The organism is Actinoplanes flavus, from assembly GCF_017592555.1.
Classification (GTDB): domain Bacteria; phylum Actinomycetota; class Actinomycetes; order Mycobacteriales; family Micromonosporaceae; genus Actinoplanes; species Actinoplanes flavus.
Genome location: NZ_JAGFNS010000022.1, coordinates 129,015 through 170,277, shown reverse-complemented (window position 1 = coordinate 170,277; position 41,263 = coordinate 129,015). Strand labels below are relative to the sequence as shown.

34 protein-coding genes (1 of these 34 running past the window's edge) are annotated in these 41,263 nt (G+C 70.4%); 19 read left to right on the top strand and 15 right to left on the bottom strand.

What is annotated here, in order from left to right:
* Positions 1–1,120: 1,120 nt before the first annotated feature.
* The 3 genes from araD to J5X75_RS29610 all read right to left on the bottom strand — a co-directional run bounded on the left by araD (position 1,121) and on the right by J5X75_RS29610 (position 3,399).
* On the bottom strand, positions 1,121–1,828 hold the full coding sequence (gene araD, locus J5X75_RS29620) for an L-ribulose-5-phosphate 4-epimerase AraD (RefSeq protein ID WP_208470812.1): 708 nt from the start codon (positions 1,826–1,828) through the stop codon (positions 1,121–1,123).
* An 83-nt stretch (positions 1,829–1,911) separates the two neighbouring features.
* The gene (locus tag J5X75_RS29615; RefSeq protein WP_208470811.1) at positions 1,912–2,334 is read right to left on the bottom strand and encodes a hypothetical protein; all 423 of its coding nucleotides are present in this window, start codon (positions 2,332–2,334) and stop codon (positions 1,912–1,914) included.
* Positions 2,335–2,406: 72 nt separating this feature from the next.
* Positions 2,407–3,399 carry a LacI family DNA-binding transcriptional regulator gene (locus J5X75_RS29610; RefSeq protein ID WP_208470810.1) on the bottom strand — a complete coding sequence of 331 codons (993 nt, stop codon included), beginning with the start codon at positions 3,397–3,399 and terminating at the stop codon, positions 2,407–2,409.
* Between the two features lie 320 nt (positions 3,400–3,719).
* On the opposite strand from J5X75_RS29610, the gene J5X75_RS29605 reads away from it, so the two are divergent.
* From J5X75_RS29605 to araA, 5 genes are all read left to right on the top strand, one after another.
* The gene (locus J5X75_RS29605; protein WP_208470809.1) at positions 3,720–4,703 is read left to right on the top strand and encodes an ABC transporter substrate-binding protein; all 984 of its coding nucleotides are present in this window, start codon (positions 3,720–3,722) and stop codon (positions 4,701–4,703) included.
* Positions 4,704–4,773: 70 nt separating this feature from the next.
* The gene (locus J5X75_RS29600; protein WP_208470808.1) at positions 4,774–6,300 is read left to right on the top strand and encodes a sugar ABC transporter ATP-binding protein; all 1,527 of its coding nucleotides are present in this window, start codon (positions 4,774–4,776) and stop codon (positions 6,298–6,300) included.
* A complete protein-coding gene (locus J5X75_RS29595) occupies positions 6,297–7,319 on the top strand; it encodes an ABC transporter permease (RefSeq protein ID WP_238489753.1) in 1,023 nt (340 codons plus the stop codon). The genes J5X75_RS29600 and J5X75_RS29595 overlap by 4 nt, the downstream gene beginning before the upstream one ends.
* Positions 7,320–7,404: 85 nt before the next feature.
* A complete protein-coding gene (gene yjfF / locus J5X75_RS29590) occupies positions 7,405–8,424 on the top strand; it encodes a galactofuranose ABC transporter, permease protein YjfF (protein ID WP_208470807.1) in 1,020 nt (339 codons plus the stop codon).
* A 37-nt stretch (positions 8,425–8,461) separates the two neighbouring features.
* Positions 8,462–9,946: an L-arabinose isomerase gene (gene araA / locus J5X75_RS29585; protein ID WP_208470806.1), complete on the top strand. Its 1,485-nt coding sequence runs from the start codon at positions 8,462–8,464 to the stop codon at positions 9,944–9,946.
* A 30-nt stretch (positions 9,947–9,976) separates the two neighbouring features.
* Here araA and J5X75_RS29580 read toward each other — a convergent pair whose 3' ends face one another.
* Positions 9,977–10,684, bottom strand: coding sequence for a laminin G domain-containing protein (locus tag J5X75_RS29580; RefSeq protein WP_208470805.1), 708 nt, complete (start codon positions 10,682–10,684; stop codon positions 9,977–9,979).
* Positions 10,685–10,873: 189 nt separating this feature from the next.
* Here J5X75_RS29580 and J5X75_RS29575 point away from each other — a divergent pair, with 189 nt between their 5' ends.
* Positions 10,874–11,572 carry a hypothetical protein gene (locus J5X75_RS29575; RefSeq protein WP_208470804.1) on the top strand — a complete coding sequence of 233 codons (699 nt, stop codon included), beginning with the start codon at positions 10,874–10,876 and terminating at the stop codon, positions 11,570–11,572.
* A 3-nt stretch (positions 11,573–11,575) separates the two neighbouring features.
* Here J5X75_RS29575 and J5X75_RS29570 read toward each other — a convergent pair whose 3' ends face one another.
* Positions 11,576–13,204, bottom strand: coding sequence for an amidohydrolase (locus tag J5X75_RS29570; RefSeq protein WP_208470803.1), 1,629 nt, complete (start codon positions 13,202–13,204; stop codon positions 11,576–11,578).
* A 90-nt stretch (positions 13,205–13,294) separates the two neighbouring features.
* Here J5X75_RS29570 and J5X75_RS29565 point away from each other — a divergent pair, with 90 nt between their 5' ends.
* The 4 genes from J5X75_RS29565 to J5X75_RS29550 all read left to right on the top strand — a co-directional run bounded on the left by J5X75_RS29565 (position 13,295) and on the right by J5X75_RS29550 (position 18,441).
* A complete protein-coding gene (locus J5X75_RS29565; protein ID WP_208470802.1) occupies positions 13,295–14,866 on the top strand; it encodes an AAA domain-containing protein in 1,572 nt (523 codons plus the stop codon).
* A complete protein-coding gene (locus J5X75_RS29560) occupies positions 14,859–15,599 on the top strand; it encodes a helix-turn-helix domain-containing protein (protein WP_208470801.1) in 741 nt (246 codons plus the stop codon). Before J5X75_RS29565 ends, J5X75_RS29560 begins: the two co-directional genes overlap by 8 nt.
* A 67-nt stretch (positions 15,600–15,666) precedes the next feature.
* Positions 15,667–16,215 carry a TetR/AcrR family transcriptional regulator gene (locus tag J5X75_RS29555; RefSeq protein WP_208470800.1) on the top strand — a complete coding sequence of 183 codons (549 nt, stop codon included), beginning with the start codon at positions 15,667–15,669 and terminating at the stop codon, positions 16,213–16,215.
* A gap of 27 nt (positions 16,216–16,242) precedes the next feature.
* Entirely contained in the window at positions 16,243–18,441 is a 2,199-nt protein-coding gene (locus J5X75_RS29550) for an MMPL family transporter (protein WP_208470799.1), read from the top strand.
* Positions 18,442–18,757: 316 nt separating this feature from the next.
* Here J5X75_RS29550 and J5X75_RS29545 read toward each other — a convergent pair whose 3' ends face one another.
* The 6 genes from J5X75_RS29545 to J5X75_RS29520 all read right to left on the bottom strand — a co-directional run bounded on the left by J5X75_RS29545 (position 18,758) and on the right by J5X75_RS29520 (position 25,237).
* Positions 18,758–19,861: a glycoside hydrolase family 53 protein gene (locus tag J5X75_RS29545; RefSeq protein WP_208470798.1), complete on the bottom strand. Its 1,104-nt coding sequence runs from the start codon at positions 19,859–19,861 to the stop codon at positions 18,758–18,760.
* 23 nt (positions 19,862–19,884) lie between these two features.
* Positions 19,885–20,982 carry a glycoside hydrolase family 53 protein gene (locus tag J5X75_RS29540; protein ID WP_208470797.1) on the bottom strand — a complete coding sequence of 366 codons (1,098 nt, stop codon included), beginning with the start codon at positions 20,980–20,982 and terminating at the stop codon, positions 19,885–19,887.
* 90 nt (positions 20,983–21,072) lie between these two features.
* Positions 21,073–22,089, bottom strand: a complete 1,017-nt coding sequence (locus J5X75_RS29535) for a LacI family DNA-binding transcriptional regulator (protein WP_307798332.1) — start codon at positions 22,087–22,089, stop codon at positions 21,073–21,075.
* 14 nt (positions 22,090–22,103) lie between these two features.
* A complete protein-coding gene (locus J5X75_RS29530; RefSeq protein WP_208470795.1) occupies positions 22,104–22,943 on the bottom strand; it encodes a carbohydrate ABC transporter permease in 840 nt (279 codons plus the stop codon).
* Between the two features lies 1 nt (position 22,944).
* On the bottom strand, positions 22,945–23,865 hold the full coding sequence (locus J5X75_RS29525; protein ID WP_208470794.1) for a carbohydrate ABC transporter permease: 921 nt from the start codon (positions 23,863–23,865) through the stop codon (positions 22,945–22,947).
* 58 nt (positions 23,866–23,923) lie between these two features.
* A complete protein-coding gene (locus tag J5X75_RS29520) occupies positions 23,924–25,237 on the bottom strand; it encodes an ABC transporter substrate-binding protein (protein ID WP_208470793.1) in 1,314 nt (437 codons plus the stop codon).
* A 209-nt stretch (positions 25,238–25,446) separates the two neighbouring features.
* Here J5X75_RS29520 and J5X75_RS29515 point away from each other — a divergent pair, with 209 nt between their 5' ends.
* From J5X75_RS29515 to J5X75_RS29495, 5 genes are all read left to right on the top strand, one after another.
* The gene (locus J5X75_RS29515; protein ID WP_238489751.1) at positions 25,447–27,702 is read left to right on the top strand and encodes a beta-galactosidase; all 2,256 of its coding nucleotides are present in this window, start codon (positions 25,447–25,449) and stop codon (positions 27,700–27,702) included.
* 68 nt (positions 27,703–27,770) lie between these two features.
* Positions 27,771–29,783, top strand: a complete 2,013-nt coding sequence (locus J5X75_RS29510; protein WP_208470792.1) for a TRAP transporter permease — start codon at positions 27,771–27,773, stop codon at positions 29,781–29,783.
* Positions 29,780–30,781, top strand: coding sequence for a TAXI family TRAP transporter solute-binding subunit (locus tag J5X75_RS29505; protein WP_208470791.1), 1,002 nt, complete (start codon positions 29,780–29,782; stop codon positions 30,779–30,781). The genes J5X75_RS29510 and J5X75_RS29505 overlap by 4 nt, the downstream gene beginning before the upstream one ends.
* A gap of 102 nt (positions 30,782–30,883) precedes the next feature.
* Complete coding sequence (locus J5X75_RS29500; RefSeq protein WP_208470790.1) at positions 30,884–31,321, top strand: SigE family RNA polymerase sigma factor; 438 nt, start codon at positions 30,884–30,886, stop codon at positions 31,319–31,321.
* A gap of 130 nt (positions 31,322–31,451) precedes the next feature.
* Positions 31,452–32,936: a recombinase family protein gene (locus J5X75_RS29495; RefSeq protein WP_307798331.1), complete on the top strand. Its 1,485-nt coding sequence runs from the start codon at positions 31,452–31,454 to the stop codon at positions 32,934–32,936.
* A gap of 47 nt (positions 32,937–32,983) precedes the next feature.
* Here J5X75_RS29495 and J5X75_RS29490 read toward each other — a convergent pair whose 3' ends face one another.
* The 3 genes from J5X75_RS29490 to J5X75_RS29480 all read right to left on the bottom strand — a co-directional run bounded on the left by J5X75_RS29490 (position 32,984) and on the right by J5X75_RS29480 (position 35,542).
* The gene (locus tag J5X75_RS29490; RefSeq protein ID WP_208470788.1) at positions 32,984–33,274 is read right to left on the bottom strand and encodes a hypothetical protein; all 291 of its coding nucleotides are present in this window, start codon (positions 33,272–33,274) and stop codon (positions 32,984–32,986) included.
* An 84-nt stretch (positions 33,275–33,358) separates the two neighbouring features.
* Entirely contained in the window at positions 33,359–34,258 is a 900-nt protein-coding gene (locus J5X75_RS29485; protein ID WP_208470787.1) for a replication-relaxation family protein, read from the bottom strand.
* A 504-nt stretch (positions 34,259–34,762) separates the two neighbouring features.
* Positions 34,763–35,542 (bottom strand): DUF2637 domain-containing protein, encoded by a 780-nt coding sequence (locus tag J5X75_RS29480; RefSeq protein ID WP_307798330.1) that lies wholly within the window; start codon positions 35,540–35,542, stop codon positions 34,763–34,765.
* Positions 35,543–35,917: 375 nt separating this feature from the next.
* On the opposite strand from J5X75_RS29480, the gene J5X75_RS29475 reads away from it, so the two are divergent.
* Together J5X75_RS29475 and J5X75_RS29470 are read left to right on the top strand one after the other, a co-directional pair.
* A complete protein-coding gene (locus tag J5X75_RS29475; protein WP_208470786.1) occupies positions 35,918–36,976 on the top strand; it encodes a hypothetical protein in 1,059 nt (352 codons plus the stop codon).
* A 423-nt stretch (positions 36,977–37,399) separates the two neighbouring features.
* Positions 37,400–38,695: a helix-turn-helix domain-containing protein gene (locus J5X75_RS29470; protein WP_208470785.1), complete on the top strand. Its 1,296-nt coding sequence runs from the start codon at positions 37,400–37,402 to the stop codon at positions 38,693–38,695.
* On the opposite strand, the gene J5X75_RS29465 is transcribed toward J5X75_RS29470, so the two are convergent.
* Entirely contained in the window at positions 38,688–39,338 is a 651-nt protein-coding gene (locus tag J5X75_RS29465; protein WP_208470784.1) for an HAD family hydrolase, read from the bottom strand. The genes J5X75_RS29470 and J5X75_RS29465 overlap by 8 nt on opposite strands.
* 315 nt (positions 39,339–39,653) lie before the next feature.
* On the opposite strand from J5X75_RS29465, the gene J5X75_RS29460 reads away from it, so the two are divergent.
* Together J5X75_RS29460 and J5X75_RS29455 are read left to right on the top strand one after the other, a co-directional pair.
* Positions 39,654–40,820 (top strand): helix-turn-helix domain-containing protein, encoded by a 1,167-nt coding sequence (locus tag J5X75_RS29460; protein WP_208470783.1) that lies wholly within the window; start codon positions 39,654–39,656, stop codon positions 40,818–40,820.
* A gap of 3 nt (positions 40,821–40,823) precedes the next feature.
* Positions 40,824–41,263, top strand: partial view of a creatininase family protein gene (locus J5X75_RS29455; protein WP_208470782.1) — the 5' portion only. 274 nt of this gene lie beyond the right edge of the window; 440 of the gene's 714 nt are visible here — the first part of the coding sequence; it begins with the start codon at positions 40,824–40,826; the stop codon falls past the right edge of the window.

Below are 41,263 nucleotides of genomic sequence, written 5' to 3'. Positions count from 1 at the left end.
TCGGCCAGCATGATCACCCTGGCGATGATCGACAACCTCGCCAAACGCCTCACCGCCGAAACCACCCCAACCTGGCGAGACGACTAAACCCTCATAACTCACAAACTACGTGAATCAGACGTCCTCTGAGACACCCTCCAACGCCAGCCCCAAAGATCCACGCTCGCTGTTGGGCTGGGTGGCGGTGCCGTTGGCGGCCACCCGTCGGCTGGCTCCGAGCGCTGCTCCGAGGGTCGTGAGGCACCCATCAGCGCCGGTCGCAAAGATCCACGCTCGCCCCTGCGCTGCGCCGGGCCGGGCCGGGCCGGGTGGGTTGGTGATGGAGCTGGCGGCCATGTGTTGGCTGGCTTCGAGGCCGTTCCGGGGGTCGTGTGGCACCTTTCAGCGCCGGTCGCAAAGATCCACGCTTGCCCCTGGGCCGCGCCGGGCCGGGCCGGGCCGGGTTGGGCCGGGCCGGATTGGGTGGGGTGGTGGTGGAGTTGGCGGCCATGTGTTGGCTGGCTTCGAGGGCTGTTCCGGGGGTCGTGTGGCACCTTTCAGCGCCGGTCGCAAAGATCCACGCTTGCCCCTGGGCTGCGCCGGGCCGGGTTGGGTGGGGTGGTGGTGCAGCTGGCGGCCACGCGTCGGCTGGCTCCGGGAGCTGTTTCGAGGCCCGTGAGGCACCTTTCAGCGCCGGTCGTGAAGATCCGCGCTTGCCCCTGCGCTGCGCCGGGCCGGGCCGGGTTGGGTGGGTTGGTGGTGGAGTTGGCGCCCATGCGTCGGCTGGCTTCGAGGGCCGTTTCGAGGGTCGTGTGGCACCTTTCAGCGCCAGTCGCAAAGATCCACGCTCGCCCCTGGGCTGCGCCGGGCCGGGCCGGGCCGGGCCGGGCCGGGTTGGGTGGCGGTGCAGTTGGCGGCCACGCTGAGCAGGACGGCGGTGTGACGGGCACCCCCGCAAAACGCCGCCGGTGTCGAGGCAGCTGATTTGCCGACGCCAGCGGGGTGTGCTGGCGGCGGGAAATCACCTGCCTCGACACCGGTTACAAGGCGTTTTGCCGCGGAGCGAAGCGGAGCAATCAAACACAGCACAGTTCCCGGGTGGCCTGGGCGAAGGGGAAGGTCGGCCACCCGGGAACGCGCGTCAGGGGCGGGGGTTGCCGTAGTAGGCGCCCGGGCCGTGTTTGCGTTTGAAGTGGCGTTCCTGGAGGTGTGGCGGGGTGGAGGCGGCCGGGTTGAGGGCGAGTGTCTTGATGGCCATTTCGGCGACCGCTTCGAGGATGATGCCGTGTTCGACTGATTTTTTCGGGGTGGCGCCCCACGTGAACGGGCCGTGGTTGGCGACCAGTGCGGCGGGCATGCCGGCGGCGGCTTCGTCGTCGCCGATGCGTTCGACGATGACGCGGCCGGTGTTGAGTTCGTAGTCGGTGGCGCATTCGGCGGGGGTGAGGCCGCGGGTGACGGGGACGGGGCCGTCGAAGGTGTCGGCGTGTGTGGTGCCGAGGACCGGGATGTCCCGGTTGGCTTGGGCGAACGCGACGGCGTTCGTCGAGTGGGTGTGGGTGACGCCGCCGATCGAGGGCCATGCGAGGTAGAAGGCGCGGTGGCTTTCACTGTCGACGGAGGGGCGCAGGTCGCCTTCGATGACTTTGCCGGTTTCCAGGTCGACGGGGACCATGTCGTCCTCGGTGAGGTCGGAGTACGCCACGCCGGACGGCTTGATCAGGTAGTAGCCGCCCTCGCGGTCGATGCCGCTGACGTTGCCCCAGGTCAGCTGGGCGAGCCCGGCTGCCGGGATCATCTGGTTGGCCAGCAGCACGGCCCGGCGCAGGTCCGGTGAACCGTATGTCACGTCGTCGTCTCCTCGACCGCCATTGTTAGCGCTAACGATAGAGATCTTCGGCGTGCCTGCACAAGTCCGAAACGCGGGGGATGTTAGCGATCAACTCCGGCCCGGCGGGCTGGTCGTTCCAGGTGACGGGGGACGTTCCCGGCCGGTGGCCGTGGCTGCGGGACCCGGGTGGAGGCGGAGGGCATCGACGGCGCGCGCCAGGTGAACCGGACCCCGTCGAGCTCGATGGTCTCGCCGGCCGCGCAGAGCCCGGACATGCGATCGCCCTGGCTGTCGCCGCGGCCGTAGACGATCATCAGCCGGGTCTCCGCCGTGGGGCTGCCGGCCGTGGTGTGCACGGCCCAGACCTCGCCGTAGCCGCGCAGGCCGGTGCCGCCCGCGGTCAGCAGCGAGGCGCGGCCACGCAGCGGCACGACGAGCTCGTGCCCGCTGATGTCACGGATGTGCAGGGTGCCGGAGAGCCGGGGCACCTTGCGCCGGAACCATCCGCCCGCCCCGGAGGCCACTGTTCACCGTCCGTTCTCGTCGTTGAGCACTCCTCGGACTGTAGTGGCCGGTGGCCAGGACGCAACCGTCCGTCACCCGGCCGGGGCCGCGGCGCTGGTCCGGGCGACGAGGCGGGGCGCGACCACCACGCCGTCGGGTGGGGTGTCGCCGTCGGGCAGGTCCAGGTGGCGCAGCAGCAGGGCGAGTGCGCGCCGGCCGAGTTCGGCGAAATCCTGGTGGACGGTGGTGAGCGGGGGCAGGAAATATCCGGAGTCAGGCATGTCGTCGAAACCGACCACACTCACCTCCTCGGGTACCCGGCGACCGGATTCGTGCATGGCGCGCAGCACGCCCAGGGCGATCCGGTCGTTGGCGCAGAACACCGCGGTCACCGCCGGGTCGGCGGCCAGGCGGCGGCCCTGCTCGTAGCCGGCGGCGGCGTCCCACCAGCCGGCGGTCACCGGCGGTACGACGGCGCCGGCCGCGTACAGGGTCTCGCGCCAGCCGTCCACCCGGGCCTGTGCCTCCGGCCAGTCGAGCGGTCCGGCGACATGGTGGACGGTGGCGTGCCCGAGGTCGAGCAGGTGCCGGGTGGCGAGGCGGGCGCCGGCGCTGTTGTCGACCCGTACGGTCGGGAAGCCGGCCTGCCCGTCCCCGCCCACCGCGACGCACGCCATCCCGGCCGGGGCGTGGGTGAGCGCCGTGGTGACGGCCGGCTTGGGGGCGATGGCGATGATCCCGTCGACGCCGTGCTGGACGAGGCGGTCGACGGCTTCGAGTACGGGCCGGTGCGACAGGTCCCGTACGGTGGCGACGCTGACCAGGTACCCGGCGGCGCGGGCGGCGCTCTCGATGCCGTACAGCATGGACTCCGGCCCGAACAGGGTGGTCTCGAAGCCGACGATGCCGAGGGTGTGCGACTCCCGGGTGGCGAGGGTCCGCGCGGCCAGGTTCCTCCGGTAGTTGAGCGATCGCATCGCGGCCAGGACGCGTTCCCGGGTCTCGGCCCGGACGTTGGGATGCTCGTTGATGACCCGCGAGACGGTCTGATGCGAGACACCGGCCAGTTTGGCCACGTCGCGCATGACGCTCCCGCGCTCCTTGGAGGTTCGCCGGGAGACGGGTACGGGCAGGTCAGCGGTGGCTTCGGGAGCTCCCGGCGCCGGCTCAGGTGTCGCCATTGGATGATTCCTAGCAGCTTGTGCCCGATCACCGGCGGTGACGTGGGCGTTCTTGCAACCTTTACGAAACAGCGATCGGGATCTCTTGACGAGCGCGATGAGAACGGTAACACTCTCGAAACGCAAGCTGTGACGGCGATCGCAACACACCGCGATCTTCGCGGCCTGGAGCGGGGACGCTTCTGCCGCTACTTATTTGTGAACGGTAACAGTTTCGGGAGGTTATGGTGCGCAGGAACTACGCGGCCGCGGTCCTCGGTGGTCTTCTGCTGGTCTCCTCGCTCGCCGGTTGCGGCGGCGGGGACAGCGGCTCCGAGGATGGCGGCGACGACAAGCTGGTTCTCGGTTTCTCCCAGGTGGGTGCCGAGAGCGGCTGGCGTACCGCGAACACGAAGTCGATCCAGGAGTCGGCCGCGGCCGCCGGGATCGAGCTCAAGTTCTCCGACGCGCAGGGTAAGCAGGAGAACCAGATCTCCGCCATCCGCTCGTTCATCACCCAGAAGGTCGACGTCATCGCCTTCTCGCCGGTGGTCGTCTCCGGCTGGGACGCGGTGCTCAAGGAGGCCAAGGACGCCGGCATCCCGGTCATCCTGACCGACCGCGCGGTCGACTCGCAGGACACCTCGCTGTACGCGTCCTTCATCGGCTCGGACTTCGTCGAGGAGGGCAAGAAGGCCGGTGAGTGGCTGGCCAAGGAGTACGAGGGCAAGAGCGAGCCGGTCAACATCGTCGAGCTGCAGGGCACCACGGGCTCGGCGCCGGCCCTGGACCGGCAGAAGGGCTTCGCCGACGTGATCGCGGGGAACCCCAACCTCAAGATCGTCAAGTCGCAGACCGGTGACTTCAAGCGCGCCGACGGCAAGACGGTCATGGAGACCTTCCTGCAGTCCACTCCGGACATCGACGTGCTCTACGCTCACAACGACGACATGGGCCTGGGCGCCATCGAGGCGATCGAGGCCGCCGGCAAGAAGCCCGGCACCGACATCAAGATCATCACGGTGGACGCGGTCAAGGACGGCATGACCGCCCTGGCCGACGGCAAGATCAACTTCATCGTCGAGTGCAGCCCGCTCCTCGGCCCGCAGCTGATGGAGCTGGCCAAGAAGGTCGACGCCGGCGAGACGGTGGAGAAGCGGGTCCTCACCAAGGAGACCACCTTCACCCAGGAGCAGGCCAAGACCGAGCTCCCCAACCGCCAGTACTGATTGATCTGCTCGTGGGTCGCCCCGGCCGGCACCGGCCGGGGCGCCTGCGGCGCTCGAAACGGAGCATCCCATGGGCGAGCAGTCCCCGGTCCTCGAGATGACCGGGATCAGAAAAGTCTTCCCCGGCGTCGTCGCCCTCGACGGCGTCGATTTCCGCATGTTCCCGGGTGAGGTTCACGCTCTCATGGGCGAGAACGGGGCCGGCAAGTCAACCCTCATCAAGACACTCACCGGCGTCTACGAGATCGACGGCGGCGAGATCAGGCTCGGCGGCGTCCCGGTGCGGATCTCCGGGCCGTTGCAGGCCCAGCAGGCCGGTGTGAGCACGGTCTACCAGGAGGTCAATCTCTGCACCAACCTCTCGGTGGCGGAGAACATCTTCATCGGTCGTGAGCCGCGCCGGTTCGGCAAGATCCAATGGGGCAGGATGCGGCGCCGTGCCGCGGAGCTGCTCGCCCGGCTCGACCTCGACCTCGACGTGTCGGCGCCGCTCAGCTCGTACTCGCTGGCGATCCAGCAGATGGTGGCGATCGCGCGCGCGGTCGACGTCGAGGCGCGGGTGCTGATCCTCGACGAGCCGACCTCCAGCCTGGACGCCTCCGAGGTGGAACAGCTGTTCCGGGTGATGCGCCAGCTCAAGGAGAGCGGCGTGGCGATCCTGTTCGTCTCGCACTTCCTGGACCAGATCTACGAGGTCTCGGACCGGCTCACCGTGCTGCGCAACGGTCAGCTGATCGGTGAGCACCGGGTCGAGGAGCTGTCCCAGGTGCAGCTCGTCGAGAAGATGATCGGCAAGGAGCTCGCGGCGCTGGAGGACGTGGAGGACAAGGCGCAGCGCAACCGGGAGCGGGCGGCCGAGGCCACGCCGGTCGTGGAGGCCCGGGGGCTGGGCCGGACCGGCGCGATCGCCCCGTACGACCTGACCATCCACGAGGGTGAGGTGGTCGGGCTGGCCGGTCTGCTCGGGTCGGGGCGTACCGAGCTGGCCCGCCTGCTGTTCGGCGCGGACAAGGCCGACCACGGTGAGCTGACGGTCTCCGGCAAGCCGGTCAACCTGCGCAACCCGCAGGTCGCGATGAAGAAGGGGATCGCCTTCTCCTCGGAGAACCGGCGGACCGAGGGCATCATCGGCGACCTCACCGTCCGGGAGAACATCATCCTGGCCTTGCAGGCGGCCCGCGGCTGGACCCGGCCGATCCCGCGCAAGAAGCAGGACGAGATCGTCGACAAGTACATCAAGGCCCTCCAGATCCGGCCCGCCGATCCGGAGCGCCCGGTGCGCAACCTCAGCGGCGGCAACCAGCAGAAGGTGCTGCTCGCCCGGTGGCTGATCACCGAGCCCAAGCTCCTGATCATCGACGAGCCGACCCGTGGCATCGACGTCGGCGCCAAGGCGGAGATCCAGCGGCTGGTGGCCGAACTGTCCGACGGCGGCATGGCGGTGCTGTTCGTCAGCGCCGAGCTGGAGGAGGTCCTCCGGCTCAGCCACAAGATCGGCGTGCTGCGTGACCGCCGCCTGATCGAGGAGCTGGAGAACACCGCCGGCGTGGACGCCGACCGCATCATGCAGACCATCGCCAGCGGAGCAACCTCATGATCAGCATCTTCAAGAACCGGCTGTTCTGGCCAGCGGCGATCCTGGTGGTGCTGCTGGTCATCAACATGTTCACCTCGAGGCAGTTCGTCACGGTGCAGGACGGGCACCTGTTCGGCACCCTCATCGACATCCTGCGCAACAGCGCGCCGCTGATCCTGGTCGGCCTCGGCATGACACTGGTCATCTCGACCGGCGGCATCGACCTCTCGGTCGGTTCGGTGATGGCGATCTCCGCGGCCGTGGCCTGTCTGCTGATCCAGGACCTCGACGACCAGAACAGCGTCGGGCCGGTGCTGCTGATCATCGGTATCGCGATCGTGGTGTCGATGCTCATGGGCCTGTGGAACGGCGCCCTGGTGGCGATCATCGGCATTCAGCCCATCATCGCGACGCTCATCCTGATGGTGGCCGGCCGCGGCATCGCCCAGCTGATCACCGACGGTCAGATCATCAACGTGCAGTCCGGCCCGTACGCGACGATCGCCTCGGGTTTCTTCGCCGCCCTGCCGGTGGCCCTGCTCATCGCGGTGGCGGCCACCGCCCTGATCCTGCTGCTGACCCGGCGCACCGCGCTCGGCCTGCTGCTGGAGTCGGTCGGCGGCAGCCCCACGGCGAGCCGGCTGGCCGGTATCGGCGCCCGCCGGCTGACGATCATGGTGTACGTGGTGGCGGGCGGTCTCGCCGGCCTCGCCGGCCTGATCTACAGCGCCAACATCAAGAGCGCGGACAGCATCTCGGCCGGCAACCTCATCGAGCTCGACGCCATCCTGGCCGTGGTGATCGGCGGCACCGCCCTGGTCGGTGGCCGGTTCTCGATCATCGGCACCGTGCTGGGCGCCGTCCTGATCCAGACGCTGGCCGTCACGGTGGTCGCGATCGGCATCCCGTCCGAGGCGAACCTGCTGTTCAAGGCGGTCGTGGTGGTGGCGCTCTGTCTGTTCCAGTCGCCGACCCTCCGGGAGAAGGTCTTCGGGCGACTCACCCCGCGTAGCGCTGCCGGAGCGGAGGTCACGGCATGACCGACCGCACCGAGCGGCACTCGGCTGAACCGTTCAACGGCCTCGCAGGCGAGGGCCGGGAGGGCATGCCCAAGGAGGGCACAGCATGACCACCGTCGACATGACCCCGGTTACCGAGAAGGGTGCGCCCACCAACCCGCGCCGCCGGGTCTACCGGCCGAACGCCAAGTACATCCCGATCATCGCGACCCTGTCGCTGCTGATGATCATGTACAGCAGCGGCGTGGCGAACTACGAGAACTTCGGCGACCCGAGCGTCTTCGTCAACCTGTTCCGGGACAACGCGGTGCTGCTCGTGGTCGCGGTCGGGATGACGTTCGTGATCCTGACCGGCGGCATCGACCTCTCGGTCGGCGCGGTCATCTCGCTCACCACCGTGCTGACCGCGACGCTGCTCAAGGGCGGCTGGCCTCCGCTGGTGGTGCTGCCGACGGTGCTGGCCCTCGGCGCCCTGATCGGCGCCGGACAGGGTGCGGTGATCCACTTCTTCAAGGTGGAGCCGTTCATCGCCACCCTGGCCGGCCTCTTCCTGGCCCGCGGCACGGCGCTGACCATCAACCAGGAGTCCATCCCGATCCGGGACGAGATGTGGAAGGCGATCTCGGAGTACCGGATCGTGCTCGCCGAGGGCGTCGTCACCAAGCCGATCGCCGTCGTCGCGCTGCTCGCCGTGCTGATCGCCGCGGTCACGCTGGCCTGGACCCGGTTCGGCCGCAACGTGTACGCGATCGGCGGCAACGCGGATTCGGCGCTGCTCATGGGCCTGCCGGTGGGCCGTACGAAGATCGCCGTCTACACCCTCAGCGGCTTCTGCGCGGCGCTCGGCGGCGTGCTGTTCAGCATCAACTCCACCTCCGGCTGGGCGCTGCAGGGCAACGGTCTGGAACTGGACGCGATCGCCGCCTGCGTCATCGGCGGTGTGCTGCTGACCGGCGGCTCCGGCTACGTCTGGGGCACCCTGCTCGGCGTCCTGGTCACCGGCCTCATCCAGACGATCATCAACTTCCAGGGCGACCTGAACTCGGCCTGGACCCGGATCATCGTCGGCGTCCTGCTCTTCGCCTTCATCGTGTTGCAGCGTCTGGTCACGAGAAAGGCGAGATGAACCACATGAACCGCGACAAGCGTGAGAAGGGCGTCAAATGAGCAACGGGGAAATCTGGTTCCTCACCGGTAGCCAGGGACTGTACGGCCCGGAGACCCTCGAGCAGGTCGCCTCCCAGTCCCGTGAGATCGCCGCCCAGCTGGACGCCCAGCTCGACGCCGACGTCGTCTGGCAGCCGGTCCTGACCAGCCCGGAACAGATCCTGGACGTCTGCCGGCGGGCCTCCTCGACGCCCGGCGTGCTCGGGGTGGTCGCCTGGATGCACACGTTCTCGCCGGCCAAGATGTGGATCGCCGGCCTGGACGCGCTGCGGGCGCCGCTGCTGCACCTGCACACCCAGCACAACGTCGAGCTGCCCTGGTCCGAGATCGACATGGACTTCATGAACCTCAACCAGGCCGCGCACGGCGACCGGGAGTTCGGGTTCATCGAGGCCCGGCTCGGGGTGCCCCGCAAGACGGTGGCCGGCCACGTCAGCAACCCGGCCGTGGTCGCGCGGATCGCCACCTGGGTCAAGGCGGCCCGCGGCTACTCGGCGATGCGCAGCCTGAAGCTGGCCCGCTTCGGTGACAACATGCGCGACGTCGCGGTCACCGAGGGCGACAAGGTCGAGGCGCAGCTGCGCTTCGGGGTCTCGGTCAACACGTACGGGGTGAACGACCTGGTCGCGGTGGTGGACCAGGTGCTGGACGCGGAGATCGACAAGCTGGTCGCCGAGTACCGGGACACCTACGAGATCGCGCCCGCGCTGCTGGGCGAGCGGCACGAGTCGCTGCGCTACGGCGCCCGGATCGAGCTGGGCCTGCGGCAGTTCCTCACCGAGGGCGGGTTCCGGGCGTTCACGTCGAACTTCGAGGACCTGGGCGGGCTGCGGCAGCTGCCCGGCCTCGCGGTCCAGCGGCTGATGGCCGACGGGTACGGGTTCGGCGGCGAGGGCGACTGGAAGACGTCGGTGCTGGTGCACACGCTCAAGGCGATGGCACCGGGCGGCGGCACCTCCTTCATGGAGGACTACACGTACGACCTGACGCCGGGCAACGAGGTCATCCTCGGCGCCCACATGCTGGAGGTGTGCCCGACCATCGCGGCCGGCACCCCGAAGCTGGAGATCCACCCGCTCGGCATCGGCGGCCGCGAGGACCCGGTCCGCCTGGTCTTCGACGCGGCGCCCGGCCCGGCCGTGGTGCTCGGCCTGGCCGACCTGGGCGAGCGGTTCCGCCTGGTGGCCAACGAGATCGAGGTCGTCGCGCCGACCGCGCCGCTGCCGAGGCTGCCGGTCGCCCGGGCGGTCTGGAAGCCGGCCCCGTCGCTGTCCACGTCGGCCGAGTGCTGGCTGACCGCGGGCGGCCCGCACCACACCGTGCTGTCGTCGGCGGTGGGCGCGGAGGAGCTGGCCGACCTGGCCGAGATGGTGGGCACCGAGCTGCTGGTGATCGACGAGTCGACCACCACCCGCTCGTTCGTCAAGGAGGTGCGCTGGAACCAGGCGTACCACCGCCTGGCCCGCGGCTTCGGCCGCTGACCCGCGGAGGCGGCCTGACCCTTGCGAGGCTCAGGCCGCCTCGATCACGATCCAGTCCAGGTCGCCGGCGTAGTAGTCGCAGCCGACCTCGACCTGGTCGCAGTCCAGTTTGCCGCCGATGCTGACCGGCCACGTGTTGGCGATGGTGCCGGTCCAGCCGGGCTTGGAGACGACCTCGTTCCCGTCGATGAGCAGCGCCACCCCGTCCCGGATCCGCAGGCAGCGCACGGTGTGCCAGTTGCCGTCGTTGATCCGCGCCGGCGACCACATCTCGATGGTGCCCACCGAACCCCGGAACGTGCAGGTCGGGCGCCCGTTCGGGATCTGCATCTTGAAGCTTCCGCCGGGCACCGTGGCCTGGCCCTTCTGGATGATGTTGCCGAACTTGTGGGTGGTCCTGAGCCGTACCGTGACGGCGAAGTCGCGGTCGCCGGGGTCGAGGTCCGGATGGTCGGGAACACTGACCAGATGGCCGGGCCGGGCGGGCGGGGTGTCCGGCTCCAGCCGGTCGAACCGGTAGCCCCGGCTGGACTCGGTGGACAGACCTGTGCCGACGTCCGGTCCGATCCGGCCGTTGTGGCCGCGCCCGGTGCTGTCGGCCATCCACCGGGACCCCCGGCTCTCGTCCATCGTCCAGGCCGCCATCTCGTATCCGGTGGCCGCCCGGGCGGGCCCGGGCGCGACGGCGAACACGCAGGTCAGTACAGCCGTGACGGCGAGTGTGCGGCGGAATCTCATGGCTCGTCCTCACGGCGTGGGGAGAATGGTCCATTCAAGACTAATGCGACTGATATCCAATTTGTCGGACATTCACAAAGTAGCCCTCGCAAACCTTGAGTTCAGCTTGGTAGCATCCGCCGATCATGGCCGGGAGCCGTCGCCGAGAACCCCCCGGATCCACCCCTCGCAGAGAAGGATCGTGTCGAAGTGCTGCTCAATGGGACTAACGGAGAGACCTCCGAGCACGCGGTGATCGCCCCGAACCCCGGCCTGCCGAACCAGGCTCTCCAGGTGCTCGCCCTCGCCCAGCGCACCGCCGAGGAACACGTCGCGAGCGCCCAGCACCACGCGGACAAGATCCGTACGGACGCGCTGGCCGCCGCCGAGCAGATCGCCCGTGACGCCCAGGCCCACGCCAACAACGTGCGCCGCGAGGCCGACCGGGTGCTGGCCGAGGCCCGCGCCGCCGCCGAGCAGATGGCCCGGGACGCGCAGGCCCGCGCCGAGGAGGCCCGTCGTACCGCGGAGAAGATCGTCGCCGACGCCCGCAACCGCGCCGAGACGATCAACGCCGACGCGATCGCCGGCGCCGAGCAGCTCAAGCAGCAGGCCCAGCAGCGGTACGACGACGTGGTCGGCAGCCTGGGCGCCAAGCGCGAGGCCCTCCAGCAGCAGATCGAGGCCCTGGAGCAGTTCGACCGCGAGTACCGCGGCCGGCTCACCGGCTTCATGCAGAGCCAGCTGCGCGCCCTCTGGGTGGACGCGCCGCAGATGAGCGAGTACGTCGAGGAGGAGCCGGTCGCCGAGGTCCTCGAGGCCGCCCCGGTCCAGCCCCGGCACGCGCAGGCGCACGCCGAGGAGCCGGACGAGGAGCAGGACGACGAGGACGACGACGAGGACCGCTGACCGTCACGCGCCGTGGACGAGATCCCCGTCGACGAAGGTCATGGCGACCCGGGTGGCGGCGATCTCGTCCGGCGGCGCGGCGAACGGGTCCCGGTCCAGGACCACCAGATCGGCCCGGTTGCCGGGGCGGACCGTCCCGGTGTCGTCGAGCCGGTTCACGTAGGCCGAACCGGCCGTGTAGGCGGCCAGCGCGGTGGCCAGGTCGAGCCGCTGCCCCGGCAGGAACGGGCCGAGGCCGCTGCCGTGGTGGGCCCGGTTCACCGCGACGTGGATCGCCTGCCACGGGTCCGGCGTGCTGACCGGCCAGTCGCTGCCGCACGCCAGATGCGCCCCGGCCCGCCACAGGTCGCCGAACGGGTACTGCCGGTCCACCAGCGCCGGGTCCAGGAACGGGATGGTCAGGTCGTCCATCTGCGGCTCGTGCGACGCCCACAGCGCCTGGAGATTCGCCGTCGCGCCCAGCGCCCGGAACCGCGGCACGTCGTCCGGGTGCACCACCTGGAGGTGGGCCAGATGCGGGCGGGTGTCCCGGAAACCGTTCGCCGCCCGGGCCGCGGCCACCGCGTCCAGCCCGTCGCGGACCGCCCGGTCACCCAGCGCGTGGAAGTGCACCTGGAAGCCGTGCCCGTCCAGTTCGGTGACGAAGTCACCCAGGAACCGGGGGTCGATGAACGACAGCCCCCGGTTGGTGGTGGCGCAGCCGCACGAGTCCCGGTAGGGCTCGGTCATCGCGGCCGTGAAGTTCTCCGCCACCCCGTCCAGCATCAGCTTCACGCTGTCGCAGCGCAGCCGCCCCACACTGAACCGCTCGCGCTTCGCCAGCAGCTCCGGGATCTGCTCGGCGCCCCGGTCCCGGTCCCACCACAGCGCGCCGACCACGGTCGCGGTCAGCCAGCCCTCGGTCGCGGCCGCCAGGTAGGCGTCGGCCACGTCCGGGTAGCCGTTGGTGGCGCACACCATGGCGTCCTGCCAGGCGGTGACACCGAGCGAGTGCAGCAGCGCCTGCGCCCGGCGCAGCCCGGCCACCCGGTCCGCCGTGGTCACCTCCGGCAGCAGGTCGCCGACCAGCTCCATGGCGCCCTCCTGGAGGCCGCCGGCCGGTGAGCCGTCCGGGTTGCGGTCGATCCGGCCGTGCGCCGGATCCGGGGTGCCCGCGGTGATCCCGGCCAGCTCCAGCGCCCGGCTGTTCACCCACGCGCCGTGGTGGTCCCGGTTGATCAGGTACACCGGCCGGTCCGGCACCACCCGGTCGAGCAGCTCCTTGGCCGGCACCCCGCCGGGGAAGGACTCCATCGACCAGCCGCCGCCGGAGATCCACTCCAGATCCGGGTGGGCGGCCGCGTACGCCGCGACCCGGCGCAGGTACTCGTTCCGGTCGGTGGTCTCGGTCAGGTCGCACTGGTTCAGCTCGACGCCACCCATCACGGCGTGCACGTGCGCGTCCTGGAAACCGGGCATCAGCAGGCGCCCGGCCAGGTCCACCACCTCGGTCGCCGGGCCCCGCAGCCCGCTCAGGTCGTCGCCGACCGCGAGGATCCGGCCGTCCCGGACCGCCACGGCGGTGGCCGGCCCGGCGCCCGCGGAGAACACCGGCCCGCCGGCGAGGATCAGGTCTGCGTGATCACGGGACATCTGGCGAATCCGATCTGTGCGGCGACGGCGACGGCTCATTCAATCGTGGCGTGTTTGATGGTCCGCATGCGGCGCAACTAAGGTGGGCGGATGGCGTCGACCCTTGTCGATCTAGATCAACCGCCGTACCGGAACGAGGGTTTCTGCGCCGTCCTGGAGCTGGCCGTCGCGGCCGCCCGCGAGCTGGATCCCGGCGCCGGCCGGGTGCCCGCCGCGCGCGCGTCCCGGGACGCCGGCCTCGACGAGCGCGTCCAGCGGGAGGCGATCCGGCGGCTGCGCTCCGGCGCCGCGGTCAACCCCGGCCTGCTGCCCCTGCTGGCCGAGGGGCGGTTCGCCACCGCCGTACCGGATCTGGTCTGCCTGGTCGCGGAGCCCGGCCCGGCACGCGCCCGGACCGTCCTGGACATCGTGCGCGAGGCCGCGGAACGCGGCGAGCGGGTGCTGCTCACCGCGCCCGCGCCGCCGCCGGTCGACGCCGTCATCGCCCACCTGCCCGACGGCGCCACCGTGATCCGCACCGATCCGGCCGGGTCCGGGCCGGGCAGCATCGACGCGGCGTCGGCCACCGTGCAGCAGCGCATCCTGACCCGCTCCCAGGCCGCCGCCCGGTCCCTGGAACCCTGGCTCGGCGATCCCGCCCCGGCGCACGGCTGGCTGCGCCGGCTGGACAACGCGCTCACCGAGGCGGCCGAGGCACGGGAGCGTGCCGGCCGGGCCGCCGCGCATCACGAGGCGACGGTGCGGGCCACCCGCGACCGGCTCGGCGCGTCGCTGGCCGCGATCGCGCGCGAGCGGGCGACGGCCGAGCGGGCCGCCGCGGCGACCGCCCGGGAGGTGGAGCTGCTCACCGCCGCGTTGCGCCGCGCCGAGACCTCCCGGCTGCGCCGGTGGCGGGCCGGGCGGCTGCGGACGGCGCTGAGCCACGCGGTCCGGCACGCGGCCGCTGCCCGGTCGGCCTTTCAGCAGATCGACGAGGGGTACGCGGAAAGCGCTCGCGAACACGACATCGCGGTCGCGAACGACAGCGTGGTGCGGGCCGCCGCCGAACGGGCCGCGTTCGCCGACCTGGCCGCGCGGCGCGCGCTGGAATCCGCCGAACGCTGTGCCCACCAGCTCACCCGGATGCTCGACGGCGTCACCGCACGCCCCGAGTGGACCGCCGATCAGGCCGGGCTCACCGGCTTCGCCGAGCGCTGCCGCGAGCTGGAGCCGACCCTGCGCGGCCGGGCCGGGCTGCTGCGCGAGTGGCGGCAGCGGGCCACCCGGCCCAGCCGGCAGCTGCACGCCGAACTGCTCCGGTACGCCGACGTCGTCGCCACCACCTGCCTGGGCGCCGGCCGCCCGGAGCACGCCGACCTGGAGTACGACCTGGTCGTCGTGGAGGACGCGTCCCGGGTCGCGGTGCCGGCCGCGCTGGTGCCGCTGGTCCGCGCCCGCCGGGCGGTGCTGGTCGGCGAGACCGGGCGGCCGCCGTTGCGTGACGTCGCGGTGGCCCAGGCCTGGGTGGCCGCCCGGTGCCCGGCCGGGGTGGACCCCGCGGAGCTGACCGGCCTGCTCACCGGCAGCGTGTTCGACCGGGTCGCGGCGTGTGTGCCGGCGGCGCACCGGGCCGCGCCGGATCCCGGCGGCTCCGGGCCGGCCTCCGGGCGGCCGGGTGACTGAGGCGGCCCACCTGCCGATGCGGGAGGTGGTCCGCCGGGCGGGTGCGCTGCCGGGCGTGCGGCCCCGGAGGTTCGTGCCGCTGCTGCTGCCGATGTGGGCCGTGGACGTGGTGGCGGAGGTCCGGGAGGCGCACTCGTACGACGTCTTCGACCGCTACCTGAGCCGTGCGGTCGCCGAGGCCGGCCTGCGGCGCCCCGCCGAGCTGGCCGCGTTCTTCGGGGTGGAGCCGGCACTGGTCACCCGGGCCGTGCGGTTCCTGGTGGGGATCGGGCACCTGCGGCACGACGGGGACGACCTCACGCTGACCGAACTCGGGCGCCTGTCCGTCGCCGACGGGCGCCGCCACGTCCTCACGCCGGGTCGCCGGATCACCCTGCGGTTCGACGGCTGCGGGGGAGAGCCGGTGCCGTACGCGCATGCCACCCACTCGGTGTGGCTCGGCGAGCCCGCGCTGACCCTGCCCGACGGCACCGTCTTCGACCCGGTCGGCCCCGCCCGCCCGCTGCCGCCGGACGCCGTCGAGCTGCTGCTGAACAGGCCGGCCGTCGCCGACTTCACCGGACCGGCGGTGCCCGTCGAGGTGACCGCGGCCGTGCCGCGCCCGGTGTGGCTGCCGGTCTACGCCGTCGAGTGCGAGGACGAGCCGCTGGTGTTCGGCTGGGCGGTGGACGGGCCGGACCCGTACCTCCGTGATGTTTACGACCGCCACCGTGGGCAATCAGAAGCGGACTGACCGGAGTGTGGGGACCGACACGGTCCCTCCCGGACCAGGTCGGTCCATTACGGTCTACGGTGGTCCTATGCCCCGTCCCACCAAGCAGCAGATCGACGACGAGATCCTCGAGGCCGCGGCGCATCTCTTCGCCCGGCACGGGCTCAAGGAGACGTCGGTCCAGCGGATCGCGGACACGGTCGGCTACTCCAAGACCGGCCTGCTGCACCGCTTCCCGACCAAGGAGGCGCTGCAGACCGCGGTGATCGGGCGCTGCGTCGAGCAGATTCGGGACACCGCCTCCGGCGTGGCGGACCTCCCGCCCGGCCCGCAGCGGGACCGGGCCGTGCTCACCGGGCTGGCCGAGCTCGCGGTGGCCCAGCCCGGCATGGTCGCCCTGCTGCTCTCCTCCCTGCTCGCCGAGCCGGAGAGCGAGATCGGCGAGGCCCTCGCGGTGATCGGTGAGGCCATCGCCGGCGCCTTCGGCGACGAGCCGCACACCGACACCGAGCGGGCGCTGCGGGTCACCGGAGCCCTCGGCGCGGTCGCGGTGGCCAGCATCGCCCTCTGCGGCCAGCTTCACCCCGGCGCCGCGACCCGCCTCGCCGCGGTCGGATTCGACGCCCTCGGTCACTGAAAAGCCCCACGGAAAAAGGAACCCCTCATGGCAACGCTGCTGCACCGGCTCGGGCTGGCGTCAGTACGGCACCGGATACTCGTCACCGTCGCCTGGCTCGTGGCGCTGGTCGCCGTCGGCGTGGGAGCGGGCACGCTCTCCGGCGCCACGGCCAACACGTTCAGCATTCCCGGCCAGGAGTCGACCACCGCGCTCGCGCTGATGAAGGAGAGGTTCGGTGAGGCGTCCGCCGGAGCCACCGTGCAGGTGGTGATGGAGGCCCCGGCCGGCCAGCGGATCACCGACCCGGCGAACGCCGCCGAGGTGGCCCGGATCGTCGCCCTCCTCGGCGAGCTGCCCGGCGCGGCGGGCGCGTCCAACCCGCTCGACCCCAAGGCGCCGGCCGTCTCCCGGGACCGGGTGGCCGCGTACAGTTCGGTCCGCTACCCGGTGCAGCCGTCCGAGGTCACCGACGAGCAGCGCGAGGCCGTCACCGCGGCGCTCCAGCGGGCCCGGACCGGTGGGCTCACCGTCGAGGCCCGCGGCGAGGCGCTCAGCAACCCGGCCGACATCGGCGGGGCCTCGGAGATCCTCGGTGTCGTGGTGGCCCTCATCGTGCTGGCCCTCACCTACCGCTCGCTGGTCGCCGCCGGGATGAACCTGCTGACCGCGATCGTCGGCGTCGGCATCGGCGCGGCCGGCCTCGTCACCCTCACCGGGTTCACCGAGTTGCAGTCGACCACCCCGATCCTCGCCGTCATGCTCGGCCTCGCGGTCGGCATCGACTACGCGCTGTTCATCGTCACCCGGTTCCGGCACGAGCTGCGCCGCGGCCTGTCCGTGGAGGCCGCCGCCGCGATGGCCGTCGGCACCGCGGGCGCGGCCGTCGTCACCGCCGGCCTCACCGTGGTCATCGCCCTGGCCGGCCTCTCCGTCGTCGGCATCCCGTTCCTCTCCGAGATGGGCATCGCCGCGGCCGCCACCATCGTGATCGCCGTGCTGGTCGCGATCACCCTGGTCCCGGCCATCCTCGGCTTCATCGGCCGGCGCGCGCTGCCCCGCAAGCTGCGTGACGTCCCGCTCGACGACGACGGCGGGGTCCCGGCCGGGCGCGGTTTCATCTCCGGCTGGGCGAACCTGGTCACCCGGCACCGCTGGCTCAGCCTGATCGTGGCGGTCGCCGCCCTCACGGTCATCGCCGTCCCGTTCCTGGAGATGAAGACGACGCTGGCCCAGCGCGCCGCCGAGGGCACCACCCAGGCCCGCGCCCAGGCGATCATCGACAGCCGGTTCGGCCCCGGCGTCAGCAGCCCGCTGCTGGTGCTGATCGACGGCCCCGCCTCGGCGCAGGTCGCGCCGCGCGTGCAGAAACAGCTCACCGAGGTGCTGCCGCAGGGCACCCTGGTGCTGCCCCCGCAACCCGACAAGGACGGCTCGGCGGCCCTCCTCACGATCATCCCGGCCACCGGGCCGGAGGACGACCGGACCGTCGACCTGGTGCACCAGATCCGTGACTCGGTCGCCGGTGACGAGGGCGCCGACGTCTACGTCACCGGCAACACGGCGGTCAGCATCGACGTGTCGCAGAAGCTCAACGACGCCCTGCCGGTCTACCTGGCGCTCGTCGTCGGCCTGGCGTTCGTGCTGCTGGTGCTGGTCTTCCGCTCCCTGCTGGTGCCGGTCGTCGGCGTCCTCGGCTTCCTGCTCACCATCGGCGCCGCGTTCGGCGCGACGGTCGCGGTCTTCCAGTGGGGCTGGGCCGCCGACGCGGTCAACGCCGGCTCCACCGGCCCGATCCTGAGCCTCGCCCCGATCATCATCGTGGGCATCCTGTTCGGCCTGGCCATGGACTACCAGGTCTTCCTGGTCTCGCGCATGCATGAGGCGCACGCACACGGCGCGGCGCCCCGCGACGCCATCGTGACCGGCTTCCGGCAGGCCGCCCCGGTCGTGATCGCCGCCGCGACCATCATGTTCGCGGTCTTCGCCGCCTTCGTCCCCGAGGGCAACGACACCATCAAGCCGATCGCCTTCGCCCTGGCCGTGGGCATCGCCTTCGACGCCTTCATCGTCCGCATGATCGCGGTACCGGCGGCGCTCGCCCTGCTCGGCCGGTCCGCCTGGTGGCTCCCGGCCTGGCTGCGGTGGCTGCCGGAGCTGGACGTGGAGGGCGCCGCCCTGGAGCGCCGCCCGCCGTCGGTCGACCCGCTCCCGTCCCACTCCGAGCCGGCCGTGACCTCCGTCTGACCGCTCCCACATCCCATCAGCCGGCTCCCAGGGCTGTCCCACTCGCTTCGAAACAGCCCTGAGAGCCGGCTGGACCACCCACTCACGCCCGGCGGGCGCGGCACGGCCGGGAGTGGCGATCGGTCGCGGGTCTGGTACGGCGGGTTCGGGTAGCCCGTACCGGGAAAGGCAGCGAGCCCGGCCCGGCAGGAAGCCGGACCGGGCCGCTGTGGGTGCGACCGTCAGTGGTCCGGTGGGGATCCGGGCCGGGTCGCTTGGGGTGCGACCGTCAGTGGTCCGGTGGGGATCCGGACCCGGCCGCGGAGGGTGGGGGACGTCAGGCGGACCACTTGATGTACGGGTTCACCTTGCCGGACCAGTCGAAGGTGGCCATGTTGTCCCAGCCGTCGCCGGTGCCGTTGATGTTCGCCGGGTCCCAGCCGTTGCCCTTGATGGCGTACCAGGTGGGTTCCCAGTAGAAGACGCCGATGGCGCCGGCGTTGCGGGCGGTGTTCTGCACCCAGGTGAACTGCTGGGCCTGGCCCGCCGAGGTGGCCGGGATGCCGTCGCAGAGCACGGTGCCGGGGATGGAGTTCTTCTCGCTGTCGGCGTCGGCCGTGGTGAACTGGTACGCCGTCTCGACGATCACGACCGGCTTGCCGTAACGGGTCCGGGCGTCGACGATCACGTTGTACAGGTTGGCGAGCGTGCCGTGCCACATGCAGTAGTACGACAGGCCGGTGATGTCCCAGGTCACGCCGGCCGCCTTGATGCCGTCGTAGAACCAGCGCATGTTGGTCATGCTGTCCGCGTCCGCGGTGTGGATGATCACCTGGGTGCCGCTGTTGCAGGCCTTCGTCGCGTTGTAGCCCTGCTTGAGCAGCGACGCCAGCGGGGCGAAGTTGCTGTTCACGACCTGACCCTTGGGCCACAGCATGCCGACGTTGATCTCGTTGCCGATCTGCACGCTGTCCGGGGTGAGCCCGGCCGACTTGAGGCTGGTGCAGACGTCGTAGGTGTAGTTGTAGACGGCCGTCTGCAACTGGGTGAGCGAGTAGGACGCCCAGGCCGCCGGCGGATACTGCTTGCCCGGGTCGGCCCACGTGTCGGAGTAGTGGAAGTCGACCATCAGCTTCAGGCCCTTGGCCTTGATCGCCGCGGCCTGCTGGAGCACCTTGGCCTTGTTGTTGTAACCGCTGGCCGGGTTGTTCCAGACGCGCAGCCGGGCGTAGTTGACGCCGGCCGTCTTGAGGATGTCGTAGGGGTTGGCCGCGACACCCGAGGCGTTGTAGTACTTGCCGCCGAGGTCGAGCGTGCGCTGCAGCGACGACACGTCGGCGCCGAGCATGGTGAGGGAGGCGGCCTGTGCGGGGGCGGGTGCGAGAACCACCGAGACCGCGAGGACCGCGGCCGTGACGGCGGCTCGGAGGGACGGTTTCATGGTGCGCTCCTTAAAACGGGGATTTACCGGAGCCAGCGGACATAGGGGTTGATGCGTCCGCTGTCGTCGAAGGTCGCCATGTTCTCCCAGGCGTTGCCGGAGTTCTCGATGTCCTCGGTGTCCCAGCCGTTGCCGTCGATGCCGGTCCAGGTGGGTTCCCAGTAGAAGACGCCGATCGCGCCGGCCGCCCGGGCGGTGCTCTGCACCGCGGCGAACTCTCGCGCCTGACCCTCACGTGTGGCGGGGATGCCGTCGCAGGGTGCGCTGGAGGTGATGATGTTCTCGAGGTGGTCGTGGTTCTCGGTGGTGTACGGGTACGCCGTCTCCGCGATCACGACGGGCTTGCCGTACCGGTCGGTGACGTCGCCGACGACCGTGGCCAGGTTGTCCAGCGTCCCGTGCCACATGCAGTAGTAGGACAGCGCCGTGACGTCCCACTTGGCGCCGGCGGCCGTGATGCCGTCGTAGAACCAGTGCGCCGCGCCGATGTTCCCGGCCAGCGCGGTGTGCACCAGGACCTCGGTGCGCCTGCTGCACGCCTTGGTGGCGTCGTACCCGGCGTTGAGCAGCTGGGACAGCGGCCCGAAGTCGCTGTTGTCCACGTAACCGGCCGGCCACAGCATGCCGACGTTGATCTCGTTGCCGATCTGCACGCTGTCCGGGGTGGTGCCCTGCTTCTTCAAGCTGGTGCAGACGTCGTACGTGTAGTCGTAGACGTCCTCCCGGAGCTGGTCGAGGTCGTGCCCCACCCAGGCGGCGGGGGTGTACTGCTTGCCCGGGTCGGCCCAGGTGTCCGAGTAGTGGAAGTCGATCAGCAGCTTCATGCCGCGGGCCTTGGCCGCCCGGGCCTGCTCGAGCACCTTGGCCTTGTTGGAGTAGCCGCTGGCCGGATCGTTCCAGATGCGCAGCCGGACATAGTTGGCGCCGGCCTGCTTCAGGATGTCGTACGGGTTGCCGCGGCGCCCCCGTACGTCGTAGAACCGCTGGCCGAGTTCCAGCGAGCGCTGGAGTGTCGACACGTCGGCGCCGCGCATGCGCCACGCGTCGCCGTCGTGCGCGGCGGCGGGTGCGGGGATGAGGGCCACCGCGAGGAAGGCGGCGACCGCGATGAATGGTTTCATGACGCTCCTTTTTGGTCTTCCGTGACAAAAGGGGCTGTTTTTGTGCAAGACCGGCCTCGATCAAGGGGGTGTATCGAGGCCGGCCGGTCTCTAGGCGGGGGAGCTGCCCCGCACGACCAGGCTGGTGGGCACGGTGATGGAGAGCGGGGTGCGCCCGGCGATCACATCGGTGAGCAGCCGGACCATCTCTTCACTGATCCGTTCCAGCGGATGCCGGACGGTGGTGAGCGGCGGCTCGGTGGTGGCCGCCAGCCCGGAGTCGTCGAACCCGACCACCCGTACGTCGCCGGGCACCTCGCGCCCGGCCTCCCGCAGCACCGGAAGGGCGGCCGCGGCCATCGCGTCCGAGGCGGCGAACACCGCGTCCACCTCGGGCACCCGGTCGAGCAGCGTGCGCATGCCGGCCGCGCCGCTCTCCCGGCTCCAGTCGCCGTGCACGATGTACGCCGGATCGACCGTGATCCCGGCCGCGGCGAGCGCGTCGGTGTAGCCGCGCAGCCGGAACACGCCGCCGAAGGTGTCCTGCGGCCCGGTGATCGTGGCGATCCGCCGGCAGCCCTGGGCGAGCAGGTGCTCCACGGCCGACCGGCCGCCGCCCCAGTCGTCGGCCGACACCGAGCTGATCCGGTCCTCGAAGCCGAGCACCTGACCGCAGGCCACGATCGGTACCTCGGCCTCGACCAGCTGCCGCAGCAGCGGGTCGCCGGAGTGCGGCGACACCAGCAGCACCCCGTCGACGTGGCCGCCGGACAGGTAGGCGACGGCCCGGCTGCGCTCCACCGGGGTCGACGCGATCATCAGGATCAGTGTCAGCTCCCGGTCGGAGAGCGCCTGGGCCACCCCGCGCAGCAGCACCGAGAAGTTCGGGTCCTCGAAGAGCAGGTGCTGCGGCTCGGTGAGCAGGAACGCGATCGAGCCGGACTTCCCGGTGGCCAGCGACCGGGCGTGCGGGTTGGCGGTGTAGCCGGTACGGGAGATGGCGTCACGGACCGCGCGGACGGCCTCGGGGCTGACCCAGTCCCGGCCGTTGAGCACCCGGGAGACCGTCGCGTAGGACACCCCTGCCTCGGCCGCGACGTCGCGGATGGTGGGGCGTTTGCGCGACACCTTCGGGATCATAGCTAGGCCTTCACGCCGCCGGCGGCCAGGTCGACCTGCCAGTAGCGCTGCAACGTGAGGAACAGGGCGATCAGGGGGATGATCGAGACGAGCGCGCCGGTCACCACCGACGTGTACATGGCCGGCTGGTTGGCGCCCTGGTTGAGCAGACCGTTCAGGCCGACCGTGATCGGGTAGAGCTTGTCGTCGCCGAGCATGATGTACGGCAGCATGAAGTTGTTCCACACCGCCACGAACTGGAAGAGGAAGACGGTCACCAGGCCGGTCCGCATCATCGGCAGCACCACCGTGGCGAAGGTGCGCCAGTCGCCGGCGCCGTCGATGCGGGACGCCTCCAGGATCTCGGTGGGCACCGACGCGGCCGCGAAGATCCGGGCCAGATAGATGCCGTACGGGCTGATGAAGCTGGGCAGCAGCACCGCCCAGTAGGTGTTCGTCATCCCCACCTTGGCCAGCAGCAGGTACTGCGGGATGGCGAGCAGGACGCCGGGCACCAGGACGCCGGCCAGGATCAGGTTGAAGATCGCGCTCTTGCCGGGGAACTCGAACTTGGCGAGGGCGAATCCGGCCATCGCCGAGATCAGCGTGGACGCGGCCGCGCCGACCCCGGCGTACAGGGCGGTGTTGGCCATCCACCGCCAGTAGAGGCCGTCCCGGTAGCCGCTGAGATCGGCCAGGTTGTCGAACAGGTGGGTGCTCGGGGCGAGCGTGAACGTGGAGAACAGTTCGCCGGCGCTCTTCGACGAGGCGATCAGCACCCAGAGCACGGGGAGCAGGCAGTAGGCGGCGCCCAGCAGGAGGAGGACGGTAGCTGTTTTACTGCGGCCCTTCTTGAAAGGCATCTCAGTCCTCCTGGTTGAAGGCCCGGCGCCCGACGAGCTTCAGGAAGCCGAAGGACAGGATGAACGTGGCGAGCGCGATGATCACCGAGGTGGCGGCGGCCGCGTAGAGGTCGTTGCGGGTGAACGCGTCCCGGTAGACCTTCATCAGCGGCGTCCACGTCGTCGAGATCGTGTTGGCCAGCGGCCGCAGGGTCATCGGCTCGGCGAAGACCTGCAACGTGGCGATGAGCGAGAAGACGAACGTCATGATCAGCGACGGCGTGACGATCGGGATCTTGATGCGCCAGGCGATCGCGACCTCGGAGGCGCCGTCGATCCGGGCCGACTCGTACAGGCTGACCGGGACGGCCCGCAGCGCGGTGTAGATGACGATCATGTTGAAGCCGGTGCCGCCCCAGACCGCGATGTTGGCCACCGCCCAGAGCGTCAGATCACGGGACAGCAACTCGGGGGCGGTGATGCCGACCGCCTCGAACACGTCGGTGATCGGGCTGACCCGGGGCAGGTAGAGGAAGCCCCAGAGCAGCGAGCCGACGACGGCCGGGACCGCGTACGGCAGGAAGATCGAGATCCGGGCGAACTTGCCGACCGACTCGCGCGTCCGGTTCGCGTCCAGCAGCAACGCGAAGAGCAGGGCCAGGCCGAGCATGGTGGGGACCACGATCAGGCCGTACAGCGCGATGCGCCCGACGCTCGGCAGGAAGTCGGGATCGGTCAGCGACCGGGTGTAGTTGTCCAGCCCGGCCCAGATCTCGGTCCGTGACCTGGCGCCCAGTCCGAGACCGCTCACCTTGACCTTGCGGAAGCTCAGGTAGGCGGCGTAGACGATGGGCGCGGCGAGGAACGCGGCGAACAGGATCAGGGCGGGGGCGAGGAAGGCGTACGGGGTGCCGGTTCGCCGGGCTGGGGCGGAGGTGGTCATCGCCGCATGTGTCCTTTCCGAACGCTCCGGGCGGGCGGTGACCCGCCCGGAGGCGATCTCATCCGGCGACGGTGAACCCGGCGTTCTTCAAGTCGTCGACCGTGGTCTTCTGCATGGTCGTCAGCGACTCGGTGAAGGCGGTCGCCTTCTTCGCCTCGGCGGCCTTGCCGAAGGCGTCGTTGAAGGCGCTGTAGGCGACGTTCACGTTCGGGCCGTAGGTGAACGGGCTCATCTGCTTCGCGGCCTCGGCGGCGATGGCGTAGTAGTCGGCCTGGTCGGCGAAGAACGCCGGCGGGCTGGTCAGGGCGCCGGCGGCGTCGTTGGCGGCCGGGTAGACGCTGGCCTCGGTGGCGAGCAGCTTGACCGCCTCCGGGTCGCTGTTCAGCCAGGACACGAACGCCGCGGCCTGCTTCTTGTGCTTGGACTGGGTGGTCACGCTGGTGGCCGAACCGCCCCACGCGCCGGTCGCCGGGGCGGCGGCGTCCCACTGCGGCATCGGGGCGGCCTTCCACTTGCCCTTGGTGTCCTTCGCGGAGCCCTCCAGGACGCCCGGCGCCCACACGGCGCTGACCCAGCCGACCTGGGTGCCGTCGTTCAGCGCGGCGTTCCACTCCGGGGTGTACATCGGCTTGTTGTCGATGACGCCCTTCTCCACGAGGCCACCCCAGTAGGCGGCGACCTTCTGGGTCTTCGGCTCGTCGATGGCGACCGACCAGGCGTCGCCCTGCACGCCCCACCACGAGGCACCGGCCTGCTGGGCGAGGCCGGTGAACAGGCCCGCGTCGGTGGCCGAGAAGGTGCCCAGGTACTGCTTCGGGTTCGCCTTGTGGATCTTCTCGGCGGCGGTCGCGTACTCGTCCCAGGTCTTCGGGGCCGACAGGCCGTTCTTCTCGAAGACGTCGGCGCGGTAGAAGAACATCAGCGGGCCGGTGTCCTGCGGCACGCCGTAGACCGCCTCCGAGCCGAGGGTCACGCCGTTCCAGGCGCCGGCCGGGAACCTGTCCTTCAGAGCGCCGGCCTCGGCGGAGATGTCGGCGAGCGCGTCGGCGGAGACGAGCGTGGGGATCTTCTGGTACTCGGCCTGCATGACGTCCGGCGCGCCGGAGCCGGCCTTGATCGCGGTCAGCAGCTTGGTGACGGCCGGGTCACCGCCGTCCTGCTTGTTGACCGTGACCTGGATGTTCGGGTTCTTCGCGTTCCACGCCGCGGCGACCTTGTCCATGTTCGGCGCCCAGGTCCAGTAGGTCAGCGAGACCTTCTCGTTCGGGTCGGTGGCCTCCTCGGACGAGGAGCCGGAGCTGGAGCAGGCGGTGCCGGTAAACAGAGCCGCGGCGGTGAGGGCCGCCATGAGCGGGGCGTATGTCGACTTCATTGATCCTCCTGGATCGGCTTGGCCGGAACGGAAAGCCGGGGGCGGCGCCGCGCCGGAAGCGTTTCGCTCGGTGCGGCCCCTGTGACCGGTTACAGTGCTGCTGTTACGGCGTTGTGTCAAGCCCTTGCGTCTCACCCGTTACGCCTGTGTATCGTTCGGGCTCGCCGGCCTGTGACCGGTTACAGTCAAACCCGCAAGGAGCTGATCCCATGTCGTGGCTCGAGCCGCTCACCGTTCGCCACCAACCCTGGGCGACGCCGCTGCGCCGGGCGCGGATGAGCAACTCCGAAGACGTACGGGACGGCATCTCGCTGACCAACCGGTATCTGAGCCGCGACGGCGTGCCGGTCATCCCGGTCTCCGGCGAGCTGCACTACAGCCGGGTCCCGCGCGAGCGCTGGGCCGAGCGGCTGCGCCAGATGAAGGCCGGCGGCGTGACCGTGGTGGCCAGCTACGTCTTCTGGCTGCACCACGCGCCCACGCCGGGGGAGACCCGCTTCGACGGCAACCTGGACGTCGGCGCGTTCGTCGACCTGGCCGTGGAGACCGGACTCGACGTGGTCCTGCGGATCGGTCCGTGGTGCCACGGCGAGACGCGCAACGGCGGCTTCCCCGACTGGGTGCAGCGGGCCCCGGTCCGGCACCGCACCGACGACCCGGCGTACCTCGACCTGGTCGCCGGCTGGTTCGCGGCCATCGCGGCGGCCGTCGGCCCCCGGTTCGACCGGATCATCGGGATCCAGCTGGAGAACGAGCTCTACGACCAGCCGGGGCACCTCGTCACCCTCAAGCGCCTGGCCCGCGAGGCCGGCATGTCCGTGCCGCTGTGGACCGCCACCGCCTGGGGCGGCGCCGACCTGCCGGAATCCGAGGTGCTGCCGCTCTACGGCGGCTACGGCGACGGCTTCTGGGTGGACGCCGGCGCGCCCTGGGACCCGACGTTCCGCGACCACTACTTCTTCTCCCACGTCTGGGACGACGCGGGCATCGGCGCCGACGTGCGCCGGGCCCAGGCGATCGCGGCCGCCACCGGGGGCCCGCGCACCCCGTCCGAGGAGTTCCCGCCCGCCACCTGCGAGCTCGGCGGCGGCATGGCCACCGCGTACCACCGGCGGCCGCGGCCCGAGGCGCTCGACGTGGCGGCCATCGCCCACTGCAAGATCGGCAACGGCTCGGCCTGGCAGGGCTACTACATGTACGCCGGCGGCACCAACCCCGGCCCGGACCTGCACGAATCGCACGCCACCGGCTACCCCAACGACATCGCCCGCCTCGGCTACGACTTCCACGCGCCGATCGGGGAGGCCGGCACACTCGCCCCGAGCCACGCCGAACTGCGCCGCCAGCACGCCTTCCTGTCCGCTTTCGGTCATGTGCTCGCGGAGATGCCGTCCAGCCTTCCGGACGTACGGCCGGCCGACGTCGAGGACTCCGAGACCCTGCGGTGGGCGCTGCGCAGCGACGGGCAGAGCGGCTTCCTGTTCCTGTCCCGGCACCAGCCGCACTTCCCGCTGCCGGCCTACCGCGGCGCCCGTTTCCAGGTCCACCTGGACCGTGGCGTGCTCGCCTTCCCGGAACGGCCGATCGACATCCCGCCCGGCACCCTGGCCCGCTGGCCGCTGAACCTCACCGCCGGCGGCACCACGATCACCTGGGCCACCGCCTCGGCGCTCACCCAGCTGCCCGGCGACGTGCCCACGCTCGTCCTGATCGCCGCCCCGGGCATCGAACCCCAGATCGCCGTGGCCGATACCGTTCACGACATCACGCCCGGCTTCGCGCCGGTGCGGCTCGGCGGCGCGGACGTCCTCGTCCTCCCGGCCGAGGCGGCCGGATCGGTCTGGGTGCCCGAGGACGGCGGCCGCCGCCTGCTCCTGAGCGACGACGAGCTCCAGTGGGACGCCTCCGGCACGGTGACGGTCAAGGCCGCCAAGACCGCGGACGTACGGGTGTACGACCCGTCGCTTCGTGCCTTCCGCCCGGTCCACGTGCCCCAGGACAGCACCCCGGTGACCGAGCGCGTCACCGTCGAGCGGCTGCGCCCGGCCGCCCCCACCGTCCCGGTCAGCTACGGCAAGCACGAGGGCCGCCCGTCCGCCCCGTCCGCCGACGTCTTCGACGAACTGGCCGCCGTCTACCGCCTCCGCCTGCCCGGCTTCGCCGCCGACCCCACCCGCGACCCGCTGCTGCGCGTCATCTGGGCCGGCGACGTGGGCGAACTGCGGGTCGACGGCCGGACCGTCACCGACCGCTACTGGGACGGCTCCGGCTGGACGATCAACCTCACCGACATCGGCTACCGCGCCGGCGCCCAGCTCACCCTCCACCTGCTGCCCCTGGCCGCCGGCTCCCCGGTCTCGGTCCCGCAGGAGGCCCGCACCCGGCTGGCCGCCACCGACACCCAGCTGCTGGCCGTCGACACGGTCGAGGTGACCGCCCGCACGGTCTCCACCGTCACCCTCTGACCGGGCCGCGCTCCCTGATCGGGTCACGATCGTTACTGAAAGGGATGTCACATAGTACTGTCCGTTTCATGGGCGATGATCGATCTCCGGTGGACCCGCCGGCGGTGCACTACGACGAGGAGGAGCGGCCCGCCCGCGAGCTGAGCGGCCGGGCCGGGGTGTTCGTCTCGGTCGTCGCGTTCGCGGTCGCGCTGCTCGTCCTCTGGCAGGTGTTCCGCCCGCTCGCCCAGGGCAGCCAGTACTACCTGATCATTTTTCTGGCCGGGACCCTGCCGCTGGTCTTCCTCGCGTACAAATCGGGTCTGGGGAAAGGCCGGGAGACGCCCGGGGTGACCGACTGGATCCTGGCCGGCGCCGCGCTGGTGGTCTGTCTGTATCCGATCGCCGGCGGCTACGACGACTTCCTGAACCGCCAGGGGCTGCTCGAACCGGTCGACATCGTCTTCGGCGCCGTCCTGCTGGTCCTGGTGATCGAGGCCTGCCGCCGCACCACCGGATGGGCGCTGCCGGTGGTCTGCCTGGCCTTTCTGGCGTACGGCTACTACGGCGGCCTGCTCCCGCAGACCTGGCCGATCGCGCACGCCGGACTCGACTTCGCGCAGATCGTCGACGCCCTCTACAACTCCGGCAGCGGCTTCTACGGCACCCCGCTGGACGTGGCGGCCACCTACATCGTGCTGTTCACCATCTACGGCGCGGTGCTGGACCTGTCCGGGGCGAGCCGGTTCTTCGTCGACCTCTCGGTGGCCGCCTTCCGTAGGTCACGCTCCGCGGCCGGGCGCACCGCGGTCGCCGCCGGCTTCCTGCTCGGCACGGTCTCCGGATCCGGTACCGCCACCGCGGTCAGCGTCGGCGCCGTCACCTGGCCGATGCTGCGCCGCGCCGGCTACCCACCCGAGCAGGCCGGCGGCATGCTGGCGGCCGCCGGGGTCGGCGCCATCCTGTCGCCGCCGACGCTGGGCGCGGCCGCGTTCATCGTCGCCGAGTACCTCAACGTCTCCTACCTGACCGTCCTCGGCTGGGCGACGATCCCGACCGTCCTCTACTACCTGGGCATCCTGCTCGCCGTCGAGATCGACGTCCGCCGGTACGGGGTCCGCGCCGTCGACGCCCCGCCCACCAGCGCCTGGCGGCTGCTCACCCGGTTCGGCTACCACTTCTCCTCCCTGATCGTCATCGTGGTGCTGCTGGCCCTGGACGTGAGCGCCACCCGCTCGGTGGTGTACGCGACGATCCTGGCCGGCGCACTGTCCTTCCTGGACCGGCGGCACCGGCTCACCCCGCCCCGGATCTTCACGGCGCTGTCCGCGGGCGTACGCGGAGTCCTGCCGGTGGTCGCGGTCTGCGCCGCGGCCGGCGTGATCACCGCGACCACCACCAAGACCGGCCTCGGCGCCCAACTGGCGTCACTGCTGGTCAACGGCGCCCGCGCGATCACCGACGAGCCGCAGGCGGTGCTCGCCCTGACCGTGGTGCTGGCCGCGGTCGCGCTCGCCCTGCTGGGCCTCGCGGTGCCGGTGACGGCCAGCTTCATCATCGGCTGGGTGATCATCGGCCCGGCGCTGCTCGGCCTCGGCGTACCGGCCCCGGCGGCGGCCATGTTCGTCTTCTACTACTCGGTGCTGTCCGAGGTGACCCCGCCGACCGCGCTGGCCGCCGTCGGCGCGAGCGCAATCACCGGCGGCCGCGCCATCGCGACCATGTGGCAGGCGCTGAAGTACGCGCTGCCGGCGTTCCTCGCGCCGATCGCCTTCGTGCTCACCGCCAACGGCGAGCACCTGCTGGCCCGCGGGCCGCTGGCGGGCGTCCTCTGGACCACGGTGGTGGCCGGGCTGGCGGTGTTCGGGCTGGCCGTCGCGACCGGCGCGTGGCTGCCCGGCGTCGGCCCGGCCGGCCCGGCGACCCGGGTGCTGGCCGCGGCCGCCGGGCTGCTGCTGCTCTACCTGGACCCGGTGGCGATCGTGGCCGGGCTGGCGGCGCTGCTGGCCGCCGCCGGAGTCGCAGCCCTAGAGAAGCGCCGGCACCGGCCCCCCGTGGAGATTCGCCCTCGCACCACCACCCCACCCGGAGGAGACGGATGAGACGAATACTGGGATCAGTGCTGGTCGGCATGCTCGCGGTCGCCACCGCGGCGTGCGGCGGCCGGCAGGACACCGCGAGCACCGACACCGGCGGCGCGGTCACCTGCGAGGTGGCCGACGCGACCCGGATCGGCATCGCGACGGGCAACGCCACGGGCGTCTACTTCGCCCTCGGCAACGCGTACGCCGAACAGATCAACACCGTGGGCGGAGAACTCCAGGCCACCGCGGCCGAGACCGGCGCGTCGGTGCAGAACATCCAGCAGCTGGTGGCCGGCACGTACGACGTCGCCTTCTCCCTGGCCGACACCGCCGCCGACGCGGTGAACGGCACCGGCAGCTTCACCGGGAAGCAGAAGGTGGCCGCCCTGTCCCGGATCCACAGCAACTACACGCAGGTGATCGTCCGCAAGGCGGCCGGGATCTCCGACGTCGCCGGGATGAAGGGCAAACGGGTCTCGACCGGCTCCCCGAAGTCCGGCACCGAGGTGATCGCCAACCGGCTGCTGACCGCGGCCGGGCTCCAGCCGGACACCGACGTACAGGCGCAGAAGCTGGACCTCACCAAGACCGTCGACGGCATGAAGGACGGCACCATCGACGCCCTGTTCTGGTCCGGCGGCCTGCCCACCCCGGGCATCACCGACCTGCTCACCACCAGCGCGGACCAGGTCGAGTTCCTGGACGTCACCCCGCTGCTCCCGGAGATGCGGAAGATCAACGAGGTCTACCAGGAGGGCGTCATCCCGCAGGCCACCTACAAGACGGCGGCGGACGTGAAGACCATCGTGGTCCCGAACGTCCTGCTCGTCCGTGAGGACCTGGACCCCGACGTGGCCTGCGTGCTCACCCGGACCCTCTTCGACCGCAAGACCCAGCTCGAACAGGCCAACGCCGCGGCCAAGGAGATCACGCTGGAGACCGCCCGCCAGACCGCCCCGGTGACCGTCCACCGCGGCGCCACCAAGGCCCTCGACGACCTGGGCGCCCCGAAGTAACGACCGGATGGTGGGAGGCCGGGCCGCCGGTCTCCCACCGTCGTATGCAACCCTCCCCGGTGCTCGCCTCGTGATTAGCGGGACCGACGGGATGGAGACCTCATGACCGACCGCGACGAGGCGTTCGCCGAGTACTTCGCGGCCCGATCGTCCGCCATGCGGGCGACGGCGTTCCTGCTCTGCGGTGACTGGCACCGGGCCGAGGACCTGGTTCAGCAGACCTTCACCAAGCTCTACCTCCGGTGGAACCGGGTCCAGCGGCACGAGTCGCTCGACCCGTACGTCCGCCGGGTCCTGATCTCGACCTTCATCGACGAGGGACGGTGGGGCTGGTGGCGGCGGGAGCGGCCGCAGGAGACCCGGATCGAGCGGGCCGCGGCGCCGGAGCCGTCCGACGACCGGATCACCCTGCTCGGCGCGCTCGCCCGGGTGCCGGCCCGGCAGCGGGCCGTGCTGGTGCTCCGCTACTGGCAGGACCTGTCCGTGGAGGAGACCGCGGCGGCGCTCGGCTGCTCCGCGGGAACTCACATTCGTCGATAACAGCTATGGTCGATGCGTCAGGTCAACTACCAGGGCGAACGGGACGACATCGATGGTACGGCGGACGGGGCGAGCGCGAAACCAGGTTCGATTCGACAGCAAGGCGGCTCTGCTGGCGGGCGGGTCGGAAGTGCGGGCGTTGCGCTATCAGCGGGCTTCGCAGGACAAGAAGGAACAGGGCAAGAGCGTCCACGATCAGGGCGTGCTGAACGTCAAGGAGATCAACTCCCACGGCTGGACGGATTCGGCGTCGTTCACCGACAACGACCGGTCGGCGAGCCGTCACGCGACGAAGGAGCGGGAGGAGTTCGAGCGGCTGATCGAGGCGATCCAGCGCGGCAAGGGTGATGTGCTGGTGATCTGGGAGATCTCCCGCAACCAGCGCGATCTCGCGGTGTACGTGAAGATCCGCGACATGTGCATCGAGGTCGGCCTGAACTTCTGGCTGGTCGGCGGGGTGCTGTACGACCTGCGGGACAAGAACGACCGGATGATGCTCGGCTTTCAGGCGGTGCAGGCGGAGTGGCTGGCCGACTCGATCCGCGACAACGTGCTGCGCGGCATCGTCGGCGCCGCCGAGTCAGGCCGCCCGCACGGGCACGTCACCTACGGCTACCGGCGCATCTACCACTCCCGGACCCGCGCGTTGGAACGCCAGGAAGCCGACACCGAGGTACTGACCGCGACCGCCGAGAACGGGACGACGAGCGAGTACACCCGCGCCGGGATCGTGAAGGAGATCTTCGAGAAGGTGACCAACGGGACGCCGTTGATCGCCATCGAGAGGGAGCTGAACGAGCGGGGTGTGCCGTCGCCGAAGGGGTCGGCCTGGCGGCGTGGGGTGATCCGGACGATGGCGATGAACCCGGCGTACATCGGTAAGCGGGTGCTGCGGGGTCAGGTCGTCGGGGACGGGATCTGGGACGGCATCGTGACCGAGGAGATCTACTGGGCGGCCGTGCGGACGTTGAAGGATCCGTCCCGGACGACGACCCGGCCGGGCCGGGCGGTGTATCTGCTGTCCTACGTCGTCCCGTGTGCGGTGTGTGACGGTCCGGTGTCGCGGCAGGTCGCTCGCCGCAACAACTGGTCGCGTGAGTTGTACTCGTGTCTGAAGAAGCGGTGCGCGGCTGCGCCGATGGACTTGCTGGACGAGTTCGTGGAGCGGGCGGTGGTGGCGTGGCTGTCGCGGGAGGACATCCACGAGATCTTGACCGCGCAGACCGCCACCGATGCCGACGTCGCGCACGCCCGCGCCGAGGCGGACCGGTTGCGTGCGGAGTTGGAAGACTGGCGGCGGCTCGCCGAGGTCGGTGACGTGACCGCGATCAGCTTCGCCCGCGCGGAGAAGGGCCTGCTCGACCAGATCGCCCAACACGAGCAGCGCGCCTCCGAGGCCGGTATCCCGCCGGTGCTGCGGGGTCGGATCGGTAGGGAAGCCGTGGCCGCGTGGGCGGCGTTGGGTGACGAGGTGGCGGTCAAGCGCGACATCATCCGTCTGGTCGCCGACATCAAGCTCCTACCTGCTGGCAAGGGCAGCCGCCGTCCGTTCGGCCGGCACCGGCTGGAATGGAAGTGGAAGTTCGGGGTCGAGAACGAGGAACCGCAGGTGTGACTGGCGCGGGTCCGGACGTGGCGATGACGCCACGTCCGGCCCTTTGATCAAGCTGCGTCCCGGTGGCGGTGTAGTCGTAGGAGCCTGGCGAGGCGGGCGGCCTGGTCCGGGGTGGGCAGGCCTGCCTCGGCGGCGAGGGCTTGGATCTCCTCCTCGATGGCGGGGTCGGTGAGGTGGTGGGCCATCGGCAGGGTGCCGTGCGCGTCGGGGTGTCCGGGGGTGTGCGCGTGCGGGTTGTCTGCCGGAATGAGTTCGCCCGCCTCCCCAACGGGGGTGGCGGGCGTGGGGCCGCGTGGTGCGCGGCGGTTCAGCCGTCGGTCATCACGGCGTCGAACCATCGTCCTCCTCGTAAGGTGTTGTTCTGCTCGGGGCAGCGGGTCACGAATCGCATGGCAGCTCCATTCCTGGTTGGGTCACGGGGTTCAGCTGGCGTTCACCGGTGCTGTGGTGTCGTCGTCGTACGGGAGTTCGGACAGTCGTAGCCGGGGACCGTGGTGGCCGTGCAGCCACCACACGTTCTCGGCGGGCGACTGCCCGGTGGCGGTGGTGTGGTCGCCGGCGGCGGTGGCCACCAGGTCGGGGACGTCGGTGTCGGTCAGGAGGTGGTGGAGGTTGAGTTCGCGGCGGGTCGAGGGCAGCCAGAACAGCACCGGCCACCGCCAGCGGGTCATTTCTGCGAGCCGTACATAGTTGATGATCTTGTTGGCGAGGACGGTCAGGCTTTCGGTGCCGAGATCCATCTCGAGCAGGAACGGCACCTGCCGGTCGTGTTCGGCCCAGACGCCGTGGGCGTCCGGGCGGGGCAGGCTGGTGAGCAGCATCAGGCTCGGGTCGTCGCCGGTACGGAAGAAGGCTCCTCTCTCCTGGAGTGCGGAGGCGGACCGCCACTGGATGAGGCGGCTGCCTGGGTGGGTGCGTTCGTGACCGGCCAGGTCGACGAAGAACTGGTTGGTGGCCAGCAGGTGCGGCAGGTTCGCCCGGGAGGTCAGGTGCTGTCTTCGCTGCCTCGCCTGATCACGACGTGGGAGCGGCTCGCGGCGCTGGGCTGCGACGATCTCGGTGCCGAGTTGGTCGAGCAGGTAGTGATACGGATACGAGCCGCCCTCCCAGCGTTGCGGCCGGAACCGGGCCACCACACCCAACGCGAGCAGCTTGAGCAGCCGCCGCTGACAGAACGTCAGCGACCCGAACAGGGCGGTGTTGATCTGATCGGTGGTCAGGACGCCGTGGTCGTAGAGCCAGCCGAGCAGCCGCAGATCACGGCCGGTGAGAGACGCTTGCGCCCGCAGGAGGCGCTGTTCAGTGCCAGTAGGGATAGGCATCACCCCCAGGGGAGACCCCAGACGAGGGTCTGTCGCAGCACACGACGACCATCGCCGGATAGCAGCTGACCTGCGCTGACAGGTCGACGATGGGGTCGGTGTGGGGGTCTGCGTCAAGACCGACCCCCACACCGTCACCCGGACACACCCCGGCACCGACACCCCGACCACACCCAGCCAGTCGGTCTGAGTCGAATGCCGTGCTGGTCCCGTTCCGAAGACGGGATGCGTCGGCTGGTTGACCTGGTAGCGCTGTGATCGGCGGTACGGGCGTGCTGTCGCAGTTGGGTGCCAGTTGGGTTCCGAGCGAGGTGGACAGCGATGGTGACGAATCCGTGGTCGCGGACGTGACAGGTATTGACAGATCGACCACGGACGCTGGGCCTGGACTTCGACAGGAGCACGGAGGTAACCTCCGTGGCCCTGCTAACGGACGGTTCATGGACACTCCTTCTCATTGATAGGACGGCAGACGGCTCGCCGCAGCACCGCCCACGCTCGTCATCACGACGACGAGCCGGTGACAGCGGCAATCGGCAAGTCGGCTTCCCCCATCGCCGGGGGTGCGACGCCGCCTCCAGTTGGTTCTTCGGGGCGGGCGGGTTGGTCGCGGATCAGCTTGACCAGTGCGGACGCCCGCGCGTTCGACATCGCGTAGCCCTGCCTGCGAAGCAGTTCGGCCAGGGCTTCGCGTGACAGCGGGCGGCCCTCGCGGGCCAGGTCGTCCGCGGCTTTGCGGGCGACGGGAAGTAGGTCGCGGATCTCGTCGTCGACCGTCGCCGGTGGCGGACCGTCGTCCGCGACGGTCGGTGGTTGTTGCGGACGTCCGGGACCGTCCGGGACGGCCGCCAAGGCCGGGACCATGGCGGCCGGACCGGGTCCGGCTCGGCCGAGTGCGATCTTCACCATGGCCAGGAACCCGACCGCGGGTAGCGCCGCCGCGAGCCAGCCGATGACCGACGGCTCGGCCTCCACGACCTGCGCGCCCAGCGACAGCACCACAGCGACGACCAGCACCACGGCCGGGAACCACAGGTGAGCACCGAGGCGTTTACGGCGCCGCAGTTCCAGGCCGCCGGCCACGGACATCAGTTCCAGCACGATCGCGTCGGCCCACGCCAGCCACCCTGGCTGGCCGTGCGCCTCGGCGACGTCGTGCACGTGCGTGAACGAGGCCGCCGCCGCAGCCGCCCCGATCGCCAGCATGATGACGACCTGAACGACACCCTCGACCCGGGCGGCACGGTCCACCCGAGCCGGGAACGGTGTACGAGGTTCGCTCACCGGCGTCCCCGTACCGGTGATGCCCGACCGTGCCGGGCGATGGGAAGGATCCGGTTCGCGGTGACAGACCGTGACAGATCGCGAACGGGCGCGGATCGGCGCTGGTGACAGGTCCAGCGCGTATCCTGCTCTCCCCAAACAGCGTGACAGTGATCGATAATCATGGCTTCACTCTCCACAAGAGACGACGAACCTGCCCCGCGGCAGCGGAACAGGCGATGAACGAAGCAGCCGCCGCGGCCCGAGGGCGGCGACGGCGGCAGGCAAGCCGAGCAGAGAGCGCGGCTTGCTACAGGAGAAAGGGGCGGCTCGACGCCGTTCTGGACACCACACCGGCAAGATTTTTTCCAGCGATCACACCGGCGACGGGGGTTGGTGGTGCAGCCGAACCGATCAACACCACGCTCACGGCGCGCTGAGCTGGCATTACAGGACCTGACCCCGCTCGTGCTGCCGGGCAACCGGGACGGTACGGATGCCCGGCACGGGCCGCTGTTCGACTGGTTTGAGGCCCGTTTCGCGATGCTCAACTGGACCATCCCGGCCGATCGCCTCGGTCCCGGTCTGCCGCCCAGGGACATGCGGCCCCGCATGCTCCTGCGGTTCCTGCTCGAAGACGCCGACTACCCGCAACGCGACAAGATCTGGGCCGCCGTCATCACCGGCGCCCGCCGTCCCGCGACTGCCGAGCCCTACCGACTCCTCGCGATCAGCCTCGCCGCCCGTGGCCTGCGCCGCGCCCGCAGGCGGATCATTCTGGCCTACCGCGACGACACCGCTGACATCGACCACGACCTGCTCTACGGCTTCCTGAAACGAATGACGACCATCGACATCCGCGCGACGAACCTCGGCATGAAACTGATCGAGAGTGGCATCACTCACGCCAAGGGCCGACAATCCCAGCCATCCCAACAACCCCCGAAACCCCGACCGCCTGCGCCCATGGCAGACAGCACGCCCGATGAGAAACTCAGAGTCCTCTTCCACGATTTTCTGGCCGCACTCGCCGCCTCCGGAAGGCCGCTGGCCGAGCGGGACGTCAAGCTGCTCACCATCACCGGCTTCGACCACGTCAGCATGAAAGACGCAGCCGACCAGCTCGGCATGAACCTCAACACCGCCTACCGGCAACGCAAGCGTGCCAAGGCCCGCTTCCTGAAGTACCTTGCCGCCCGCGACCGGGAACCCGACGAGAAACCAGCCGATGGAGTTCGCGGGAAGCCGGCTACCGGTCGCGGTGCCACGGCATCCGCGGAGGCGGCGGCACCACCGACTCGTCGAACGGCTCCGAACCCTGCCCCACCGCGACCAACTCGCCGATCAGCGCTGAGAGCTCCTGCTGCCAGCTCGGATCACGATCGATCCGCAACACCCCCCGAATCCGATCCGACACCACCAGCACCGGACCACCCGACCGACCGGCCACACTGAAATCCGGGCCGTGCACCAGCACGACGGCGCCCGCGACACCGGCCTGGACCGTCACCTCCGGCGGGAACGGGCCTGACCGCGCGATGTCCCACAACACCACCACGAGATCCGCCAAGGCGACCTCGTCCTCCATGAACACCACGTACGACGACGCCGCACCCCGCGACCGCGCCGGCCACACGGCAGCCGTCATGTCCCGTAGTTCCGTCGCCAGCGACTCCGCGTTCTCCCTCCGGGCAAGGACTGCAGTCGGCGTGCCGTCCTCGCCGTTGCCGGACTGACCGGATGTTCTCGTCACGGATGCCAGCCTGCCAGCATTCCTGGACGATCCGGTAGCGGCTGAATCCCCGCACCAGGTCTCGCATTCATGTCGATCGGTGGATACGTTGGGTCCTATCGTCCGTGGCAGCGGGGAGAACTGCGGTGCATAAGGCCGACACGGCGTGGTGGACTACCGGCTCCTTCGAGGGCCGTCCCATGCCCGAGATCCTGAAGGCACGTGACATCGGTGCCGTCTTCCGTTTCCTGCGCAGTCGAGGGTGGAGCCGTGCGGTCACCGCCGGTGCTGCCGGCTTGTCGGAGACCCGGGTGCGGGCCATCGCCCAGGGCAACCAGCAGATCACCTCCTACGAGGTGCTCGAACGGATCGCCGAAGGGCTCACCATCGAACGCGGCCTGCTCGGCCTGGCTTTCACATCGGCGAACCAGGCGACCGCGCCGGATCCCACCAGCAAGCCACTGCAACCGAGCGGATCACTCAATCTGCCGGCAAACGGGCTCGACTCGATCCGTGCCGCTCTCGACATCGCCGACCTTCCACCGGACGGGCCCATCCGACCGCTGCCGGAGTTGTCCACCGCGGTCACCGACGTGGTCCGTCTGCGGCTCGCCTCCAACTACACCCGATTGTGCGTCGCTTTGCCGGACCTGCTGAACGAGTTGCACCGGGCGCATGAGGCCTGGGCGGGACAGCGACGCGCCGCCGTCGCGGCTCTACTGACGCAGGCGTACCGGGCGGCCGACGCGCTGGCCGACAAGTCCGGCCATCACGACCTGTCGGCCCGGATCATCGCGATGATGACGCAGAGCGCCCGACGATCCGGAGACGAACTGGTCCTAGCGACGGCGTCCTACGTCCGCGGCGAGTTGTTCTTCGCCAACGGCCGACCCGATCTCGGCCGCACCGTACTGGAACGGGCCGCGGAACGCCTCCTGCCCGGCAGCGACACGGACACCAGCGCAGCGTACGGCTCACTGCACATGCGTGCGGCGGTTCTGGCCGGGCAGTCCGGCCGCCTCGACCAGGCGCGTGACCACCTTGCCGAGGCAGCCGAATACGCCACCCAGGTACCCGAGGGCGAGTATCACGGCACCGCTTTCGGACCGTCGTCGGTGCGCATCCACGAGGTAACCCTCGCCGTCGACACCGGTGATCCGGACAACGCCCTGCGCGTGGCCGCCGACTGGGATCCTCCCGAGGAGCTGCCGGCCGAACGCCGCTCGCACTTCTACATCGATCTCGCCCGGTCCAGGGCCATGCTCGACAGCCCCGAGGATGCCGTCACCGCGCTGTTCCAGGCACGCGCGGTCGCGCCCGAACACACCCGATTCCATCCCCAGGTCCGCCGACTGGTGAGTGACCTGCTCGACGGCGCGGGGAGCACGAGCCGGGTCCACGACTTCGCCCGCTGGACCGCGGCGCCCGCCGCCGTCAGCTGACCTGCGGCCGGACGACCTCCGGCAGCTCGGCGAGGGAGTCGACAACCCAGGTGGCATGCTCCCGCACGATCGGGTCGTCAGCCCACAACCGGCCCCAGGGACCGCGCTTGACCAGCACCGCCTGTAGGCCGCTCTGGCGGGCGGCCCGCACGTCGTAGTCGCGGTGGTCGCCCACGTAGGCGATCTCGTGAGGTTCCCCCGGTGCGAAGGCGACGACCCGCTCGAAGAAACCGGGGTCCGGTTTGGCAACTCCCCACTCGCCGGAGGTGGCGAGACCATCGACTGGCAGGTCCAGGGCCCGCAAAAGTTCAGCCGCCCGGACGGTCTGGTTGCCGGCGACCCCGACCCACACCCCTCGCCGCCGTAGCTCGGCAAGCGCGGGCCGGACGTCCGGGTACAGGTCGCCCTCGTCCATCTGCTCACCGACACCCGCCTCTTCACGGCGCTTACGCTCGGTCACGAGGTCGAAGCCGGGGCGCACGTACTGGAACGCCTCCGCGTTGTTGCGGCCCTGAGCGACGACGATGCCGATCAGCGCGGAGAAGGTGTGCCGGGGCACGCCGATCCAGTCGGCCCAGGCGTTGAACTCGCGGGTGTCATCCAGCAGCGTCTCACCGACGTCGAACACCACCGACCTGATCACGAAATCTCTTCCCTTCAACAATGAGGCAACCGTACGGCCGGGACGGTCTCGCTCGTGGGCCGACGCCGATGAGGGGCTGGCGGGGCACACCGGGTCGCCGAAGAACCGGCACGAACGATCAGATTCTGCCCCGGGCTGTCATGCACGGAAACTCCGGCGACGACACCAACGCCCGAGCGTTGTCCGATGCGCTGCCCGATCTGGCGTGAACGTTCCCGTTTGCCGTAGCGTGTTGCCACCGAAGCGGTGTGTGGTCGGATGTCGGAAAGGGGCGGCGCGACCATGAACATCGATCCTCAGTGGTGGGACACGGCGGTGTTCGAGGGCCGGCCCCTCGTCGAGCATCTCGCTGCCCGTGATGTCTCCGCGCTTCTGCGTTTCCTGCGGACCCGGGGTCTGTCCCGGGCGCGACTTGCCGCCTTGACCGGTTTGTCAGAGACCCGGGTGCGGCAGATCGCCCAGGGCCGACAGCGGGTCACCTCCTTCGAGGTCCTGGAACGCATCGCCGACGGGCTGAGCATTCCGCGGCCGTACCTGGGGCTCGCCGCATCCTCCGAAGGCTCCCCGTCACGGTTCGTTGACGTCTTCGCCGATCCTTCGCTGCACGATTCGTGGAGTGCCCTGTTGGGCGTGTTGTCCGCCCGGAGCAACACCCTCGGCTGCGCGGGCCTGCGTCGGCCAGCAGAGGGACAGTCCCAGCTCATCGGCGCGGCCCGGGTAGCCACGAGCGGACTGCACCGTTCCCGCCTGATGGCGCTGGAAGCGCACTGGACCGAGTTCCTGAGTTGGATCGAGGCGAACGGGCCGCACCCGGCGCGGGCGAGTTCGTTGCTGGACCGGGCGCATGCCCTGGCCGTCGAAGCCGGTGATCACCATCTGGTGTCGTACATCCTCATGCGCAAGAGTCAGCAAGCGCTCGACGACGGCGACGCGGTACGGGCGGGCCGGTTCGCGCAGCAGGCCCGCCGGACACCGAAACTGCCGCCCCGTACGTCGGCCCTGTGCCTGATCCGTGAGGCCGAGGCACACGCCCTCGCCGACGACGCGCCCGCAAGCAGGGCGAACATCGACCTCGCGCTTCGTCTGGTCGCCGAGCCCACCGACGGGTCGGATCATCTCGGCGGCCACTGCACGGTCGACTACGTTCGCGCCAGCGAAGCCCGATGCCGGCAGATGCTCGGCGAGAGCGCGGCGGCCACGAGGACCTATGAGGAAGTCCTCGCGGCGTGGCCTGCCGAGGGGCGCCTCGATGAAGGCGTATGGCGCGCTGACCTCGCGCTCGCGTATCTGGACGACGGTGAACCGGAACGAGCAGCGGTCGAGGGCCTGACCGCGGTCCGGGTAGCGGAGCAGACATCGTCGGCGCGCGCCCTGCGGGCCGTGGGCCGGCTGCTGCCGCGACTGCGCCGACACCGCGAGATCACCGTGCTTCCCCGCCTGGCCGAGGCATACCAGGGCGCGCTCGTCGCCTGTCAGGATTGATCCATGAATCTGCTGTCGACCGCCACCAGTGAGGACGAGAGGCGTCGCGCCGCCCCCGTCGCGGTGCTCCCCGTCGGAAGTTTCGAACAGCACGGCGCCTTTCTGCCCCTGGCCACCGACAGCGTCGTCGCCTGTGCGATCGCCGAACGCATCACTGCAGCTTATGACCTGTTCCTGCTGCCGCCGGTGACGATCTCGTGCTCCCATGAGCACAGCGCCTGGCCGGGCACGGTCAGCATCAGCCACACCACCCTGACCGCCATGATCAACGATGTCTTCACGTCACTCCGGCGGTCCGGGGTCGAGCGCCTTGCCCTGGTCAACGGCCATGGCGGCAACTACGTGTTGAGCAACATCGTTCAGGAGGCGAACGCCGCGGGACCGGTGATGACACTGTTTCCCGCCAGGGACGACTGGAATGCCGCCCGTCAGGCAGCCGGTCT

What these genes read in the sequence shown, in the direction of transcription:
- araA (WP_208470806.1), top strand. Translation starts at nt 8,462, where the DNA reads ATGAGCAACGGGGAAATCTGGTTCCTCACCGGTAGCCAGGGACTGTAC.
- J5X75_RS29595 (WP_238489753.1), top strand. Translation starts at nt 6,297, where the DNA reads ATGATCAGCATCTTCAAGAACCGGCTGTTCTGGCCAGCGGCGATCCTG.
- J5X75_RS29520 (WP_208470793.1), bottom strand. Translation starts at nt 25,237, where the DNA reads ATGAAGTCGACATACGCCCCGCTCATGGCGGCCCTCACCGCCGCGGCT.
- J5X75_RS29525 (WP_208470794.1), bottom strand. Translation starts at nt 23,865, where the DNA reads ATGACCACCTCCGCCCCAGCCCGGCGAACCGGCACCCCGTACGCCTTC.
- J5X75_RS29545 (WP_208470798.1), bottom strand. Translation starts at nt 19,861, where the DNA reads ATGAAACCGTCCCTCCGAGCCGCCGTCACGGCCGCGGTCCTCGCGGTC.
- J5X75_RS29600 (WP_208470808.1), top strand. Translation starts at nt 4,774, where the DNA reads ATGGGCGAGCAGTCCCCGGTCCTCGAGATGACCGGGATCAGAAAAGTC.
- J5X75_RS29550 (WP_208470799.1), top strand. Translation starts at nt 16,243, where the DNA reads ATGGCAACGCTGCTGCACCGGCTCGGGCTGGCGTCAGTACGGCACCGG.
- J5X75_RS29540 (WP_208470797.1), bottom strand. Translation starts at nt 20,982, where the DNA reads ATGAAACCATTCATCGCGGTCGCCGCCTTCCTCGCGGTGGCCCTCATC.
- J5X75_RS29500 (WP_208470790.1), top strand. Translation starts at nt 30,884, where the DNA reads ATGACCGACCGCGACGAGGCGTTCGCCGAGTACTTCGCGGCCCGATCG.
- J5X75_RS29515 (WP_238489751.1), top strand. Translation starts at nt 25,447, where the DNA reads ATGTCGTGGCTCGAGCCGCTCACCGTTCGCCACCAACCCTGGGCGACG.
- J5X75_RS29555 (WP_208470800.1), top strand. Translation starts at nt 15,667, where the DNA reads ATGCCCCGTCCCACCAAGCAGCAGATCGACGACGAGATCCTCGAGGCC.
- J5X75_RS29605 (WP_208470809.1), top strand. Translation starts at nt 3,720, where the DNA reads ATGGTGCGCAGGAACTACGCGGCCGCGGTCCTCGGTGGTCTTCTGCTG.
- J5X75_RS29490 (WP_208470788.1), bottom strand. Translation starts at nt 33,274, where the DNA reads ATGGTTCGACGCCGTGATGACCGACGGCTGAACCGCCGCGCACCACGC.
- J5X75_RS29505 (WP_208470791.1), top strand. Translation starts at nt 29,780, where the DNA reads ATGAGACGAATACTGGGATCAGTGCTGGTCGGCATGCTCGCGGTCGCC.
- J5X75_RS29510 (WP_208470792.1), top strand. Translation starts at nt 27,771, where the DNA reads ATGGGCGATGATCGATCTCCGGTGGACCCGCCGGCGGTGCACTACGAC.
- J5X75_RS29570 (WP_208470803.1), bottom strand. Translation starts at nt 13,204, where the DNA reads ATGTCCCGTGATCACGCAGACCTGATCCTCGCCGGCGGGCCGGTGTTC.
- J5X75_RS29485 (WP_208470787.1), bottom strand. Translation starts at nt 34,258, where the DNA reads ATGCCTATCCCTACTGGCACTGAACAGCGCCTCCTGCGGGCGCAAGCG.
- J5X75_RS29610 (WP_208470810.1), bottom strand. Translation starts at nt 3,399, where the DNA reads ATGCGCGACGTGGCCAAACTGGCCGGTGTCTCGCATCAGACCGTCTCG.
- J5X75_RS29565 (WP_208470802.1), top strand. Translation starts at nt 13,295, where the DNA reads ATGGCGTCGACCCTTGTCGATCTAGATCAACCGCCGTACCGGAACGAG.
- J5X75_RS29580 (WP_208470805.1), bottom strand. Translation starts at nt 10,684, where the DNA reads ATGAGATTCCGCCGCACACTCGCCGTCACGGCTGTACTGACCTGCGTG.
- yjfF (WP_208470807.1), top strand. Translation starts at nt 7,405, where the DNA reads ATGACCACCGTCGACATGACCCCGGTTACCGAGAAGGGTGCGCCCACC.
- J5X75_RS29530 (WP_208470795.1), bottom strand. Translation starts at nt 22,943, where the DNA reads ATGCCTTTCAAGAAGGGCCGCAGTAAAACAGCTACCGTCCTCCTCCTG.